Here is a 57,671-nt window from a genome sequence, read left to right as displayed (position 1 = left end):
CGGGCTGCGCACGCCTCCCACGGCGGTCACGCTCTACGACCTGATCCCGTACGTGATGAGCGATGTGTATCTCGCTTCGCCGGAGTATCGCAAGTTTTATATGAGCAAGTTCGCGGCGCTCAAGCGCTCGGACTTCATGCTCGCCATCTCGGACTATTCGCGCCAGGAAGCGATGACGGAGCTGGACGTCCCGGCAGACCGCGTCGTCAACGTGTCGGCGGCCATTACCAGCGAATTCGCCCCGGCAAACCTGGACGCAGAGGCCGCGAAACAGGTGCTGGCAAAGTACGACATCAGTTCGCCCTTCGTGCTTTACGTGCCCGGCGGTTTCGATCCGCGCAAGAATTTCGATCGTCTGATCGAGGCGTACGCAGCGTTGCCTGCTGACTTGCGCGCCAATCTCCAACTGGTAATCGGTAGCCGCTTGCCGGAAGGCATGCACCAGGTTCTCGTCGACAAGGCGCGCTCGGCTGGTCTGAGCGAGCGGGAACTGCGACTCACGGGTTATCTGCCAGAAGAAGATCTGGTGGCCTTGTACGGTCTGTGCCGCCTTTCGGTGTTCCCGTCGCTGTATGAAGGCTTTGGTTTGCCTGTGCTGGAAGCCATGGCTTGCGGTGCCGCACTGATCGCGTCGAATACCAGCAGCCTGCCTGAAGTGGTTGGCCGCGACGACGCGTTGTTCGATCCGCGCTCCGTACCGGATATCACGCGTGCAATGCAGCAGGCACTCACCGACGAGCAGTTCCTCGCGAAATTGCATGAGCATTGCCTCACGGCGGCCGCGCGATTTAGCTGGGAACGCTCTGCTGTGCTCGCCCTCGACGCGCTGGAAAAGGCGTTTGCGCAAGACGGCGTGGCGTTCCGTGCACAGCCGGCGGCGCCGAAGGATGGCAACTACGACGCGATCGTCGCGCATCTCGCGCAACAGGATTCGCTGACGCCGGAAGAGGGCGATCTGGCCAAGCTGCGCAGCGCCGTGGACGCGAACAACAAGCTGGTGCGCACCTTCAATGGCGAGCGCCAGCTGTTCGTCGATATTTCGGAACTGGTGATGCGCGATGCCAAGTCCGGCATCCAGCGCGTGGTGCGCAGCATTCTGCTGCAACTGCTCAAGAATCCGCCGCCGGGATACCGGGTCGAGCCGGTCTACACGCCGGACGGTCAGGGACTGCAATACGCGAACAAGTTCATTGAGCGCTTCCTTGGCGAGTCGGACGAAAACGTACAGGATGTGCCGGTCACCTTCGGCGCACAGGATATTTTCGTTGGCCTGGATCTGACCGCGCATCTGTTCCCGGCGTTCACCCAGACGCTGCAGCACATGCGCAAGACCGGTGTGCATATCCACTACGTCGTCTACGATCTGACGCCGTTGATGGATCGCCGCTGGCATACCGAAGGCATGACGCTCGCCTTCACGCACTGGATCGATGCCCTTGCTGCCGAAGCGGACAGCCTCGTGTGCATTTCCGAAGCCGTCGCGGTCGACGTGCGTCACTGGTTCGAGCAGCAGCGCCAAGCCCATGGACGCGTGCCGGCAATCACCCACTTCCATCTGGGCGCCGATATCGACAGCAGCGTGCCGACGCGCGGCCTTCCCGACGACGCGCCTGCCGTGCTGGGCGCGATCGGCGAGCGGCCGAGCTTCCTGATGGTCGGCACGATCGAGCCGCGCAAAGGCTATGCGCAAACGCTCGACGCCTTCGATCATCTGTGGGCGAAGGGCGCCGACGTGAATCTCGTCATCGTCGGCAAGGTCGGCTGGCAGATGGAGTCGATGGTCGAGCGCATCACTACGCATGCGCAACTCGGCAAGCGTCTTTTCTGGTTGAACGGTGTCAGCGATGAGTATCTGGGGCAGGTCTATGGCGCCAGCTCGGCACTGATCGCGGCTTCCGAATACGAAGGTTTCGGACTGCCGCTGATCGAGGCCGCGCAGCATCGATTGCCCATCGTCGCACGCGATATCGCCGTGTTCCGCGAAGTCGCGGGCGCGCACGCTTACTGGTTCAAAGCCAACGAGGGCGTGGATCTGGCAGACGCCATCGAGCGTTGGCTGGACCTGTCGCGCCTCGGAAATGTGCCCGACTCCAGCGGCATGCCGTGGCTAACCTGGGCGCAGAGCACTGCGCAACTTCTGGAGCAGATCGGTTTGGATGCGCGTTCTACGAACCACGCAAACAACGCGTGATCTGATTCACCCCATTACTGCTTAATTTTTTTGTCGAGTTTTTTATGATCGCAATCATCACCGGCATCACCGGCCAAGACGGTGCTTACCTCGCTGAACTGCTGCTGGAAAAGGGCTATACGGTCTACGGCACCTACCGTCGTACCAGTTCGGTGAACTTCTGGCGTATCGAGGAACTCGGCATCCAGAATCATCCGAATCTGCATCTGGTCGAATACGATCTGACCGATCTCTCGTCGAGCATCCGTCTGCTGCAGACCACCGGCGCAACCGAGGTCTACAACCTCGCGGCACAGAGCTTCGTCGGCGTGTCGTTCGACCAGCCGGTCACGACCGTCGAGATCACCGGCGTGGGTCCGCTGAACCTGCTCGAGGCGATTCGCGTCGTCAATCCGAAGATCCGCTTCTATCAGGCATCGACTTCGGAAATGTTCGGCAAGGTGCAGGCAGTGCCGCAGATCGAAAGCACGCCTTTCTATCCGCGCAGCCCGTATGGCGTCGCCAAGCTCTACGCGCACTGGATCACGGTGAACTACCGCGAGTCGTACAACATCTTCGGTTGCAGCGGCATTCTGTTCAACCACGAGTCGCCGCTGCGCGGCCGCGAATTCGTGACGCGCAAGATCACGGACTCGGTTGCGAAGATCAAGCTCGGCCTGCTCGATACGCTCGAACTCGGCAACCTCGACGCCAAGCGCGACTGGGGTTTCGCGAAGGAATACGTGGAAGGCATGTGGCGCATGCTGCAGGCCGACAAGCCCGACACCTATGTGCTGGCGACCAACCGTACGGAAACCGTGCGCGACTTCGTGACGATGGCGTTCAAGGCCGCGGGCATCACGGTGACGTGGAGCGGTGAAGGCGAGAAGGAAACGGCCGTGTGCGCCGCAACCGGCAAGACGCTGGTGCGCATCAACCCGAAATTCCATCGCCCGGCCGAAGTCGACCTGCTGATCGGCGATCCGGCAAAAGCCACGCGCGAACTCGGCTGGAAGCCGCAAACCACGCTCGAACAGCTGTGCGCGATGATGGTCGAAGCCGACCTGCGCCGCAACGAGAAGGGCGCTTCGTTCTGATATGCCGAACGTTTTAATTACCGGCGTACAAGGGTTCACCGGTCGTTATCTCGCCGAGCGGTTGCGTCGCGAGGGCTACCAGGTCAGCGGCATGACGCATGGTCAGGGCGCGCCGGAGGCGGGGCTGTATCAGTGCGATCTGCTCGACCGCGACGCGATCGCGGAAGTGATCGACACGGTGCGTCCCGACTGTGTCGTGCACTTCGCGGCGATCGCGTTCGTGGCGCACGGCGACGTCGATACGATGTATCGCACCAACGTCGTCGGCACGCGCAATCTGCTGGATGCGCTGGCCGAGTCGGGTAACGACCTGCGCTCCATCATGATCGCGAGCAGCGCGAACATCTACGGCAATACGGCGATCGATCCGCTGACCGAAGCCGTGCCGCCGGCGCCCGCGAACGACTATGGCGTGAGCAAGGTGGCGATGGAATACATGGCGCGGCTCTGGGCCGATCGCCTGCCCATCACCTTCGTGCGGCCGTTCAACTACACGGGCGTGGGCCAGTCGCCGCGTTTCGTGCTGCCCAAGCTCGTCGATCATTTCCGTCGCAGTGCGCCGGAAATCGAACTCGGCGCGCTCAATGTCGCGCGTGACTTCTCGGACGTGCGCATGGTCGTGGACGCCTACGCGAAGCTGCTGGCGCTGCCGGGCACCGGCGAGGTGTACAACGTCTGTTCGGGCACGGCGCATAGCCTGGGCGAAGCGATCGAGATGCTCGAGCGCATGGCCGGTTATCGCATCGAGGTCAAGGTGAATCCGGCCTTCGTGCGCCACGGCGAAGTGCGCTATCTGCGCGGCTCCAACGAAAAGCTCGAAGCCGCGATTGGCCCGCTCGAACGCATTTCCCTCGAGGACACCTTGCGCTGGATGTATCAAGCATGAAGGTGCTGCACGTCTACCGCACGTACTTCCCCGATCCGCCGGGCGGTCTGCAGGAAGCCATCCGCCAGATCTGCCTTGCGACGCGTGAGCGCGGCGTCGAGCCGCGCATCTTCACGCTGTCGCCGACGCCTTCGCCGCGTAGCATCGAGTCTCCCGAAGCGCGCGTCGACCGCTCGAAATCGTGGGCCGCGCCGGCCTCGTGCGATCTGGGCGGGCTGGACGCGCTGCAGCAGTTCCGGGCAGGGGCGGCGTGGGCGGATGTGCTGCATTTTCACTTTCCCTGGCCGTTCGGCGATGTGCTGCGCATGCTCGGCGAGCGCAGCAAGCCGGCGGTCATGACCTACCATTCGGACGTCGTGCGGCAACGGCTGCTGGGTGCGCTGTATGGACCGTTGATGCGGCGCATGCTGGATTCGATGTCGGCTGTGGTGGCGACTTCGCCGGCCTATGCGCAAACGAGTCCGGTGCTCACGCAGTTCGTCAGTCCCGAACGCGTGCGGGTGATTCCGCTGGGTATCGCGGATTACGCCACGCAAGCCGGCGACGCAGGTGAATCCGATGTGCTCGCGCGCCTTGCTCTCGGCGATGAACCGTTTTTTCTTGCGCTTGGCGTGCTGCGTTACTACAAGGGACTGCACACGCTGATCGAGGCGGCGCCTTCGATTCCCGCGCGTATCGTGATCGCCGGCTCGGGGCCGGAAATGGAGCGGCTTCAGCAACTGGCGAAAGAGCGCGGCGTCACCAACGTGCAGTTCGCCGGGCAAGTTTCGGACGTCGAAAAGCAGGCGCTGCTGCAGCGTTGCCGTGGTCTCGTGCTGCCGTCGCAGTTGCGCTCGGAAGCTTTCGGCATGGTGCTCGTGGAAGCCGCGATGTTCGGCAAGCCGCTAGTGTGCTGCGAGATCGGCACGGGCACCTCGTATGTGAACGAGCATGGTGTGACGGGCTTCGTGGTCCGCCCTGAGACGCCCGATGAACTGGCCGCCGCCGTGAACACGCTGCTGAACGACGAAAGCCGGGCGCGCGCCATGGGCGCCGCAGCGCGGGAGCGCTATGAGCGGCTGTTTTCGGATGTTGCGCTGGGCGACAAGTACGCCGCCTTGTACGAGGAAGTCGCCGGCGCGCGGCGAGCAGGCTGATCGGGCGTCGTCCGGGCGCCTGGCGTGCCGGATGAACGCATCAACCCACTCCTGAAAGCCAGGGACCGCGATTCATGACTCAACGCATTCTACTGACCGGTGCGACCGGTTTTGTCGGCCACGCTGTTAGCCGACGACTGCTCGACCGCGGCGATCAAGTGACGGCGCTGGTACGGCAGCGCGGGGCCGTGGTGTCGGGCGTGGCCGAATGGCTCGCGCCCGCGAACGATTTCGCCGATGTCGAGCAGCATTGTCCGCCGGACCTCGCCTGCGACGTCGTCATTCATCTCGCCGCACGCGTGCACGTGATGAACGACCACTCCAGCGACCCGCTGGCCGCTTATCGCGAAACCAATGTCGAAGGCATGTTGCGCGTCGCGGGCGCCGCCCGGCGAACGGGTGCGCGACGGTTTGTTTTCGTTAGCAGCATCAAGGCCGTGGGCGAGTCCAGCGAAGGCCGCGAGCCGCTCAGCGAACTCGTGCCGCCGCAACCCGAAGATCCCTATGGCATCTCGAAACTCGAAGCGGAGCGCGCGCTCACCGCCTACGGACGCCGTTGCGGTCTCGAAGTCGTGATCGTGCGACCGCCGCTGGTTTATGGCCCGACGGTGCGCGCCAATTTCCTGCAGCTGATGAATGCGATCGCGCGGGGTGTGCCGTTGCCGCTGGGGCGCATCGAGGCGCGTCGGAGCATGATCTTTGTCAATAACCTCGCCGATGCCCTCGTGCACTGCGCCTCGGAGCGCCGTGCCGCTGGCGGCCTGTTCCATGTCTCGGACGGACATGACCTGTCGGTGAGCGAACTGGCGCGCATGCTGGCGTGGCAACTCCAGGCGCCGGCCCGCTTTCCCTCGGTGCCGCCGGGTCTGCTGCGCCTGGCAGGGCGGCTGACGGGGCGCTCGGCGCAGGTCGGACGTCTGCTCGACGAGTTGCGGGTCGACAGTAGCCACATCACCGATACGCTTGGTTGGCGGCCGCCCTATACCGTCGAGCAAGGGCTGCTGGAAACCGCCTCGTGGTATCGCGCGACGCATTGATACGCTTTAGTTGAGACTTTCATGTTCCAAGACCCGATCGTGTACGTGACCGGCAGCGCCTTCGCGGCGTTTGCGGCGTGCATGCTGATTCTCTGGAGCCTGCTCAAGACCGGCCTCGCCTGGCGCCTTGCCATCGACGTGCCGAACGAGCGCTCCCTGCATACGCTGCCCACGCCGCGCGTCGGCGGCTGGGGCATCGTGCCCGTCGTGGCGCTGCTGACGGTCGCCGTGGCGCCGTCGCTGTGGCTGGCCGCGCTGCTGTTCGCCTTGCTCGCGGCACTGTCGCAGATCGACGACCGTCGCGGCCTGCCCGTGTGGGCGCGCTTCGGTGCGCATATTGCAGCCGTTGCGGTGTTCGTGGCCCTTTATCCTGCAGCGGCGCCCTGGTGGCTGCTGTGCGGCGTGGCATTTTTGATGGTCTGGCTCGTCAATCTTTACAATTTCATGGACGGCTCGGATGGCCTCGCCGGCGGCATGGCGCTGTTCGGCTTCGGCGCCTACGCGATCGCCGCGCTGCGGGCCGGTCCGGCTGCTGTGCCGCTCGCACTGGCTGGCGCCATCACGGCAGGCGCGGCGCTTGGCTTCCTGCGGTTCAATTTCCATCCGGCCCGCATATTCCTTGGCGACGCCGGTTCGATCCCGCTGGGCTTTCTGGCGGGCGCGCTGGGTTATTGGGGCTGGGCGCGCGGCGTCTGGCCGGTATGGTTTCCGGCGCTGGTGTTTTCCCCATTTATCGCGGATGCCTCTGTCACCTTGCTGCGCCGGCTGCTGCGCGGCGAGAAAATCTGGCAGGCCCATCGTGAGCATTACTACCAACGCATGGTGCAAATGGGGTGCGGACATGCCCGCACGGCACGTATTTGGTATTCGCTCATGGCGGCAGGCATAATGACTGCTTGTTTCGCGTTGTCCTTCTCTCCCGTTCTGCAGTGGCTGACGGTCGCCGCATGGATGGCGATCCTCGGAGTGGCTGGGGTATTTGTGGACAGGCGCTGGACGCGTCATCGGTCCGGTCTTGTGGAATCCTGAGAGCGCTCTGTATCGATGAAGAAGTTCAAAGCCCGTTGGCTCTCGCTGGGCGCATTCGCCTTCGACCTGTGTGCGGTCACCGCATCGTGGCTGCTTGCCTACGTCATCCGCTTCAATGGGCCGGTGCCCGAGGCGTATCTGCGTAGTGGCATGCACGCTCTGGTCTGGGTGTTGATCGCTTACGCGGGACTGTTCCGCAGCTACGGCCTCTATCGCGGCATGTGGGTCTTTGCCAGCCTGCCCGATCTCGTGCGCATCGCCAAGGCGATCTGCGTCGGTGCCCTCGCGGTCGTGATCGGCACTGCGCTGATGCAGCCGCAGCCTATCGTGCCGCGCTCGGTCTGGCTCGTGTCTCCCATGCTGCTGTTCCTCATGATGGGCGGCTCGCGCGCGCTCTATCGCAGTGCCAAGGAGTTCTACCGGTACGGCGGGCTGGTCGGGCAGGGCAAACCGGTATTCGTGGTGGGCGCGGGTTCGGCAGGCGCCAATCTCGTGCGCGAACTCAAACGCTCGGGCGAGTGGCGGCTCGTCGGTCTGCTCGACGATGATGCCGTCAAGCAAGGCCGCGAAATCAACGGCTGCCGCGTGCTCGGCTCGATCAACGACCTGCAGCGCCTGAGCGCGCAGATGAAAGTCGAGCACGTGATCATCGCCGTGCCGTCGGCCTCACCCGAAGTGCATCGCCGGATTGCTACGTTGTGCGTGCGCGCAGGCGTGAAGGCGCTGACCCTGCCGGCGATCAAGTCGCTGGCCGAAGATCAGGCGGCGCTCAAGAGCATTCGTGTGATCGATCTCGAAGACCTGCTCGGCCGCGATCCGGTGCATATCGACGGCGCGCACGTTGGCGAACTGCTCGCCAATCGTGTGGTCATGGTGACCGGTGCTGGCGGCTCGATCGGCTCGGAACTGTGCCGCCAGATTCTGGCGTTCGCGCCGGCGCAGCTGATTGCCTTCGACCTGTCCGAATTCGCGCTCTATCGTCTGAACGAGGAACTGCGCGCGAGCTTCCCCGATGTGGCGGTGGTGCCGACCATCGGCGACGTGAAGGATGCGTTGCTGGTCGACAAGGTCATGCAGAGCTACCGGCCGCATATCGTGTTTCATGCGGCCGCATTCAAGCACGTGCCGTTGATGGAAGAGCTGAACGCCTGGCAGGCCGTGCGCAACAACGTGCTTGGCACCTATCGCGTGGCGCAGGCTGCGATTCGCCACAAGGTGTCGCGATTCGTGCTGATTTCCACCGACAAGGCCGTGAACCCTACCAACGTGATGGGCGCGAGCAAGCGCCTCGCGGAAATGGTGTGCAGCGTGCTGCAACGCGAAGCGCGGCATCGTACGCGTTTCGAGATCGTGCGCTTCGGCAATGTGCTCGGCAGTGCAGGCAGCGTGATTCCCAAGTTCCAGGAGCAGATCGCGAACGGCGGGCCGGTGACCGTCACGCATCCGGAAATTACGCGCTTCTTCATGACGATCCCGGAAGCGTCGCAACTCGTGCTGCAGGCGTCGAGCATGGGCGAGGGCGGCGAGATCTTTATTCTCGACATGGGCCAGCCGGTGCGTATTGCGGATCTCGCCCAGGATCTGATCCGGCTTTATGGCTTCAGCGGCGGCCAGATTCGCGTGGTGTTCACCGGCTTGCGGCCGGGCGAAAAGCTCTACGAAGAACTGCTCGCCGACGACGAAACGACCACCCGCACTCCGCATCCGAAGCTGCGCATCGCCCGCGCGCGCGAGGTGCCGAACGAACTCATCGATCAACTGTTGCCCTGGTTGATGCAGCACCGCATTCCGGGCGACGATGAAGTCCGCCGCGACCTGCGGCGCTGGGTGCCCGAATACCAGGCGCCTGCGCCGGGTCTGCGCAGCGTCAACGTTGCGTCGGCGGGCTGAAGCGGTCATGCCGATAGGCCTGCGCGCCAGTGCGGGCTGAATAGACCGATGGCGGCGCCGCGGTCGTGTGCGCCGCCATGACGGGTGCCAGGTTGCGCCCATCAACAGCGTGCGAAAGATACGCGAACCGAATATCTCCACATGGGCCCGACTCTTCGGGTAGCCATCATGCATGACGGATTGCAGAACTGATTTATGACAAAAGGCGTCAATTTTTTTGGGCCGTACGAGGCTAAAGACAGCATCGGGCGCGTGGCTTCGCTCAATATCGACTGTCTCAAGGCGTCTGAGATCCCCTTCGACGTCTATCTGCTGTCGCGGCCGTCGCCCTCGCAAGTCGTCGAATACGCTACGATCGACGATCGTCTGCTCGCGTCGCTGAATCACAAGGTCAACCTGTTTCATTTCAACGCGCGCCGCGTGCCGCTGTATTTTTCGCGGCTTGGCGAAGACTCGCTCAACGGTTTTTACAACATCGGTTACTGGGTCCACGAGATGCAGACGATCCCGGCTCAATGGGCGCGTCAACTGGAATTTTTCGACGAGATCTGGACGCCGTCCGCGCTATGCCAGGAAGCTGTTTCGCGTTGCGCCGACATCCCGGTCATCAAGATTCCGTATCCGATCGAAACCCAGGCCGTGTCGCCCAGAATGCGCGCGCGCCAGGCCGGCGAGACATTCGAGACGTTGAATTTCCTGACGATTTTCGACGTCTACAGCGATGCCGAGCGCAAGAATCCGCTGTTCACGTTGCGCGCGTTTCTCGACGCCTTCGAAGACAACAACGCGGTCAAGCTGCTCGTCAAGGTCAAGAATCTCGAATACGATCCGCTGCTCGCGGAAAAGCTCGACGCAATCGTTCGCCGGCATCGCAACATCGAAATTATCGACCGGCATTTTGAACCTGCCGAAATGGCGGCACTCTATGACGAGACGGATGTCTACGTTTCGCTGCATCGCGCCGAAGGCTTCGGGCTGACGATTTCCGATGCCATGAGCCGCGGCATTCCGGTGATCGTGACCGGTTATTCCGGCAACATGGAATTTTGCGATGTGTCCGATACGCGGCTTGTCGCGTATGAACTGCAGGCTGTCGGCCACAACCGCCCGCGTTATCGTGCCGACGACCTCTGGGCCGAGCCGAGCATGGACGATGCGATTCGCGCGTTCACCGACATGGTAGAACGCTATCCGCACTGGCTGGACAAGGCCGCCCATGCTCGCGACCGCGCAGAGCGTGGCTTTTCGGTCCAGACGATCGGCGCACGCATGCGCGAGCGTATCGAGCTGATCAACAATAATTTCGCCTTCGCCGACGATATGAGCGACCGCTCGATCGACGTGGACGTGGGCATTGTGAACACCTACGGATTCTGAATGGAACTCTATCTGCTGCGGCACGGCGCCAGCACGGCGAATGAGCGTCGACTGGTGTGCGGCGCCGAGGATTTCCCGCTCTCGGAGACCGGGCGAGACCAGGCGCGGCGCGTCTGCGAAAACCTTGCGCGTATCCCGTTCACGCGGGTGTATTCCTCACCGTTGTCACGCGCGCGCGATACCGTTGCAGCGCTCGATTGCAACGATCGGCCGGTGCAGATCGCCCCGGAAATTGCCGAACTGAACACCGGCGCGCACAGCCACCGCACACTGGACGATCTGTGGGCGGAGGACGCACGTTTCCGGCAGCCGTGGCTGAGCCCGGACATGCGTTACCCGGAAGGCGAATGCTTTCGGGAAATGGTCGCACGCATGACGGGCTGGTACGACCGCGAGTCCGTGAATTGGGCCGCTGATGATGTCGTGCTGGTGGTTGGCCACGAAGGCACGCTGCGTTCCATTCTGCTGCGTTTGCTCGGGCTCGACCTCAGTGCGTACCCGGCATTCCCAATCGGTAATTGCGATCTGCTGCACGCGACCATCAAGGCCGGTGAACCGGTGACCTATACGCACATTCCTTTGACGGCTTGCACTGACCGACAATGAAACGCATCTTGCTGACGACGTCGCCCAATGCCTTTCTTTATCGAGGCGGCGGCGAACAGGAAATCCTGCTGCTCAATGAGTTTCTGAACGCATCGGGCGTGATGTCGGACATCTATGGACCGACGTCGCGTTCGCTGAGCGCGTACGACCACGTGATCCACTTCTCGATGCAGGACGGCTCCGAGTTGCTCGTCGACGCGCTCGCGGGGTCGGGGCGCCATCTGATCCTCTGGCCGAATCTGTGGTTCGTGAATCCGCCGCACCCTCAGCATCTGGAGCGGCTGGCGCGACTGCTCGCGCGATTCGACGCGGTAATTTTCAAATCGCAGGCCGAAGAGGAGCATTTTGCGCGCTATCTCAGCCTCGAAGGCAAGCAGGTGATCCGGCTTGCTCCGCTGATCTCGCCGCGCTTCCTGCGCAAGCAGGTGTCGAAGGTGTTTCAGGAATCGTACGGTCTTGATCGCTATGCGATCTGGCCAGGCATTATCGAGCCGCAGAAGAACCAACTGGCGGCGATCGAAGCGTTCCGCGACCTTGACATCAATCTCGTGATTTCGGGCGCCGTACGTGATTCTGACTATGCCGCGCGTTGCCGTCAGGCGGCTGGCGGCAACGTGACGTTTGTACCTGTGATGCCGTTTGGCTCGGAACTGCATTTGTCGGCGCTGGCTCACAGTAACCTGTTCGTCGAGCTGGCGCTGGACTTTCCGGGTACGTCTGCTCTGGAAGCAGCAGCGATGGGGTGCCGGCTGTTGCTGTCGCAAAGCGACTGGACACGCGAGATGCTGGAAGGGCAGTGCGTACAGGTCGATCCGCACGATGTTGCTCAGATTCGCGCAGGTGCGCTCGAGGCGTTGGGGCAGGCAAGCTCGCGTGAGGCCAGATACGCGGCCTTGCCAATGAGCGACGCTGTCGCGCCCTTGCTGCGCTATCTGGACGGGCCGAAGTAAGCGCGACGCGCGGCGCGCCGGTCTGCATGTGTGCCGATCGCGTGCCGCATGTCGTGCGGGTAGTGGTCAGATCATTCGTGGCTACGGGGCTCGATCGCGCAGGCTCTAACGGGCTTTAGGCGGAATGATTTGATTGCAAGACCGAGCAATCGGGAATCGGTCGAGTTCGATTGGTCCGATGGGCGTTGGGCATAGGGCGCAACAATTTTCAGCATCGGGCGATCCATTCCGCTTGCCGAGGAGATCACGCCGCGAAACTGGAAAACGCCCGTTCCAGCGTGCAGATCGTAGTCAAGATTTACGTCGTCGAGCGACAGTTGCGTAGTCTGAATGTCTGGATTGGAAATGCTGGTGAGTGCGACCAGTTCGTAGCTATATTCAACAGACGGCTCGAGTTTGCACGGCAATTCGATGCTCGAAATATCTGACGTCCACCTCACGCCGTGCCAGTGAGGCCAGAGTTCTCTGTGATGCAATCCGTCATGACGGATGGCGTGATTCATATCTAGTTCGACCCAGGATTTTCTGGCTGGCTCGGGCAGAGATACGCGAGAGATCTTATTGCTGACCCGTTGATCGAATAGCTCCCGGCCGAACGCATACAGCTGATTATCGAGTTCATTTCGCTCGGTTAGCTGTTTAAGAATATCGTCGTCGATTTTTTTATCATGTCCGCCGACGTTTTTCGAAAAATCCACCGGATTTCTGCTGAACTCAAAATAACTCTTCAATGCAGACATGGATTCTTGCATTTTCTCGAGAATTCCAATAAATGAAATGCGCTCGAGATTCTCTTTTGCCTGCGTGAGAGATTGTTCATCAATCGGGATAAAAAGATGATCTAGATGAGCCCCGAAGCTGATTTCAAAATTTAATAGTGGTCTATCAATTGGAATGGGGATGTTTGGAATCTGATGTCCAGAAAGCCATTTCGTCTGCATGTTAAGAATCACCTCGGCATAGGGCGAATCGAGGAATTCGGCCAAGGACGTTTCCTTTTTGATGTCACCGATCCGCTTGAGATGATTGAACATGCTGAACGATAGCTCCGCCGGCGTGCGCAAGAAAACAAGCGTACGCACGGGTTGGTCCATCAGGTGAGAGATGCAGAGCGGGATATGCCCGCATACTGCACGCGCACTCTTCAGTAAATCATAATCCAGCGTATTTCCGTAGTATGAATCGCGGATTTCCTGAAGTTTGAATGAGTCCGTCAGCGATAGATTATCTTCTATCAAGGCGGTTACCGAAGTTCCAGCAGTTTTTGGAATATGTAGAAAGAAAATGGGAGATTTGTCTTTCATGGCGAAATGAATTCGATTGGATGTAGGGCGAGGAAATCACGATCGTGTGGGCGCTTCGATCGATAGATATCATCTTGAGCAAGGGAAGCTTATTTACATCACTGTACCACTGCGATATTGGGGCGGCAATTTAGTGTGACTGACGAAACGTCGGCGCGCTGTGAGGGCGCGGTCAGTCTGCGAATCGCATTGAGTCTTGCTGACACACGTCGTGCGCGACTCGACGATTTCGACCGGATATACTCGTCGGATCAATCCAAAAAACCGTGAAAGGTTAGTCTCGATGATAGGCAGATGAGACGTGGCAGCAGCGTATTCCGTACCACTGGGCGCGACGCCGAGCCAGGCGCTGCAGAGCACTGGATACAGCACGCCAGTCGTACGCCAGAGCTGATCAGCACCCTTATGATGTCCGAAGAGTTCCGGGCTAATAGGCCTGAAACGGATGTCTTGCAACGACGTACATCCGATCCGGCATCGATTGCCGCTGCAAGCGCCATCAGCCCGTTCGTCCCAGCACCGATCACGACGCCAGACATTCCTCTCCCTTCGGCCGCTCGGCATTGTTGGTGTCCTTGGCGCATTCGAATCCGGGCATGATGGATTGCAGTCTTTCATCCCATTGATCAAAGAGATTAATGTCTAGTTCTTGAGTTGTTATCGATATTTGAATGGAAAACATGCCTTTGAAATAGCGATCGAGCTTCTTGCGCGACCTGAGATGTTCAATAAAATGATTCCCCATCAGCTTCCGCTGTCGAAAGCAGCTCGGGAATTTAAGACTGTAGACGACAAGCAATCCGGCGTTGTGAAGATCACGTTGCAACCTTGAACGGCAAGCAGACACCTTTGAGTACGAAATTCAATTAACCAAAGATTCGGGCGATGCAATGATTACGAGTGATGATGTCGTTGGAGCGTACAAGTCTGCGCACGGTGGCATTCATCGCTGACAAGTCGCTCTGTGTGTTTTAACCCTTCGCTGATCTTTATCGGGACATATTCTGCAAAAGATTGCACGGTGATCGCTATATATGCAAAATGTGGAGGTTTCGCGCTACACGGCGGACAGGTACGTCGACGGCGACGACCTTTACACATTCCTGAAGTCGGTGCCGAGGTAGTTGTACGTTCCGCAAACTGCACGGCGGGTTTGCCTTGCAGCTTGTCTTCGGCAGGTTGTAGTTAATCGCAGTCACTCCTTTGCTCAGGTTTCCTATGCGCATAATTATTGATCTCCAGCCATGCCAGGATGACAGTCGATTTCGAGGGCTTGGTCGATATTCGAAAGCGCTTGCTAAAGAGATCGCACGTCAATCCGTCTCGCGGGGGCATGAAATCTGGTTGCTCCTGAACGACAATTTTCCCGCTACGATCGATCCAATAAAGGCGGAATTCGACGGTCTGGTTGCTGTAGAGCGAATTGTTGCATTCCCGGGGATGGGACGTGTTGCTGAATTTGTCGCCAGTAACGCGTGGCGCTTGCGCGCGGCAGAGCAACTACGCGAGCTTTTTGTCGCTGGTCTGCAACCCGATGTGGTGTACGTTTCCAGCCTCTTTGAGGGAACGGTTGACGACGCAGCTGTGACGATCGGGATAAACGGGCAAAAGATTCCCACTGCTGTGACACTCTACGATCTGATCCCGCTCGCGCTTCAGGAAATCTATCTGCAAGAAGGGTACGTATCGGAGTACTACCATCGCAAGCTTGAGTCGCTGCGACGCGCGGATCTTTTGCTGGCAATTTCCGGAAGTTCAAAGAACGAGGCCGTTGATCTACTCGGGATAGCGCCGCGCAATATTGTCAATATCTCGGCATCCATCGACGAGGGATTTTCGCCACGTGCCCTCACCGATGAGCAAGCCAGCGCGTTGGTAAAGAAGTATGGAATTGATCGCCCGTTCGTACTTTATGTCCCGGGCGGATTTGATCCGAGGAAGAATTTCGGCGCCCTTATCGATGCGTTTTCCAGGCTTCCAGAGAAGATCCGGCGCGCTCATCAACTCGTGATTGGAAGTAGCATCCGTCCGAACGAGCGTGTTGCGCTCGATGGGCAAATCGCGTCATTTGGACTGACTGGCGACGAGGTGGTGGTGACTGGCTATATTCCGGACGATGATCTCCCGGCGATGTACAGCATCTGTCAATTGCACGTGTTTCCGTCGTTGCATGAGGGCTTCGGACTTCCGGCACTCGAGGCGCTTGCATGCGGTGCGCCGTCCATTGGATCGAATACGACAAGCCTGCCGGAGGTAATTGGATGGCCCGAGGCGCTGTTCGACCCGACGTCTCCTGATGAGATTGCAGAAAAGATGCTGCTCGCGCTTTCGAACCAGGACTTCAGGGCGGAGTTGAGAGCGCACGGTATCGCTCATGCGCAGACATTTTCCTGGGAGCATTCGGCCACGACCGCATTGGACGCGCTTGAGAAACACTTTCGGCCGCTCGGTATGCGGAGCGATGTGATCACGTCGGCGAGTGATCTTGAGCAGCGCGTTCTGGCGGAGTTGTCGAAGGCGCCACCGCAGGTGAAGCCGAGCGAAGACGATCTGGTGCTGCTATCCGGGAGCGCGAGGAGGGCAGCGCAGATTCTGAGTGCCATCACTTTGGCTTAAAGCTGTAGGCCATGTTGTGCAGTGAGCGGGCGTGGGAAGCAGTGGTTGTGGTCGTTTGGCGTAGTGCGAATTTTCCTTCGTTATTCGAATTTTTGGGCCGACGTGGATAAGAAGTCTGTAACATATCGCAACGAATCGGCAGTATTGTAAAATTCGTAATGTAAGGGCTCCTGGAGCGGCAGATTGCTCGCAGTTTTCGTCTAATGAATAAGGGCGTCGTTGACGTACGGGGTTGCATCTTCGATGCTTTTCCCGAAAACGATCGATTTTCTTCGATCGTGGCCTAATTCAGCCTTATCGTGAATCTCGGGCGACCGGAGACGAGCGAAGCGGATTCGGCTGCCCGGATTGCACAGACTGAGCTTACGGGGATATGGCGGCAGTCAATCGTCGGGATAAACTTACCGCGCTATCGACGCACGTGAGTCGACCCTTACAGAACGAATATGCGCGAATCGAAGCGGCACATTGTGCTGTTTCGATGACGGCACGATTTGCCTAACCACACATTACTGGTTTGTTCCTTCATGCAGAAGCCACAAATTGCTGTTCTGGTCCCTTGCTACAACGAAGAAAAGACGATTGCCAGCGTCGTTCGAGATTTTCGCGTGGCGCTTCCGGATGCGCAGATCTACGTGTACGACAACAATTCGTCGGATCGCACAGCCGAAGTTGCGCGTGTCGCTGGCGCGATCGTCCGGTCGGAAACGCAGCAGGGTAAAGGACACGTGGTACGTCGCATGTTTCGCGACGTAGAAGCCGATTTTTATGTGATGGTGGACGGCGACGATACGTACGATGCAGGTGTCGCGGGGCAAATGATCGCGTCGGCACTCGAGGGACCTTATGACCTTGTAAATTGCGTTCGTCGTGAAGTCGAAAACGCCGCTTATCGCGGGGGACATCGCTTTGGCAATCTGTTGCTGACCGGTGTGGTTCGCCGCATTTTCGGCAACCGCGTGCGCGATATGCTGTCCGGCTACAAGGTATTCTCGCGTCGCTTCGTCAAGTCGTTTCCCGCGCTGTCACAGGGCTTCGACATCGAAACGGAGCTTTCGGTTCATGCGCTCGAACTGTCGCTGCCCGTTGCGCACGGGGAGGGCAGTTATCGCGGACGTCCTGAAGGTTCTGAGAGCAAGTTGCGCACGTATCGCGACGGCTGGCGTATCTTGATGCTGATTCTCAAGCTTCTGCGCCACGAACGTCCGATGTTGTTTTTCGGTGCATTGTCCGCGCTTTTTGCTGCGACCTCGCTGTTCCTCGCTGCGCCCGTTCTCGACACATATGTGCAATACGGCGTCGTGCCGCGTCTACCGACAGCCGTGCTCGCGATGGGTTTGATGACGATGGCTTTTTTTAGCGTGGTGACAGGAACGATCCTCGACACGGTCTCGCGCGGACGCCGGGAAACCCGCATGCTCGCCTATTTGCAGCATCCGGCGTTTATCGAATCCCACGATTGACGAGGGATCACTGCACCATGCCAGCAGTTCGAGGGTTGGGAGCGATCTATCGCGAAGCGTTGCGGCACCCGTCCGTCAAACAGTTCATGCGCTTCGCTCTTGTCGGTATTGTCGGTCTGGTAGTTAATGCGTCCATAGTCGGGTTGTGGACGCAGTTTGGCAGCCCGCTGGTCGCACAGGCAATCGCGTTTCCTGCCGCAGTCACAGTGACATGGTTCCTGAATCGCCGTTATACATTCGGGGCGAGCCGCTATGCGGCGCATCACGAGTGGGTGCGTTATGTCCTCGCGAATGCGCTAGGCTGGGCGGCTAACAATGGCACGTATTTTTATCTGGTGCTGCATGTCGCGTTTGCCTGGAGGCATCCGATGGTTGCAGTTGCAGCCGGGTCGATAGCCGGCATGCTGCTCAATTTCACAGGTTCCAAATTCCTCGTTTTTCATAAAAATTAGCAACGTCCGACCATTCGCTGATCAAACTTTATCGAATTGCGCATGTCCAGAGGCCTTAATCGATACACCATTCCGACCTGGGTGTTCCTGTGGGGAACGCTCATTGTCTATTCGGTCGCCTATCTCGCTCACCCGGCATTACCGGGCAATAACCCGGATGCTCCACTGGGCTGGTGGGGTTGGTTCGATCAGGGGGAATACCTCAAGGAAGCAAAAGCACTCGCCTTGCACCACTGGTTGCCGGATAACTTCTATTACCCGGTCCTGTATCCGCTGATCGGTCGTATCTTTCTGCACTGGACTCCTAATCATCCGTTCTTCGTGTTCGATGGATTTGCGCTGCTGGTTTTCGTGTACGCGTTCGTCAAGTTCGCGGATCAGTATCTTTCGCGGGTGGAGATACTCATACTGACGGCGGGGGCGTTGTGGTTCACGCCCACCGTTATAGTGAATTACGCGATTCCTTGGACGACGTCAGGAACTGCGCTGATCTACTCGCTTTGCCTGTTGATCCTGTTGCGGCAAAAAGAAATCGGCGGGGGTGGTGAAGCCACTCGCGGTGCGGCTTTGTGGGCTGTCGTCTTTTCGATGTTGTTCGGTGCGTTGATTGTGCTGCGCCCAGTTGACGCCGGTCTCGCGGCGATCTTCTTCCCGGCGTATGTACTGTTCGTGGTGCCGTCACGAAGCGTGGCAGAACTGGCGAAACGGTGGAGGCGCGTGCTCGCGATTTGCGGCGCCTTGGGTCTGGGCCTGATGTTCTGGCTGGCGATATTTGCAGCGGTCAACTACAAGATTTTTGGGCGTCCGCTCGGTGGCTACATGCAATCGACGGCTTCCTCCAGCGGCTACTTTATCGCTGAGTTGCCCCGAAAAGTCTGGTCACTGGTGTTCGACACGAATACAGCCTATCTCGAACCGCAGGCTTCGCTGGTCACGCATTATCCTTGGCTCCTGCTGTCGATAGTGGGCATCGTCGTCGCTATCGTTCGCGGCGACAAAATGCTGCGCGTGCTTGCTCTCGCCATCCTGCTTCACTTCGCGTTATACGCACCGTATGGCGATTTGCTGCCGGAAGGCATGTGGCGATTCCATAACGTCCACTATTTCAAGTGGGCTGTGCCTTACCTGGCGTTGCTCGCGTGGCTGGCGTTGCGCTGGATCTGGTCCGGTTCAGGAGCAGGGGCGAGTTCCCGGCTGGTGCGCGCCTTCTCCGCCGTCGCCTTGATTTGCCTGGTGCTCTGCGTTCAATTCAAGGTTCGGGAGATCGACGGTGTTTCGCAGACGCGTGAAGCCGCGCCGGATGGCACCAGGCTGGTCAACGTGATGTGCATGGCTGACCGGCCGTTGATCGATTTCATCGATCTGCACGGGCTGAGTGGTGGATTCCGCGAGGTGTACTTTGGCCCACATCAACTCTGGCTCGATGGCAAGGAATTGAGACGTGTTCACGACTTCCGGCTTCTTCCGGCACCGTGGGGCGTGCGCCTGTTGTTTAACCGGCCTGTCGTCTGTGGCAACTTCAGATTCTTGATCGGACCGGATCTGACTGAACAGCCGGCAGCTGCTGCGGTGAGTGCAGGGTCCTACGGATTGACCTTGGGCTTGCCTCGCGTGCCGGTGTTTGCCCGGCACCTGAACGAGTATTGAATTCCGAAGGTAGGCCCTGTGCAACCCGGCTCGTGCGAGTATTCCAGCAGCTCTGAAAGAAGATAAAGATGAGATGCAATCGCACCGCGCTTGCCGCGGTGCGCTGATTTACCCGATGCGGGCTGCGCGCGCATGCGTCAGATGCGCGATGATCCGCTCGACGCAGTGTTCGACCTTCATGCTTTCCGTGTGCAGCACGACATCCGCATGTTCGGGTGCGTGGTAGGGCGAGCTGATGCCAGTAAATGATGGAATCTGCCCTGCACGCGCGCGCTTATAAAGCCCTTTGGGATCGCGCGATTCACACACGCGCAGTGGCGTATCGACGAACACTTCAACGAATGAATCCGCGCCGATGATCTTGCGCGCGTTTTCGCGGTGCTCCATTTCCGGCGAGATCGTGGCGGTGATCGCCACATAGCCTTCCTGGCAGAACAGTGCGGCAACATGCGCAACGCGGCGCAGGTTTTCAGTCCGGTCGGCTTCGCTGAAGCCGAGGTCTGCATTCAGGCCGGTGCGCAGCACGTCGCCATCGAGCACGGTCGCGCGAACTGCAAACGTTTGCAATTGTTTGACCAAGGCTTGGGCAATGGTCGATTTGCCTGCACCGGACATTCCGGTCAGCCATACCACGGCCCCCGACGACATCGCTGTTCCCACTGCTCGCACCCCACACATATAAAAACCGGCTTAACTGAGTGGGTATTCTAGCTGCGATAATGTTGTTGTAACGACGACGTAATAAACGGCAACAAATCTGTCCGGATGTAATCGCTCGTGACGCGCTGCGCATAAAGAAACGGCGCCGTTTCGGCGCCGTTCTGGATCTATTTACTCAAATCCTTGCGGATTATTTTCCTGCCAGCGCCAGTGATCGACGCACATGCGCTCGATACCAAACTGTGCTTTCCAGCCGATCAGCTTCTCTGCCGTCGCGGGGTTTGCATAGCACTCAGCGATATCGCCCGGGCGGCGCGTGACGATCTCATACGGCACCGGTTTGCCCGAAGCTGCTTCGAACGCCTTCACAACTTCCAGCACGCTGTAACCGCGACCGGTGCCCAGATTGACCGTAAAGCCCTCATCGCGCGCAACCAGTGCGTCCAGCGCTTTCAGGTGACCCTGCGCCAGATCGACCACGTGAATGTAATCGCGCACGCCCGTGCCGTCCGGCGTCGGGTAATCGCCGCCGAACACACGCAGCTTTTCCAGCTTGCCCACCGCAACCTGCGCGACGAACGGCATGAGGTTGTTCGGAATGCCGGCCGGATCTTCGCCGATCAAACCGCTCTCATGCGCGCCAACCGGGTTGAAATAACGCAGCACGGCGATGCGCCACGACGGGTCCGAAATCACCACATCGCGCAGGATCTGCTCGGCGATCAGCTTCGACTGGCCGTACGGATTGGTTGCGGAAAGCGGGAAGGTTTCGTCGATGGGCGAGCGCTCGGGCACGCCATACACCGTTGCGGAAGAACTGAACACAAACTGCTTCACGCCATGCTGGCGCATTACGTCGAGCACGACGAGCAGGCCATCGAGATTGTTGCGGTAATACTCGATGGGCTTGGCCACCGACTCGCCCACGGCCTTGAGCGCCGCGAAGTGAATCACACCGGTGATCTTGTGCGCCTCGAAAATACGCGTGAGCGCCTGGGCATCGCGCACATCGGCGTTATAGAACGCGACCGGCTTGCCCGTAATACGCTCGACGCGGGCGAGCGACTCTTCGCGGCTGTTGACGAGATTGTCGACAGCGACGACGTCGAAGCCGCCATTGAGCAGCTCGACGCAGGTGTGCGAACCGATGAAGCCCGCGCCGCCTGTGACGAGGATCGTGCCTTTGGTGTGAGTCGCTGCCATGCTGTATTCCCGTGTGCTCTCGATATCGTTAGAAGGTCGATCCGGTAATGTCCTGGATCAAGTCCCGGTAGCGTTGTACCACAACCCGTTCATCGAATTCTTTCTCGATTTTTTTCCGGCCGCGCACCGCCATGGCTTCGCGATCGGACGGGGACATATCGAGCATTTTTGACAGTGCGGCGGTAAGCGAAGCCGCATCGCGCGCTTCGCAGAGCAGGCCGTTTTCGCCATTCGCGACGACTTCGCGGCAACCGGGCACGTCGGTGGCGACGATCGGGCGGCCCATCGCGCTCGCTTCCATCAGTGTGCGCGGCACGCCTTCGCGATAAGAGGGCAGGACCACGCAATCGGCGTTCGTAATATAGGGGCGCACGTCGGCGGTTTCGCCCAGGTATTCGATCACGCCTTCGCGTTCCCACGCGGCCACTTCTTCGCGCGAGATCGCGCTGGGGTTATCGACGCCGACCGGGCCGAGCAACTGGAAACGCGCCTGCGGATAGCGGCTACGCAACTGACGCGCGGCTTCGACGTATTCGCCCACGCCCTTGTCCCACAACAAACGGCCGATCAGCACGAAAACGAATTCGCCGCGCTTGGGCAGCGGCGCAAACGCGTAGTCCTCGAGATCGACGCCTTCGCCGTGCAGCAGGCGTGCGCGCTCAGGATGCGCGAGCAGGTTTTCTTCGCGGAAGGCGGATTCGTCGTCGCGATTCAAAAACCAGACTTCGCGCGGGAAGCGGAACGCAAAGCGATAAAGCCGCTTGGCCACTTGCGCGGCGCGGCTTTTCTGGATGAAGACGTAGCCCAGTCCTGTGGTGACCGCGAGCGACGGCACGCGCGCGAGCCACGCCGCGACCGAGCCGTAGATGTTCGGCTTGATCGTGTAGTGGAAGACGACGTTGGGTTTGAGCGCGCGATAGTGCTTGAAAAGCGCGAGCAGCGTGCGCAGATCGTGCAGCGGATTCGTGCCTTTCGAGGCGACCGGCAAATCGATGCACTCGCAACCCATCTGCGCGAGCGGCTCGAAGGTGCGATCGCGCGGCGCGATGATGCTCACGCGTGCGCCGCTTTGTGTGAGCGCGCGTAAAAGGCCGCGTCGATAGGTGTAAATCGCCCACGCGGTGTTGCAGACGAGGGCGATGTGGAGAGCGTTGTCTTGGGCGCGGGAATTCACAGGCGGGACGATCCGGATGCGTGGCAGTGTGCGTGCGATGCGCGCAAACGGCACGAAAGGGCGGTCTGCTGCGGCGTGCAGCATTCTAACCGACGACTCGAGCGCGACAGGCCGTCAGATCACGGCGAGTGAAGCCGATTTCTTTTGCGACACAACGGCCGCTTGCAGTAAAGCCCGAATCTAATTCGCAAAAGGAGTTTGATGGCTATTCGCTTGCGGATATCAGCGATTCACAATACTTAACTTAATCAATTTCGAAGCGGTATTCCGGGGCGGCGTAGATCTCATAAATACGCTTCACGAGAACCAGATTAGACGCTTGATGGCGGCTTTCTCATAATCAATTACGTCGAATACTGCGCTTTGTTTGGTCGTAGTTTTTCTGGGTTTGACGCCTCCAAAAAATGAGTTCCAGATGACTATTCGGTTGGTTGCGCACCCAACTATCAACGTTATGGCGAAGATTGCAATTTCAAATTTTGTAAGAATTGTGTTTTTAGGGTGCGATTTCGCGTAAGGAAGTGAGGGATGTCGCGGTTGCTCTAGCTGAAGGCGCTAAACGTTTGCGCGACGCCGATCAAGGGCCGTCACTCACCGAAGTTGATCGGTATTGCTCCAAGTGTCGATAATCTTGTATTTGATTGATTTTAAACATAAAAAACTTCAAAACAAAGCGTCTTTCCAGCTGTTTCAAATAGGCAAAACATATAGGGCGCAACCAAATTTGCTGACTCTCTCCGATCAACTTTTCCGGTAACAACCGGTAATTTTCTGATGTTGTGTTGCAGCAAATCTTACTGATAATGTTAGCAATTGTAATGGCGCGAAACATTTATCTTACGTTATGATTGCGCCGGCGCAATACTGCCTCGGGTTTTTTTCGTGTTCCGTGGCCCTGTTTGTGCCGCATCAAACGATAGATGAACAGCCCCTCAATGGTGTCCGCCGGTGAGCGAAGATGGTGTCTTCTTACTGGTCGAGCGTCGATATTGTTGGGGTCGACGCACATCGTTCAAAACAAAGAGTTTTGTTATGCGGTGTGAATACGCGTGAGTATGCGTTTCGCATAATCTAGAGGGCGGCCGTACAGAAATTCCCTGTACGGCGGCCTGAAAAAGAAGCAAAAAAACAGGTCTCTTTTTGCGATGGCTATGCAAGAAGCGTTATTGTTTGCAACCCGGGAGAGCAGGTGAGAGCAAGCGGGCCGGAGGTAGTCGTCATCACTGGTGCCAGCGCCGGGCTAGGCCGCGCAATGGCGTTGTGCTACGCCGCATCAGGGGGCACGCTCGGATTGATCGGGCGCAACTGCGAGCGCCTCGAACGGGTGGCAGCCGAGTGCCGCGTGCGGGGCTCGCAAGTCGTGACCGGCTGCTTCGACGTACGCGATGAAGCAGCGGTGCAGGCCTGGCTGTTCGACTTCGACGCCCGCCATCCCATCGATCTCCTGATCGCCAACGCCGGCGTGGCCAGCACGCTGCGTTCCTCCGACGACTGGGAGGGCGCGGGCCGCACGGCCGAAGTCGTCGATACCAATCTCTACGGTGCGCTGCATACGGTGCTGCCCGCGATCGAGCGCATGCGTTCGCGCCGGCGCGGTCAGATCGCGGTCGTGAGTTCGCTGGCCGGTTTGCGCGGCATGGCTATTTCGCCGGCCTATTGCGTCAGCAAGGCGGCGCTGGTTGCTTATTGCGATTCGGTACGCCCGGTGCTTGCGCAGGATCGCATCGGCATTTCCGTGGTCATGCCGGGTTTCGTGCGCACCGATATGAGCGACGTGTTTCCCGGCAACAAGCCGTTCATGTGGAGCCCGGAGAAGGCCGCCCTGTTCATCAAGAAGCGCCTTGCAAGGCGTCGCGTCGAGATCGCTTTCCCCTTCAGTCTGACGCTCGGCCTCAAGCTGCTGCGTCTGTTGCCCGCTGCGCTGTCCGACGCCATTCTTGGCCGGATGTATCCGCTGCCGCGCGGGAATACGTGAAATGCCGGCAGGAATAGCCATCGCGGCCAGCGCGGTCGCGTGCTCGTTTATCGTCGAAGCGATCGCAGTCACAAGGTCGGCGCATCGTCGCGCGGTTACGGCCGTCATGTTGCACCTCGCTGCATTCGCCGTCGTGGCGGCCGGATGCCTCGCGATTACGGGGCGCCTCTTCTTTTCGCTGGGCGCCACGCTCGTGTTGATTGCCTTGCTCGCGATCGTGGGCAATGCGAAATATGCGTCGTTGCGCGAACCCCTGGTCTTCAGCGATCTGAGTCTGTTCAGTCAGGTCTTTACGCATCCGCGCCTTTATTTGCCGTTCCTTGGGCTCGGCAAGCTCTTGGCCGTTCTCGCCGGCATTGCCGCAGCGTTCACAGCGTTCATGCTCGAACAACCGGTCGCGGCGGCGCAGCGCGGGCTGGCGCTCGCAGTGGGGCTGGTCTGCCTGCCGCTTTGCCTCGCGCTTGCCGGCCGGTTGCCGCTCACGCTGCATCCGTATTCGGATCAACGCCGATTCGGCTTTTTCGCGACTTTCTCGGCGTATTTGATCAACGGTCTGCGCGCCAGGCAGCGGCGTGAATTCGCGCGTGCGGTCGACGGTGGTCCGTATTCGGCTTCGCGACCGGTATCGAATGACGGAGCACATCCCGATGTGATCGTCGTGCAAAGCGAATCGTTTTTCGATGCCCGGCAACTCGGCGGGCAAATTGCATCGCATCCGTACGCCCATTTCGATCGCGCCAGGCGCGAGGCCTTCGAGCAAGGCCAGCTTCACGTGCCCGCCTGGGGCGCGAACACCATGCGCAGCGAGTTCGCCATGTTGACCGGTCTTGTGCCGGCCGAACTCGGCTACGCGCGCTTTTATCCCTATCTGTTCGTGCGCCGCGCATGCACATCGCTGGCGGGCTTTTTCCGCCGTGCTGGCTATCGCACCGTCGCCGTACATCCGTATCACGCGGATTTTTTCGGCCGCCGCCGCGCGTTCGAACACATGCATTTCGAGCGCTTTCTGGATATTGCCCATTTCGAAGGCGCGGCGCGCGTGGGCCCGTATATCGGCGATATCGCCGTGGCGGACGCGCTCGTCGCTCTGCTCGAAAAGGCCGACGACAAGCCGGTCTTCACCTTCGCGATCACGATGGAAAACCACGGGCCGTTGCATCTGGAAGCAGTGGCGCCGGGCGAATCGCATGCACGGCATGGACTCGGCGAAGACGCGCAATGGCGCGATCTGACCGCCTATCTGCGCCATGTCGAAAATGCCGACCAGATGATCGGCAAGCTGATCGACTGCCTGCGCAAGCGGGCACGGCCGGCGATCCTGTGTTTCTACGGCGACCACGTGCCGGCCATGAGCGCGGTGTTCAACGCGCTTGGATCGCAGCCGGCAAACAGTGATTACTTTATTTGGCGCAATTTCGGAACCGATTCCGGCGAGCGGCGTGACGTCGACGTCGAAAGCCTCGGCTCCGCGATACAGCGCGCGATGACGGGTGCGCATTCGCCGCGCACCGGATCGCACGATGAATTACGGCAGGTGCTGGCCTAAAGATGGATAAGAGAATTGCAATTGTTGGGATGGCGTGTCGATTTCCGGGTGGCGTGAGGGGACCGGAGGATTTCTGGCAGCTCCTTTGCGACGAGCGTGACGCCGTAACCGCGGTGCCGCCGGAGCGCTTCGGCACGGCGTTCTATCAGCATCCGTCGAAGCGCGAGCCGGGCAAGAGCTATACGTTCGCGGCCGGCGTTCTCGACGATGTCGCCGGCTTCGACGCGGCGTTTTTTGGTGTATCGCCGCGCGAAGCAACGCAGATGGACCCGCAGCAACGCCTGTTGCTCGAACTCGCGTGGGAGGCGTTCGAGGACGCCGGCGTACGTCCCGCGCAGATGCGCGGCAGTAATTGCGGTGTGTATGTCGGCGTGGCCAGCATGGACTACGGCAACCGCAGCATGGACGATCTGAACTGGATCGATCCATACTCGGCGACCGGCAACACGCTCAGCATTGCGTCGAATCGCGTGTCGTACCTGTTCGACCTGCGTGGGCCGAGCATGTCGATCGATACCGCGTGCTCTTCGTCGATCGTCGCACTTCATCAGGCCGTGCGCGCGCTGCAGTCGGGCGAAACGGAGATGGCGCTGGCAGGCGGCGTCAATCTGCTGCTGCATCCTTTCACGTTCGTGAGTTTCGCGAAGGCGTCCATGCTTTCGCCGCGCGGGCGTTGCCGGGCATTCGACGCCACGGGCGACGGCTACGTGCGCTCCGAAGGCGGTGCATTCGTACTTCTCAAGACGCTTGATCGCGCGTTGGCCGATGGCGATACGATTCATGCCGTCATCGCCGGTTCCGGTGTCAATTCCGATGGTCATTCGCACGGCGGCATCAGCGTGCCGACCACGGCGATGCAGGCCGAACTGCTGCGCACGGTCTATGGCCGCGCCGGTGTCGATCCGCATGAGCTTGCTTATCTCGAGGCGCACGGCACGGGCACGGCAGTGGGCGATCCGATCGAAGCGCGCGCGCTGATCGAAGCCCTTGCAGGCAAGCGTCCCGCCGCCGATCCCTTGCTGATCGGTTCGGTCAAGACCAACATCGGCCATCTCGAAACGGCGTCGGGCATGGCGGGGCTGTTCAAGGCGATTCTCTGCCTCAAGAATGGTGCAGTGCCGCGTTCGCTGCATTTCGACAAACCCAATCCCGCGATCGATTTCGACAAGGGGCGTCTGCGTGTCGTGAATCGCTTCACGCCGCTCGAGCGCCGCGACGGCGCGCCGCTGATGGTCGGCGTGAATTCGTTCGGCTTTGGCGGCACCAATGCGCACGTCGTGCTGGCGGAGGCAGTGCAAGCTTCGGCGCCGCCAGCGGCATCGATCGGCATCGACAAGACGTTTTCGCCGCTCGTGTTGACGGCGCGTTCGCCCGCAGCACTCACCGCGCTGGCCGCGCGCTATCTCGCGCGCCTTCAGCAAGGCGCCGGCTGGAATGCGCTGGCGGCAGGCGCTGCGCGTCGCCGTCAGTGGCTGGAGCAGCGCGTGGTTGTCGCACCGCGCGCGCTGGCCGATGGCCTCGCGGCTCTCAGCATGCTTGCCGATGCTTCCGATGAACCGCTACCCGCGTACGTCGTGCGTGGCGAGGCCGTGGAGTCTGGCACCGAAGTCGCTTATGTCTACGCAGGCAACGGTTGCCAGTGGGCCAGCATGGGGCAGCGCCTCTACGCCGAAGATGCGGTGTTTCGCGCGGCGCTCGAAGAGGTCGACGCGCTCTGGTGCGCGGACGGCAACGCTTCGCTGGTCGCCACGCTGCGTGCGGGCGTCAGCGCCGAGTGGCTCGCTGCGACGGAAAACGCGCAGCCGCTGCTTTTCGCGATGCAGGTGGGCATTACGCGCGTGCTCGAATCGCGCGGGATCGGCTTCGATGCGGTGCTGGGACACAGCGTCGGCGAGATTGCTGCCGCCTGGGCGGCCGGCGCCCTGACGCTCGGCGAAGCCGTGCGCGTGATCCGCATCCGCAGCGGCGCGCAGGGCCTCACGCGCGGCTCGGGCAAGATGGCCGCGGCAGGCATCGGCGAAGTCGAAGCGCGCGAATTGATCGCGCGGCTGGATCTGGCCGCATCGGTTGAAGTGGCCGGCACCAACAGCCCGGAAGCGGTGACGCTGGCTGGCGCGCCCGAGGCACTGGAAGTGATCGGCGCTACGCTGGCTGCGAATGGCAGCTTTTTCCAGATGCTCGATCTGGACTACGCATTCCATAGCAGCCTCATGGATGCGATCGAGGTGAATGTGCGCGACGGCCTGGCGAGCCTCGCGCCGCGCGCAGGCACGAAGCGTTTCGTTTCGACCGTAACCGGCGCGACGCTCGCCGGCACGGCGCTGGACGCGGATTACTGGTGGCGCAACATTCGCGAACCCGTACGCTTTGGCGAGGCCGTGGCGCATCTTGCCAGCGATCGCGTGCGCGTGTTCATCGAAATCGCGCCGCATTCGATCCTGCGTCACTACGTCAAACAAACGCTCGCGGACATGAAGCTCGCAGGGGCCGTCGTGCCGACGCTCAAACGTCATCACGACAGCGCCGAAATGCTCGAGCACTCGATTCTCTCGGCCGTCGCGCACGGCGCGCGTGTCGATCTCGAGCGTTTCGTGCCCGACGTCGCGAATACGCACCACGCGCTGCCGAATTATCCGTGGCAGCGCGAACGATACTGGCAGGCGCCCACGGTCGAGGGCTACAACCTGGTGAACCGCCGCGTCGATCATCCTTTGCTCGGCTATCGACTGCACGAACATGCGTTCGCATGGGAAAACCAGCTCGATCCGCAGCGCGTGCCGATGCTGGCCGATCACGTCGTCGATGGCGGCGTGGCGTTTCCGGGCGCCGGTTATGTCGAGATGGCGCTCGCCGCCGGCCGGGTGTTTTTCCGCACGGCCGATGTCGCGCTCGAAAACCTGGAAATCCGCCTGCCTGTCGTGTTCCAGGCGCAGCACGCGAAGCTGTTCCGTTTCGTGATCGATGCGCGTACTGCGTCGTTCACGATCGAAACGCGCGAGCGTATGAGCGACGGCCCGTGGAATCTCAACGTAACCGGACGTCTGCTGGAAAGCGGCTCGACGCTGGACGCCAACAGCGCAGTTGCCAAAGACGTACTCGCGCGCCTCGAAGCGCAGCCCGCCGCGTCGGGCGCGTCGCTTTATGCGAACACCGAGGCCATCGGCCTGAGCTACGGCCCGGCGTTTCGTTGTGTGCGCAACGTCAAGATTCACGGCGACGACGCGCTGGCGGAACTCACCGCACCGCAGGGACTCGCGGGATGGTTGCTGCATCCGGCGCTGATGGACAGCGGATTTCATCCGCTATTTGCCGTGCTTGGTCAAGCGGGCGCGAACCCGGGCGATGCGCGCGCGGCGTTCGTGCCCGTACAGATCGGACGCATCGACTTCCTGCGCGGCGATACCGTGCAGCGCGTGCTCGCACGCGTCGAGCGTCGCAGCCCGCATTCGATCGTCGCGTCGTTTGCATTTCTCGATGCCGATAATGCCGTCGTGGCGCGTCTTTCGGCCTGCCGTTTCCGCCGTGTCGATCTGATGGGCCGTCGCCACGGCGCGCCCGCGCGCTACGCCTACGCGCTTGAAGCGCGCCCGCTTGCCGCCGACTTTACCGCTGCCGCGCTGCCTGCACCGGCAACGCTCGTCAGTGGCGCAAGTGCGCGGATCGCCCAGCTCGAAGACCGCGCACGCCGTACCCGGCATCTGACCGAAACGCTGCCGTTGCTCGACGTGCTGGCGGGCCTGCATGCGCTCGAAGCACTCGATGCGGTTGGCGCATTCGATGACGATTCGCTGGCTGCAACGCCGCTTTCGTCGATGCCCGCGCGCCTCGCGCAGATGGTTGTCGAAGACGGTCTCGCGAGCGAAGAGAACGGCCGTCTTGTCCGCGACGATGCGGCTTGCGCGGCGATGCCCGCGCGCGATGCGCTGTGGCGCGATGTGCTGGCGTCCTCGCCCGCGCACGTTGCCGAACTGACCTTGCTGGCGCACGTCGGCGCGGCGTTGCCGAATGTGCTGAGCGTGCTGGGCGTGCGCTCCGATGGCGCGACGCCGGACGCGACCATGCCCGCGCTGCTGTCATCCACCGGACGCAGCCTTGTCGAACAATTCTTCGACGCATCGCCGACCTGGTCGCACGCACGCGCCCTGCTCGCAGCGTGCGTGAAAGAAGCACTAGCGCATTGGCCGCGCACGCGACGCCTGCGCGTGCTCGAAATCGGCGCAACGAGCGGCGAAGTGCTGCAACCGCTCGACATCGACGTTGTCGCCGCGCATTGCGAGCACGTGCTGGCGGGGACGCATCAGCAACTCGCCGCGCTCGATGCAGACGCGCATGCCCACGTGCAGACCTTGCTGCTCGGCGAGGGCGAAGCGCTGTTTGCGCACGCTCGCGATGACGCACCGTTCGACGTGATCGTCGTCAATCGCATGCTCGGCGAGCAGACCGATCCGCTTGCCACGTTGCAAGCGATCGCGGCGCGGCTCGCGCCGGGCGGCATGGTGATTCTGGCTGAAGCGCGCCGTAGTCGTTTTGCCGACATCGTGTTCGGTGTGGCGGGCGCAGAAGTCGGCGCAACGTCTTATGGGGCGCTGTCGCCGGCAGAACTGCAATCGCTGTGCGAGCGCGCTGGTCTGCACGATGTAGCGCGTCATCGGGAGCAGGCGCTGGACCTCGAAGGTGCGCCTACGCTGCTGGCTGCACGCAAGCCGCTTGCTGCACAGTCGGCGCAGCCTGCATCGGCATCTGCGCAGTCCTGGCTCATCGTGCAGCAAAGCGGCGACGCTTTCGGCGCCGCGCTGGCCGACACGCTCGCGCGTCAGGGCTGTCGAGTCGAGGCGGCGCCTGCGCGCGAAGCAGTGGTGTGGCTGGAGCGCAAGAAGGCGCCCGCGCAAATCGTGTTCGTTGCACCTGCGGCATCGCTCGATAAGGCCAGCGGCGCCGACGTTTTGCGCGCCCAGCAAGGCGGCGCGCTCGCTCTGGCCTCGCTGGTGCGCGAACTCGACGCGGCGCGCCTGAGCGCTCAAGTCCGCCTGTGCGTCGTGACGCGCGGCGGCGCGCCTTTCGCGCTCACCGGCGCGGCAAACGCGCAGCCGGAGCAGGCGAGCCTCTGGGGCCTCGGCCGCGTGATCGCCAATGAATACCCGGATCTCGCGCTGCGCCTGATCGACGTCGCACAAACCAGCGACGAAGCACTCGCGCAACTCGCGCTCGCGCTCGAGTGCGACGACGGTGAGGAGGAAGTCCTGCTTGCGCCGCAAGGTCGCTACGTGCCGCGGATGCTGCCGGCGCAAAAGGCCGAAGAGCGGATCGCCCAGCCGCATGACTCCCCGCCCGCGCCTGCCGTGCTCGGGTTCGATATGCCGGGCTCGCTGCGCAACCTCGAATGGTTCGCGCTGCCCGAGCGCGCGCTCAATCCTGGCGAAATCGAAATCGCGCCGATGGCGACCGGACTGAACTTCCGTGACGTCATGTACGCGATGGGTCTGCTCTCCGATGAAGCGGTCGAAACCGGCTTCGCGGGCGCGACTATCGGCATGGAACTGTCGGGGCGCGTGCTGCGTGTTGGCGCGGATGTCGAAGGATGGGCGCCCGGCGACGCGGTGCTCGGTTTCGCGCCGGCATCGTTCGCGACACGTGTGATTACGCGTGCAAGCGCGATCGCCCGCAAGCCCGAAGCGATTTCGTTCGAAGAAGCCGCGACCATTCCAACCACGTTCTTCACCGCCTGGTACGCGCTCAGCGAACTTGCGCGACTGCGCCGCGGCGAGCGCGTGCTCGTGCACGGCGGCGCGGGCGGCGTGGGCATCGCGGCGATCCAGATCGCCCGCCATCTCGGCGCGGAAGTGTTCGCGACGGCCGGCGCGGGCGAGAAGCGCGAATTCGTGCGCCTGCTCGGCGCCGACCGCGTGTTCGATTCGCGCAGTCTGGCTTTCGCCGACGACGTGCGCACGGCGACCGGCGGCGAAGGTGTCGACATCGTGCTCAATTCGCTCGCTGGCGAAGCGATGGTGCGCGGCATCGACACGCTGCGTCCGTTCGGACGCTTCCTGGAACTCGGCAAGCGCGACTTCTACGAGAACAGCCAGATTGGCCTGCGCCCGTTCCGCAACAACATCAGCTATTTCGGCATCGACGCGGATCAACTGATGGGCGTGCTGCCCGAATTGACCGCGCGTCTGTTCGAAGAAGTGATGGGCCTCTTTACCGATGGCGTGCTGCATCCGCTGCCGTATCGCGCGTTTCCCGCCGCGCGGGCGGAGGAAGCGTTCCGCTACATGCAGCAGGCGCGCCAGATCGGCAAGGTACTGGTTACGTATGCAGCGGGTACGCCTGCGCCGACACGCGGCGTTGCGCAAACGGCGTTTGGGCTCGATGCGCAGGCCGCGTATCTGATCGTGGGCGGCACGGGCGGCCTGGGCTTCGCCAGCGCGCGCTGGATGATCGCGCGCGGCGCTCGCCATCTCACACTCGCGAGTCGTAGCGGCACGCTGGACGACACCAAAGCGCGCGAGATCGCTCGCTGGCAAGCCGAACTCGGCGCCCAGGTGAGCGTCGTTTCGTGCGACGTCAACGACGCCGCCGCGCTCGCGGGCCTGATCGACACGATCGAAGCAGAAGGCACGCCGCTCAAGGGCGTGCTGCATTCGGCCATGCGCATCGACGACAGCCTGCTGCGCAACGTCGACGACGCACGCATGCTCGCGGTGCTCGAACCGAAGGTCGCCGGCGCGTGGAATCTGCATCGCGCAACGCAGCGATGCGCGCTCGACTTCTTCGTGCTCTATTCGTCGGCGACGACCTGCCTTGGCAATCCCGGACAGGGCGCCTACGTGGCGGCGAACAGCTTCCTCGAAGGGCTGGTTGCGCATCGCCGTGCGGCAGGACGGCCAGGCACGTTCATGGCGTGGGGACCGATCGAAGACGTCGGCTTCCTCGCACGCAACAGCGCGACGCGTGAAGCGCTGCAGGCGCGCATCGGCGGCGCCTCGATCACGTCGGACGAAGCGATGGTCGCGCTCGAACACGCGCTCGCCACGGGTATTGCAGGCGAAGCCGTGGTTCGCCTCGACTGGGCCGCGATCGCGCGCGGCATGCCCGCTGCGCAGGCGCGCCGCTATCTCGCGTTGCAGGACGGCGGCGCGAGCGAAGCCACGAATGAAGACGGCGCGCTGCTCGAACATCTGCGCGCGCTGCCGGCTGCGGATGCGATCGCCCTGGTCGAGACCGCGCTGCGCGCACATATCGCGCGCATCCTGCACATGTCGCCCGAGCGCGTCGCGCTCGACCGCTCGGTGCTCGATCTCGGCATGGATTCGCTGATGGGCATGGAACTCGGCATGGCGGTCGAGGAATCGTTCGGCGTGAAGCTGTCGATCATGGCGATCGCCGAAGGCGCGACAGTGCACACGCTCGCCGTGCGCATCGTCGGCATGCTCGGCGAAGACGCGAACGAAAGCGATGTTGCCGGCGGTGCGGACAACGCGGCCAGCACCAGCGGCGAGATCGCTGCGCTGGCGGCACGTCACGCGCTCGACGAAAGCGAAGCGCGTGCGCTGCTCGAACGCAACCAGAACAACGAAGCGCATCAACAGGGAGACGAGCCATGTCAGTCGACGCCGGCATTGGCGGAGTGACGCTGCCCGCGGGCTGGCAGGCGAACGAGGGCACGCTCGCGCGGCCGCTCGAACTGTCGGGACGCGGCTTGCACACCGGTCGGCGCGTGAACGTGCGCATTTTGCCGGTCGATTCGGCGCAGCTTGACGGCGAGCGGCACGGCATCGTGTTCCGCCGCTTGAGCAAGGGGCGCGAGCTTGGCACGGTGGCCGCGCGGGCGTCGCTGCGCCGTGGCCAGCCGCTGTGCACGATGCTGCGCGCGGAGGACGGCCTGGGCGTGCGCACGGTCGAGCATCTGCTCGCATCGCTGCTTGCCTGCGAGATCGACCACGCGATCGTCGAACTCGATGCAGAAGAGGTGCCGATTCTCGATGGCAGCGCGCAACCGTGGATCGACGCGATCAAGGCGTGCGGGCGCACCGCGCTTGCGCAGCCGAAGCGATTCCTGCGCGTGCTCAAGACCGTGAGCGTGGCCGACGGCGAAGGCGCCGCGCTTCGCGAAATGCGCGTCGAGCCTGCTGCCGACTACACGCTCAGCGTGCACAACAACGACCTCAAGGGCTTCGGCGACATGACGTGGCACGGGCAGATGACGCCGCGCGCCTTCGCCGGGGAAATCGCCTCGTCGCGTTCGTATGGCGAGATCAAGTGGGCGGTGCCCGCGATCGTCATCGGTCTGCTGACCGGCATGCCGATCCTGCGCGGCGCACGCACTTCCTGTACTGCGTCGATCGTCGGCAAGCGTGTCGTAGGCGGCTTGCGTCAACCGGACGAATTCGTGCGCCATCGCGTGCTCGACCTGGTCGGCGATCTCGCGCTCGCCGGCGCGCCGCTGCTGGGACACGTCACCGCACGGCGGCCTACGCACGAAATGAACTACCGGCTGCTCGCCGCGTTGCTGGGTACGCCCGGCGCATGCGAGTGGGTCGAAGCGAACGCATAAGCGTGCGCGGATCAACAGGCTGGATCGGATTACATGGGACTCGGTGAAACACTACGCCAGCAGCTGGCGGCCAAAGCGCTGAAGCGGCAACTCGAACGCACGACGGACGCGATTGCAGCGCCGGGCGTGCCCGATGCGAAATCGCTGCGCGTGGCGCAGACCTTGACGTCGCGCGAGCGCTTCGAAGCGATGCCGCAATTCCAGCAGGTCAAGCTGATGCGCGAAATGGGCGAGACGCTGCGCGTGGAATCGCCGTTCTTCCGCGTGCACGACGGCGTTGCAGGCGCGACCACGCAGATTGGCGGGCGCGAGTTCGTGAATTTCGCGAACTACAGCTATCTGGGGCTGGCGGGTGAAACAGCGGTTGCCGAGCGTGCCAAGGCCGCGATCGACCGCTATGGCACATCGGCATCGGCGAGCCGCATTGTGGCGGGCGAGCGGCCTGTGCATCGCGAACTCGAACGGGCGATTGCCTCGTTCTACGAAACGGATGATTGCGTTGCCTTCGTGAGCGGGCACGCGACGAATGTCACGGTGATCGGCGCGCTGTTCGGGCCCGGCGATCTGATCGTGCATGACGCACTCGCGCACAACAGCATCGTGCAGGGCGCGCAACTGAGCGGCGCGAAGCGGCTGGGTTTCGCGCACAACGACTGGCGCGCGCTCGACGAACTGCTTGCGCGCGTGCGCGGCGAGTATCGCAACGTGCTGATCGCCCTCGAAGGCCTGTACAGCATGGACGGCGATTTGCCGGACCTAACGCGTTTTTGCGAAGTGAAGGAGCGCCACGGCGCGTTTCTGCTCGTCGACGAGGCGCATTCGCTGGGCGTGTTGGGCGCGACGGGCAGGGGCATTCGCGAGCATTGCGGCGTGGCGCCGGAACGTGTCGATCTCTGGATGGGCACGATGAGCAAGACGCTGGCGGGGTGCGGCGGTTTCATCGCTGGCTGTGAGCCGCTGGTCGACATGTTGCGTCATCTCGCGCCGGGCTTTCTGTACAGCGTGGGCCTGGCGCCGGCGTTGGCCGAGGCCTCGCTTGCGGCGCTCGAGTGTCTGATTGCCCAGCCCGAACGCGTGGCGCAATTGCAGGCGCGCGGTCATCAGTTTCTCGCCGAGGCGCGGGCTGCGGGTCTCGATACGGGCACCAGCGCAGGCTATGCGGTCGTTCCCGTGATTACGGGTAGCTCGCTTAAAGCAGCGCAGTGGGCGAATGCGCTGTTCGAAGAGGGCATCAACGTGCAACCGATCTTTTATCCGGCAGTGGAAGAGAAAGCGGCGCGTTTGCGCTTTTTCATCTGCTCGACGCATGAGCCGGAACAGATCAGCAGGACAGTCGCAGCGGTGGCGCGGCTCGCCGGCAATTCGTGACCAGATTTGAGCATTCATGAAGAAGAAATTTTTGGCAGTTTGCCTGCCTGCTGTTTTGTCGCTAGCGGCGTGCGGCACCGTTCCTGACTGGATTCCGACTTCCGGCGCGAGCCGTCAGCAGATTCAGGAGCAGCACGATTCGACGCGTGTCGAGGGCATCCAGGTCGTGGATGTGAATGACGCGCTGGCGCGCAAGCTGGCTGATGCGAAGCAATTGGGTCAGTTTTCGAACACCTTCACGAGCAAGACGGCCAACAACTATGGGATTGGACCGGGCGACGTGATCGAAGTGACGATCTGGGAAACGCCGCCCGCGATGCTGTTCAGTTCGACCGCGCCGGTTGCGTTGCCGTCGCTTGGCTCGGGCGGATCGAGCAGTGTGACGCTGCCTGCGCAGATGGTGGCCGCCGACGGCACGATCTCCATTCCTTTCGCGGGCCGCATCAGCGTGGCCGGACGCACGACGGAGCAGATCGAGGCCAGCATCGTCAGCCATCTCAAGGGCAAGGCGAATCAACCGCAGGTGCTGGTTGGCGTAGCGAAGAACAATGCTTCGAATGTCACTGTGGTAGGCGAAGTCAACACCAGTTCGATGATGCCGCTCACGCCGAAGGGCGAGCGTTTGCTGGATGCGCTGGCGTTCGCGGGTGGTTTGAAGCAGCCGGTCAGTCACATGGCGGTGCAGCTGTCGCGCGGCAATACGACGGGGATCATGGCACTCGATTCCGTGATTCGTGATCCTAAGCAAAACGTGTTGCTCAAACCAGGCGATGTGGTGACGGCGCTGTTCCAGCCGCAGACGTTCTCGGTGCTGGGCGCGACAGGCAAGAATGACGAGATTCCGTTCGAAGCACAGGGCATTTCGCTGGCCCAGGCACTCGCGCGTTCGGGTGGTTTGAACGACAACCGTGCGGATGCGCGTGGGATTTTTGTATTCCGGTTTGAAGATGCACGGCTTGTCGATAACAGGGATCCTTCGGTTAAAGCGAGTAACGGCAAGGTGCCAGTGGTGTACGAGATCAATCTGCGCGATCCGGCGTCGTTCTTCGTCACGCAGAATTTCCCGATCGAAAATCACGACGTGATTTATGTATCGAACTCGCCTGGCGCGGAATTCAGAAAGTTCTTGACCTATGTCGTGATGATCGCCGATCCGACGGTGACATTTACACGTGATTTTCAGTGACGGGTTATGACGGCAAGAGTACGTAGCTCCAGCGAAATCACGCTCTCCGTCTGGCGCGCAATGTTTCTGCGTGAAGCGCTCGATCGCCTGTTCGAAGCGCGTGCGGCGTGGCTTTGGCTGATGGTCGAGCCGGTTATCTATATCTCGCTCCATGCATTTGGTCTTGAGACATTCCACGTCCATGAGATTGGCGGAATGGCGATCAATATGTGGATCATTGCGGGCTTTATCGGCTTTCTGCTCTGGCGCCGAACGTGGACCCAGGTGCTGCACGGCATTGACTCGAACAAAGCGTTCTTTGCCTATCGGCAGGTTAAGCCGTTCGATGTCGCGCTCGTGAGAGCGGTTCTCGAACTGTTTCTCATGGTGCCGATCTCGGTGATGATCGTCGCACTCGCGATCGTCGCAGGTCACGCGATGACACTGGATCGCGTCAATCCAGTCTGGCTTCCGGCAGACCCGCTACTCGTCATCGTCAGCTTCGTGGGATTGTGGCTGCTCGGGCTTGGATTGGGGCTGGTGACGTCGGTTGCGATGCACGTCGTCCCGGAACTCGATCATATTTTCAAGCTGCTGTATTTGCCGCTCTATTACATCTCAGGCGCGTTACTTCCGATCTCGCTATACGTTCCTACACCTTACCAATACATATTTGTGGCCAACCCTGTCGTCAATGGTCTCGAATTGATGAGGCAAGGCTTTTTGCCTGGTTACCACGCACTCGCTGGTGTAAGCCTCGCCTATCTCTATGCGTGGGCGCTGGGGATCATGCTGGTTGGTCTGGCGCTGTACAAGCGTTTTTCTCGCAAGCTGGTGATGCGTTGATATCGATCGAGAACGTTCATAAACGCTACGTGACTGACCACGGCGCCGGGAAGTGGGTGCTAAAGGGCATCACGATGACCATTCCTGCGCGTCGGAGCGTGGCCTTGATTGGCCACAACGGCGCGGGCAAATCCACTTTGCTGCGCATTATTGGCGGTATCGATTTTCCGACAAAAGGGAAGGTTGACCGTCTATGCCGCGTTTCCTGGCCGATGGGCGGAGGCGGGCTGGAAGGTACGCTGACGGGGCGGCAAAACGCGAAGTTCGTGTGCCGGGTTCACGGTCACGAAGAAGAATTGCCGCGTCGCCTGGCGTTTATCCAGCAGTTCGCCGAATTGGGCGACGCGTTCGATCAGCCTGTGCAGACGTACTCTTCGGGCATGCGCTCCCGGCTTCAGTTTGCGTTTTCGCTTGCGTTCGATTTCGATGTCTACATCTCAGACGAGGTGACTGCGGCGGGCGACGCGCGTTTCAGGAAGAAGGCCGCCGAAGCCTTCAAGAGTATGGCGAGCAAAGCCAGCGTAATCATGGTCTCCCATGACGAAAGCACGCTTAAGCAATTTTGTCAGTCGGCGATCTGGATCGATGAGGGCAAGGCCCACTGGTACGACGATCTCGCCGAAGGGCTGGAAGCATACAAGACCAAACTTCTCAAATGAAAGAACCACTGGCATTAGAAAATCTGCGTTCAGGCAGTAGATGGACCGTAGCTTACGATAAGGCAAAGGACACGCTTTTTTCTATGCGTGTCTTCAAGCTGATCATCTGGGCGGTAATCGTGTTTGCGGTCCTGTCCATTCCCTACTGGTTGATTTTTGCTTCGGATCGCTATGTTTCCCAAGCGACCGTGATCATGCAGAGAACGGACCAGATCAATGGTCCGAGCATGGTCATTCCGACCGCCATTTCGGCGGCGGCTGGTGTGAATAGTTCCGATCAGCTTCTGCTACGCGAATATCTGCTTTCTGAGGATATGCTCGAGAAGCTCGACGCACGACTTGATCTGCGTTCGCACTACAGCAACTGGCATAGAGATCCGGTTTCGCGTATGTGGTTCAAGGACGCACCGGTCGAATGGTTCTATCAGTATTGGCTCAATCGCGTAGACGTCGAATATGACGACTACAGCGGTGTGCTGCGCATTCAGGTTCAGGCATATGACGCCAGTACGGCAAAGGCAATCGTCGACCTGATGGTGGGACTGGGCGAGCAACATATGAACGAGCTAGGTCATCAGCTCGCGCAATCGCAAGTAGATTTCCTGCAAAAGCAGGTTACGTTCGCGCATGACCGCCTTCTCGAGGCATCCACGAACCTGATCAACTTCCAGAACCGAAAAGGTCTCGTGGCCCCCGCTTCGACCGCGGAGAGCCTCAATGCATTGATCGCAAAACTCGAAGCGCAGAAAACGGATATCCAGACCCAGTTGGCGTCGTTGCCGGCGGATTTGAGTCCCAGCCAGCCTACGGTCCTGATGCTCAAGAAGAGCCTTGCGGCGCTGGAGCAACAGATTGCGCTGAAGCGCGCGGAGTTGGCATCGCCTGAGAGCAGGACGCTCAACTATACCGTCGAAGAATTTCAGCGTTTGCAACTGCAGGTCAATTTTGCCCAGGATCTCTACAAGACGTCGCTTTCGGCAATGGAACAAGGGCGTATGGATGCGGCGCGAACACTGAAGATGGTTTCGGTCCTCCAATCCCCAACGATGCCCGGTTATCCGGTTCAGCCGCAGCGCATTTATAACGCGTTCGTGACGCTGCTTATGGCACTTGCAGTGATCGGTGTGATCAAGCTGCTGGAAAGCATTATCCGAGATCACGTTGATTGATTTCAGAAAAAGAATGAAGACTCTGATTGTCATAGGAACCCGGCCGGAAGCGATCAAGATGGCACCCTTGATCAGCATGCTGAACGAGACGCGGGAGATCGAAACGCAAGTCTGCGTCACGGCGCAACATCGCCATATGCTGGACTCGATGCTGAAATTCTTTGGCATTCGCCCTGACTACGATCTCGACATCATGGCGGCGGACCAGTCCTTGCTGGCAATGACCAGCAGGGCGCTGGCCGGGCTCGAAAACGTATTGAGCGATGCACGTCCGGACCTCGTTCTCGTTCAAGGCGACACATCTACGACATTCTCTGCAGCGCTGTCTGCGCATTACAAACAGATCGCCGTCGGTCACGTAGAGGCGGGGTTGCGGACTGGCGATTTGTCGGCACCCTGGCCGGAAGAGGCGAACCGTCGTCTCACCAGTGTGCTCGCCAAATATCATTTCGCACCGACATCGCGCGCTCGCGAAAATCTGCTGCGCGAAGGCATTCTGGAATCAACCATTCATGTGACCGGAAACACCGTGATCGATTCGCTGCTCCATACAGCAAAGCGGCTTCGGACCAGCGAGGCGCAGCGCAATGAACTCGATCGTCGATTTGGTTTTCTGAATCGCGACAAGCGTCTGATCCTCGTTACGGGACATCGGCGCGAGAATATCGGCGATGGGATCGATTCTGTTTGTGACGCGTTGACGGAACTCGCGCGCCGTAAGGACGTGGAAATTGTTTTTCCGGTGCACCTCAACCCACGGGTGAAAGATTCGGTTTATCGCCGCCTCGCAGACGTGCCGGGGGTTTTTCTCATCGAGCCACAGGACTACTTATCATTTGTCTATCTGATGGATCGATCGACTCTGGTAGTGACCGATTCGGGCGGCGTGCAGGAGGAGGCGCCGGCGCTAGGCAAGCCGGTGCTGGTCACGCGTTCGGTTACCGAGCGGCCGGAAGCGCTGGCGGCCGGCACGTCGCGCATGGTCGGAACCGATCGCGCGATGATCCTCGACGAATCGACGCGCCTGCTGGATGACGCGAAAGCCTATGCGGCGATGGCCCACGCAGAGAACCCGTATGGCGACGGCAAAGCTTCGCAGCGAATTAGAGATACTCTGGTGAGCGCATGTTGAACACGATTTCGATCATCGGGCTCGGCTACATTGGTTTGCCGACGGCAACACTATTCGCATCGAGGAAGATGCGGGTGATTGGCGTGGACGTCTCTGCGTACGTCGTCGACACAATCAATCAAGGGAATATTCATATTGTCGAACCCGAACTGGATATTCTGGTTCGAGCGGCTGTAGGTGCTGGCTATCTGCGTGCGACGATGCAGACAGAACCCGCAGACGTGTTCGTCATAGCCGTTCCGACACCATTGACGGACGAAAAGAAGCCCGATCTGAGTTGTATCGAAGCGGCCGCGAAGTCGATCGCCCCGGTGCTGGCGAAAGGCAATCTGGTGATACTGGAGTCAACTTCACCTGTTGGTACTACTGAGCGACTAGCGGCGTGGCTGGCAGAGATGCGGCCGGATCTGACCTTCCCTCAACACGCTGGTGAAGCATCGGACATTCGCATCGCCTATTGTCCCGAGCGCGTTCTGCCTGGCCGGATCGTGCACGAGCTGGTAGAAAATGATCGCGTGATCGGTGGCATGACATCCAAATGCTCAGAAGCGGCTGTGCGGCTTTATCAATCATTCGTAAAGGGCGAGTGCGTCGTCACTGCAGTGCGTGCGGCCGAAATGTGCAAGCTGGCTGAAAACAGCTTTCGCGATACCAATATTGCGTTCGCGAACGAACTTTCCATGATCTGCGACGAGCAGGGCATCGACGTCTGGGAACTGATTCGTCTCGCTAACCGGCATCCGCGTGTGAACATCCTGCAACCGGGCTGTGGTGTGGGCGGTCACTGTATCGCCGTCGATCCCTGGTTCATCGTTGATAGTGCACCGGATTCCGCAAAACTGATTGCAACCGCGCGTGTCGTCAACGATTCGAAGCCCGAATGGGTGCTTCGGAAAGTGGATCAGGCTATCGCCGATTTGCAAAAACTGGGATTGACCGCAAGCGATATCAGCATCGCGTGTTTTGGATTGACGTTCAAGCCGGATATCGACGATTTGCGCGAAAGTCCTGCGCTGCACATTGTGCAAAAGCTGGCCGAGCGCCATCCCGGCAAGATCTTTGCGGTCGAGCCTAACCTGGAAAGTCTCCCGGAGACACTGATCGATTTACGGGTCAGGCAGATGGATACGGGCGTCGCAGTCGAGCGAGCGAGCATTCTGGTCCTGCTGGTCGACCATGCGCAATTCAAGCTTATGTCCTTCAAAAACAATAGCGACCAGAGAATTATCGATACCCGCGGTGTGTGGGGGAAGAAGCATGTCTAAAGAAACCGGCAACACGGAAGTCATTGAATCTGGAATCTCAGCGCTGCGCCAGGAAAATGACCTGCTGCTCGCGCAGTTGCATCGCGCCCAGGAAGAACTGGAGCGCAGCTATTCGCGCAATCCAGAATCCAGACATCATGGTCCGAGCGTTTCGCGAGTTGCTGATTCATACGGAAGCGATTGGGTTGCCGATGAGCTGCCGGAAATCCATGCGGAGAATCAGCGCCTGCAGGCGCTCGTCGATGTGCAGCGCGATGTCCACAGATTGGCGACCGGTCATGCGTTGAACGCGCGCCTCGGCAATATCCTGATTGATGGTGCAGATGCGCCGCGCACCTTGCTGTCCGTTCCCGGCCAACTGCTCAAGATCTGGCGGCAATCGAGCCGGAAAACGCCACCTCGTGAACTGGGCGGCAAGGATTTCGGCGAAGTCGTCGCTAGATTTCGCGCAGCTGGGTTCGCCGCTGTCGAGAAGCTTCTGGACGGCACAGCAGTTTCGCCTGCCATGAAAGCGACGGCCTATACAGCCTTGGCCCGTCAATTGATGGGCGACGATCGTGCGAGTGCAGCAGAAGCTTCACGGCGGGCTTACGCGCTCGATCCGCAGGCATACCGCCTGAAGTGGCTTGCCTTTCGGCTTCATGAGGCAGGTCAGGCCATTGAGGCCGAAGCGACGCTCGATGTTCTGCCATCCGAAACGCAATTCAGCGATTCAGAGGCACGCCAGGCGCGCCAGCTGCGCGCCGAAGCGAAACTCGCGCGCCAAAGCCTTGCCAGGGCGCAGACCGCCGTGGTCGAGCGGCGAGCCGCCGCGGACAAGCGACTGAATAGCCTTATCGACGATCGCGACCGGGAATCGAAGCGCGCGATCGAGCGTGCGCAGCAAATCGAAGCACTCGCACAAGCGCATGCAAAACTTGAGCTCGATAGAGCGGCCCTTGCGGTTCGATTGGAGTCGCAAACGAAAGATCTGAGCAAATCCGCGCGCGAGAACCAATCGCTCAGGCAAGACACTGCGCAACTGAGAAGCGAAGCGGATGCGGTGGCGGAAAAGCTCGATGGCTGCGAGAAGAAGCTGCACGAAGCAATCGGTGCGTTGACGCAAAAAGACGGCGAGAGTGAATTGCTGTTGACGACGCTCCAACAGGCCCAGAATGAGCTGGAGAATGCTTTTGTTGAGCATGAACGCTTGTCGCTCGCGAATGTGCAACTTGAGGCGCAAACGCGCACCGCTGAAGCCGATCGTCGGATCGCTGAAGAGCGCGAGCGAGAATTAACGACACATCGGCAAGAGTTGGCATTGCTTGAGCAGGAGAAGCAGGCTCTCGCGGTCAAACTCGAAGTGGAAATCCGACTTGCGGGCGAACGTAATCGGGAATTCGAGGTATTGCTCCAGTCGAAAGCACAACTCGAGCAGGAGAAGCAGTCGCTGGCGATCAGGCACGAAGTACAAAGCGGTGTTGTTGCTCAGCGCGTGCAGGAAGTCGAATCACTGGAGCGCGTACGAGTCCGGCTGGAGCAAGAGAAGCAGACCTTGACGGGCAGCTTTGAGGCGCAATCGAAGGCACTGGAAGAGCGTCGTCAGCAACTCGAAGTCCTGAAAGAAGCGAAGCTCAAGCTTGAGGGCGACAAGCAGGCGTTGACGGTGTGGCGCGATGGCCACAAGCGAGTCGCCGAAGAACGTGGACAGGAAATCGAAACGTTGAAGCTGGCGAGTGCAAAGCTCGAGCAGGAAAAAAAGGCCCTGACCGAGTGGCGTGATGGTCATAAGCGCGTTGCAGAGGAGCGCGGTCGTGAACTTGAGACGTTGAAGCAGGTGAAGTCGAGGCTCGAGCATGAGAACTCCGTTCTCGAAAAGCAGAGAAAGGCCGCAGGCACGCGTAGCAACAATGGCGACGCGGATATCGACGACCTCATCGGCGATCTGGAAACGTTTTTCAACGGACGGGCGATCATTTATGTCGACGTGGGTGCCTACGTTGGTGACGTGTTCCTGAAGATCAAGCGTTCGGTTACGAAATTCCGTATTCATGAAGCACATCTTTTCGAGCCGAATCCGCATAGCTACGCGCAACTGACGGGGAAGGTTGAAGGCACGAATAGTCCAGCGGTGCACACCTACAATCTCGCCATCGGCGAATCGGGCAACGTGCATCGATTCGTTCCGGCAAAGAGCATGACGAAGGTGCTATCTGACGACGTCCAGGCTGGCAGCGGCCCCGGAGACGTTTTCACCGCTCATTGCGTGAGCCTCGACAGCCAGTCTTCGATCTTTACCGATGGCAAGATCAATCTGCTGAAGATCGATGTCGAAGGGAAAGAGATGGACGTGCTGTCAAGCGCGCGTCAACTGCTGGTGACCCAAAGTGTCGACATTCTCTATATAGAAGTGGGTTTCAACCGCACCGGGACGCAACAGACCTATTTTGCAGACATCGATCGATTCCTTCAGGAATGCGGCTATCGAGTGCTGAGAATTTACGAGCAGAAGGAAGAGTGGATGAGTGATTCTCCTTTACTCAGACGGGCGAATATCGCGTATATGAGCGAAAAATTTGCGAATGCGCATCCGCTCAAGCTGGTTAGAGAGTTAAACGAACTCAAGATGAAGCTCAATGAGTTGACGGGTGACGTGCTCGATTCTTGACGAAAATTCAATTCGCGAGATCCGCAAAATGGCTAGGGTAAAGCTCGCGTTGTCGAGGCGGTATTAATTCGAAAATGCCGCGAAATCTGTTTTAACGGGGTGGGTGATGGGTATCAAGCAGGGAAACGACTTGATGCGTTCCGGCGATCTTGCTGGCGCGATCAAGGAGTACAGAAAAATCGAGAAAAGCGACCCGCTGTATCAATTCGCTGAATTCAATATTGCCTTGGCCGAGAAGAAGCTGGAGCCGAATTTTCAGACCTTTTCGCAAATGCGTGACACGCATCGCGAGGTGTCTCGTCTCGGCCCCAAGATCTCAATCGTCATGCCGGTCTTCAATGTAGGACCGTTTCTTGACGCGTGCATACTTTCAGTTCGCTACCAGACCTATAAGAACTTTGAGTTGATCATTGTCGACGATGCATCCACGGATAATGGTAGAGAGATCATCCGGATGCATGCAGAGCTCGATAGCCGGATTCGCGTGATCCACCTGGGACACAACACGCTTGGCGGCGCGGGCATTCCCAGCAATATCGGTATCAAGGCAGCAACGGGTACGTACATCGGTTTCGTCGATAGCGACGACTGGATCTCTGAAAACGCGTTTGAGAAGATGGTGGCCGCTGCGGAGCGGCATCAGGCAGATATCGTTATCGGCGGTTTTCGGACGTTCGTCGAGCATAGTCGCTTCTACTCCGAAGCCTACGATTTGCAGACCTTCGAAAAAATTCCGGCTGATGAGGTCTTTACTGCCAGGTCATGCCCCGAAGTGTTCCGTGCTTCGCCTGTGCCATGGCGTAAGCTATATCGGCGTGCGTTTCTCGAAAGCAATCAGATTGCTTTCCCGGAAGGCGATTATTTCTATGAAGATAATCCGCTGCACTGGTTCGTGCTCGCGTCGCACGGGAAACTGGTCAAGCTCGACGATATCGTCAGCTACCATCGTATGGCACGTGAAGGCCAGACGATGGGAGCGGCCGATTACAAGCTTGCTGCAATGTGCAGCCACGTCAACACGATTGGCCGCTTTCTGAGTAGTCACCTCGATTTGCCGAACGACCAGCAGGTCGTCGACGAGTATTACGACTATTGTTATCGCAGTAGCTGGATCTCCCAGCGTCAGGAACGCGACGAGGTCAAGGCAATCATCGGCAAGCGGATTGCACAGATTGTTTCGAAATATCAGAAGAAGTTGCCGTCGAAGAATCTTCGCCAAAGCTTCGATAAACGTATTCAGGAGTTTGCCGACGGCTACGCGCAGCACGATTTGACGGTTGTCATTCCGACCTATAACTGCGAAGCCTTCGTCGAAGAAACGATCAACTGCGTAGTGAACGTGCCGGGTATTACGACCAACGTTCTCGTTATCGACGACGGTTCGCAGGATCGGACGGCAGAGATCTGTCGTTCGCTCGAAGCGAAACACTCGAATCTGCATTTCTTTGCGCAGAAGAATCGCGGGGCGGGCCGCGCGCGCAATGCCGTCATTCCGCTTTGCACAGGGCTGTATACATTCTTCCTTGACGCGGACGATGTGGTCGATGGTGTCGCGTTAGGTAAGGCTGTGACCGATGCGAAGCGGCACGACAATGATTTGTACTTCATGAAGTACAAGATCGAGTTCCATGAAAAGAAGCAGGTTCGCGATATGTTCAATGCGGACAAGGCGTTGTGGGACAGCTTCCGGCAAGCGAAAGGCAACGATGAACTACGTCGTTTCGCGGCGACGCTAATCAATTATCCGTGGAATCGTATTATCAAGACCGAACTGCTCCACGATGCCAATATCTTTTTCGGCGCGACGGTGGTTCACAACGACATCGCCTTCCACTGGGAAAGCCTGTTAGCTGCGAGCCAGATTGGCTTCGGTGAGGACGAAGTGTGCACGCACCGCAAGTTCGAAGAGCGATCGCAGATCACGAACGTTTCCGACCATCGGCGTTTAACCGCATTTGATGCACTTGAGTCTACGCATAACCGTATCGTCGAGCATCCGAACGGGATCTATCTGATCGATGTATGGAGTGATTTCGCGAGAAATCTCGTTGGCTGGGTAAAGGATCGGGTTCCTGAAGAACTCCAGCCGCAATACGAAGCGAGAAAAACGAAATTTTTGGATTTGCTGGCAAGTCAGCAGGAAGAGGAAGCCCACAATGTATGACTATCTGATCGTCGGCGCCGGTATGTTTGGCGCTACCTTTGCACGTCTGGCAGCCGATGAAGGCAAGACCTGTCTCGTCATTGACAAGCGTGAGCATATTGCGGGTAATTGCCATACGGAGGAGCGTGAAGGAATTCACATCCACGTTTTCGGCCCCCATATCTTTCACTGCAACGATGAAAAGATCTGGGCATTTGTGAACCGATTTGCCAGATTCAATAATTTCAGAAATCAGCCGATTTCGATCTCGGATGGCAAGGTTTTTTCGTTGCCGTTCAACATGTACACGTTCAATCACATGTGGGGCGTGACAACGCCGCAGGAAGCAACGGCGAAGATCGCGTCGCAGAAACTCGACTTGCAAGGCCGTGAGCCGCGCAATCTGGAGGAACAGGCGCTCTCGCAAGTGGGAACCGATATTTACGAAAAGCTGATTCGCGGCTATACGGCAAAACAGTGGCAGCGCGATCCGAAGGATCTACCTGCCTCGATCATCAAGCGCCTTCCGGTTCGGCTGACGTGGGATAACAACTACTTCAACGACAAGTATCAGGGCGTTCCAGAAGATGGTTATACGGCCATGTTCGCGAATATGCTGGATGGTATCGATGTGAAACTTGGGGTGGATTACCTCGCCGACCGCGAAGCATGGAACGCGAAAGCGAAGACCGTCGTGTTCACGGGGAAGATTGACGACTATTTCGATTGCCAGTTTGGTGAGCTTGAGTATCGGACCTTGGACTTCGAAACGTGGGTAGAAGACACCGACAACTATCAAGGTAATGCCGTTGTCAATTACGGCGACTCCAACGTGCCATGGACCCGCGTAATCGAGCATAAGCACTTCACGCCGGGCAACAAGAGCCCGAAGACGGTCGTGACGAGAGAGATTCCCGCGGCATGGACCAACGGGAAGGTCCCGTATTACCCGGTCGGTGACGAGGAAAATACCGAGCGCTATGCAAAGTATCGTGAACTGGCAGAGCAGGAGAGCAAGGTGGTGTTTGGTGGTCGCCTTTCCGAGTACAAGTATTACGACATGCATCAGGTGATTGGCTCGGCGTTTGCCAAGTTCCGGTCCATGGCATAAGCGAACGATTTAGATACCTGGAAGATCAGAGCAGCGCTTCGGTGCTTGAGCAAGTCTTGTCTATATGAATATTTTCAGATTACAGAAGTCGGATGGCTCGATTGTCGAAAACCCGACCATCGAAGGGCTGCTAGTCGACTTTCGGGCGAGTGGTTCGGAAGTACTCGTCCACGAAGGCGCATTGTTCAGAAACTGCAAGTTTATCGTCGGAAAAAACAGCAGAATCTGCATTGAGCCGACTCACAAGCGCGGCCTGATCAACACGACCGTTGATATGTCCGGCGTCGGCGTAAACAAGAGTCTTTCGATCAAGTCTGGAACATCGATCGAGAGTGCGCGGTTTGCGATGGCAAACGAAAGTCATCTCCACATTGAGATTGGGCGCGGTTGCATGCTGAGTTCGAATGTCGTCTTCCGTGTGACTGACGGGCATGTGATGTTCGATCTCGATTCGGGCGAAATCCTTAACAAGTCCAGACCAATCGTCATTGGCGACGACTGCTGGATTGGCTCGGAAGCCCTTTTCATGAAGGGCAGCGTAGTTGCTAACCGAACGATCGTGGGGACACGCGCTTTGGTGGCGTCGAGGTTCGAGGAAGAGAACGTGGTCATTGCTGGCGTACCGGCAAAGATCCTCAAGCGTAATTGCGGCTGGAGTCGCACCTATATCGACAACTACTCCGTCGACTCTTGAAATCGATTATCGAAGTCATAGATTGCTGGACCCATTCGGATCGGCATGCAGGTTGGGAGCCGACATGCTTTGCTACGAAAACGAGTTGAAAGGGAGGTTGGAATGAGGGTTCGCGCAATGCGATGGTTATTGTGTAGCTACGCTTTGGCGTTGTCGCCAGCGTGGGCAGGACCGGTGAGCCTCGAGCCAGACCAGGTTTCTTCGCTGCGATCGTTGATAAAGCAGGATTCCGAAGCAACGGCTCTATACGAGCAGCAAAAAAGGATGGCTGTCGGCGCGCTCAGTGATGATCCAAAGCCGGTTCCTGTGCTCGTTGGAGAAGGCAGACTCGACTCGGACCCGGACAAGATCCGATCGGATAGCGCCCTCAAAGACATGCAGAAGATCTCTGCGTTGGCGTGGGTGTGGCTGGTGAGTCAGGACGCCAGATTCGCGGACAAAGGCACTCAATTCATTCTGGCGTGGGCGAGGGTGAACCGGCCTGATGGCGACCCCATCAACGAAACCAAGCTGGAACCCTTGATTGTCGGCTATGACGTATTGCGTCAGCGATTCACTCCCACGGATAGGGTCACTGTCGATGGCTGGCTAAGGGATCAGGCAATCACGCTTTGGAACGATCCCCGACATCGCACGGAAAACTGGCAAAGCCATCGGCTGAAGATAGTCGGGCTGATAGCGACGACACTGGATGACGACGCATTGTGGAGGCAGGTAACGGAAGGATTCAAGGTTCAGATGGATCGCAGTTTCCTGCCCGATGGTGAGAGCACGGATTTTCAGCTTAGAGATGCGATGCATTACAACTTGTATAGCGTCGAACCATTACTGACGCTCGCGTGCGTTGCACATCAACGTCATCATGACTGGTACGACTATCAGGCACCGTCGGGGGCGTCTCTACGGCGCGCGGTCGACTTTATCAAGCCTTATGCATTGGGTGAAAAGAAGCACATCGATTTTGCGCACTCGAAAGTGAATTTCGACCAGGTCAGGTCGCGGGCCGGCGAAGGGGAGTATTCGCGGCATCAGTGGAGCACCTGCGAGGCAGGACCGGTATTCTCGGGCGCGAGTTGCGTAGATCCTGATGCCGGCGCTACGGCGGTCAAGGTCTGGTGCGGAGCCCCGCATAAGCGGTTTGTCGATTGGCAGAGTGTCGTGAACGCCGTAAAGAGCGGCAGCTAACAATGTGTGCGTGGCACAAAGACGTGCTGGGGAAACCATCCCGATGTCGACAGAAGCGTTGGCTGCACAGTGGTGGAAGGGCGTCCGACTTCCGTCGGTGCTATCGCAGAAGGCCCAGCCGCTCCGTCTTGTTTAAAGGTAACTGAATGAAAATCGCAATCGCCGGCACAGGCTACGTCGGCCTTTCGCTCGCCGTACTCCTCGCGCAGCACAACGAAGTCATTGCTCTGGACATCGTCGCAGAGAAGGTGGCGATGCTCAACCGCAAGCAGTCTCCGATTGAGGACGCCGAGATCGAGGACTTTCTCGCGAACAGAGCTCTGAATTTCCGTGCCACGCTCGACCGTGTGGAAGCCTATGCGAATGCGGATTACGTCATCATCGCCACGCCGACCGACTACGATCCAGAGACGAATTACTTCAACACGCGCTCGATCGAGAGTGTTGTTCGCGAAGTCAAGGAAATCAATCCGCGCGCCGTGATGGTCATCAAATCGACGATTCCGGTCGGCTACACGGAGCGCACGCGCGAAAAGCTGGGCACGCAAAACCTGATCTTTTCGCCGGAATTCCTGCGCGAGGGCAGAGCGTTGTACGACAATCTGCATCCTTCACGCATCGTTGTCGGCGAACGTTCAGAGCGCGCGGAAGTCTTTGCAAACCTGCTCAAAAGAGGCGCGCTCAAGCAGGACATTCCCACGCTTTTTACCGGCAGCACGGAAGCCGAGGCAATCAAGCTCTTCGCGAATACTTACCTTGCGATGCGCGTAGCGTACTTCAATGAACTGGACACATACGCGGCGCAGCACGGCCTCGATACGCAACAGATCATCGAGGGCGTGTGCCTCGACTCGCGCATCGGTTCGCACTACAACAATCCGAGCTTTGGCTACGGTGGCTATTGCTTGCCTAAAGACACCAAACAGCTGCTCGCAAACTACAGCGACGTGCCGCAAAATCTGATTCACGCGATCGTCGAATCGAACGGCACGCGCAAGGACTTTATCGCCGAGAGCGTGCTCAAGCGCCGCCCGAAAGTGGTCGGCATTTATCGGCTGGTGATGAAAGCCGGCTCCGATAACTTCCGCGCGTCGAGCATTCAAGGGGTGATGAAGCGCATCAAGGCCAAGGGAGTGGAAGTGATCGTGTACGAACCGGCAATGCACGAATCGACTTTCTTCAATTCGTCCGTCATTAAAGATCTGGCCGAATTCAAGCGTTCGGCTGACGTCATCATTGCAAATCGCTCGACAGCCGATCTGGCCGATGTGGCCGACAAGGTGTACACGCGCGATCTGTTTGGCGGCGACGCATGACCGATCTGAAGGCGGCTCAAGAAAATGCCTTGAACTCGCAGCTTCCGCGCATCCTGTTTTTCAATGTGAATGGCTCAGGCATGGGTCATTTGAATCGTTGCCTTGCCTATGCGCGGCAACTGCGTGGTCGCGCGCACGCTGTGTTCTTTTCATTGGCGTCGGCAATCGAACTCATCGAAGAAATGGGATTCGAGGCCGATTACTTTGTCTCGCCCTATTGGTCGGCAAGCTCGTCGTTCGCATGGAATAGCGAACTGGCTGTGCGTTTTGGCATGGTGCTCGAACGTGTGCGTCCCGATGTCATCGTATTTGACGGCACCTGGCCATTTCAGGGCTTCCTGGCGGCGTGCAAAGCGTACGGCTCGCCGGCGCTAGTCTGGTCCAATCGCGGCCTGCTCAAAGAAGGCGCCAAGACGGTCACTGTAGATGAAGCTTTATTCGATCTGGTCATTCAACCCGGAGAACTAGGCGCGGGAGAAAGCGAAACTGCGCGAATGAGCGGCGGCTCGCGTGCGCTCGTGCCACCGGTTTGCGTGCTCGATAGCGATGAGTTGCTCGATCGCGCAGCGGCTAGAGACGCGCTGGGCATTCCCCGGGCCGGTCGCTTCGTTCTGTTCGCGCTGGGCCCTGGCAATCTCAAGGACGTCGCGGGAATCGGGCACGGCTTGATTCGCGTTTTCGAGGCGGCTGACTTCAAGGTGGTCTGGGTGCGCGCGCCGATCTCCGTGCGGGATGTCGAATTGCCCGAGGGCGTTATGCCACTCACGGTTTATCCGCTGGCGCGTTATCTGCGGGCTTTCGACGCTTTCGTCGGGGCGGCCGGATACAACACGTGCTGTGAACTGGTGCAAGCCGGTGTCCCGGCGTTGCTGGTGCCGAACGCGCAACTCGCCGACGATCAGGTCCGTCGCGCGCACATGGTCGCTGACGTCATGCCCGCCGTTGTCTCGGGTTGCGAGACAGACGAGGATCGAGAAGAAGCCGTGCGCCGATTGCTCGGTATGTTGAGCGTCGCCGAGCCCGCGGGCGTTGCGATTGCGATGAATGGCGCAGCACTGGCCGCTGAAAAGATTCTCGCGTTGGCCGGGAGAAAGGGGGCTGCGCAGTGAGTGTGATGGCAGAAACTAAAGCGTTGCGCCGGAAGATCGAGGCGCTAGCGGCAAAACCTGAGTGGTCATTGCTTCAGCGACACGATCTGTTGAGCAGGAAGCCGGTGTCTTCCGCCAGTGCGCGTGCGTGGCGAAAAATTCGTAGCGTGCTCGCGTCAATGGGTTTGATCTCGCCACATATCACGCCTTTTGCGTGGTTGCCGACTCTCAATCACCGGCCGGTTTCTGCCGATGTAAAGACGGTGATGATCTGGGCGCCAGGTGTGCAGCGCGATCAGCTTCGTATTGCATGCGAGCGCTTTTCGAAGAAGTTCCTGGGTCGTGAAGATCTGGCGCCAGTCCTCGTCACCGATATCGCCGATTTCGCCTTTTATTCGCGGCTTGGCTGGCTGGTTGAGTATTTGCCGGCATTGAGCGGCGAGGGACCCTCCCTGCAGCAGCGAAAGCAGGCTTATCTTGCATGGCGCTATCGCGATGCGTGCATCGTTCCGTTGAGCGCTGGACTCGCCAGCGAACCGGTATGGAATGCGTTGTTGAAATTGAGCTGAGAATGATGGAAAAGAATCGCTACGCGATGTTGACTGTCGATACCGAGGCATTGCCCAAGCGCGCGCCTCACGATCACGTCAAGCGGCTCATGTGGGGCATGCACGATCGTGGCACCGCAGGCATCAAGGAAATGGCCGAGATAGGCGACGAGTTCGGCGCGAAGCATGTCTATTTCGTCGATCAATGCGGTGCATGGTCTTATCTCGACGAAACACGTGAGGTTGTACGTTGGCTCGATTCGGTTGGGCAGGACGTACAGTTGCATACCCATCCCGAGTACTTGCCCGATTCATTCTGGGCCGAGCATGGGCTTGCGCGTCGGCCGCAATACATGAATCAGTACACCGACGACGCACGTGCGGAATTCGTCATCAAGTATTTTGCCAACCTGATCTCCGAAGAAACGGGTAAGCCGATTCTCGGTCATCGTGCGGGCTCATTTCGCTGGAATGCGGCTTCGATTCGCGCACTCGACGCCGCGGGTGTGCGCGCGTCGTTCAACAATTCGATGTGCGCCGTCCATGCCAATCAATGCGTATTCAGCGAGCCGACGAATCAACCGTTTGCGTGGTCGAATGGCGTGCTCGAAGTACCGATGACGGAAAAGAAAATCCTCCCGAAAGTCGGCAAGGAAGAGTGGTGGGCGCGTCTTACCTATCCAGAGTCGCCGTATTTCCGCTTCCGGCCGTGGTGGGGCAAGTTGCTGCTCGACGCATTCAGCGGCAGTCCGTCGTTTTCCATTTTTCTGCTGCATTCGTGGTCGCTGTTGTATTGGGACGAAAAGGGCTATGCGACATATCGCGACGATCAACGCGTCGAAGGCTATCGAAAACTGCTGCGCCGTTTGACGAAAGACTACGACGTCATCACCACGGCGGAGTTTCTCGATCTCCACGCGCGCGGCAAGATCAAGATGGGCAAGACCGTCGATCTCGCGTATGCCGAACTCGTGCAGCAAGGAACGTTACGCGCATGAGTTTTACGCTTGATTCGCTCCAGACATTCGTAAGCGAGCCGTACCTCGGCTTGAGCCGATGGCTCACTTTCCGCGCGCTCGAGCGCAAGGCAAAACAGCGCGCGAAGATCGCGGCATTCGAGCCGGATCGCGAGAGTCTGCTGTATGTGGCCGCGAGCGCTTTGCCTTATCACACGAGTGGCTATACCACGCGTACGCACGAGGTTGTCCGTGCGATGGCTGCAGCCGGCGCCCGTGTGCACACATTGACACGGCCGGGCTACCCGTTCGATCGCATCGATCGCCTCTGTGATGCGGCGGGTGCGCAGACGCAGGTTGGTGACGTGCGCTATCTGCACGCAGCGGGGCCGGCCAACAATCGTCCGGTCGTGATGTATGCGATGCAGGCGGCGCATGTGATCGCGCATTGGGCGAAACAGCATCGTGTTGCGGTGATTCACGCGGCGTCGAATCACGTGAATGCGTTGCCGGCGCTGCTCGCGGCGCGGCAGTTGGGCATTCCGTTTCAGTACGAAATGCGCGGCCTCTGGGAACTCACGCGCATCTCGCGGTTTCCGCGGTACGAAGGGCGTCAGGGCTTTCTGCAGGGTCTCGAACTCGAAGGCCTGGTGGCGCGCCATGCCGACCGCCTGTTTGTGATTTCGGAGCAATTGGGTCGCTTTGCGCGAGACCGATGGGGAGTCGATCAGGAGCGCATGTTCCTGCTGCCCAATTGCGTGGAGCCAGAGCGTTTCGCGTCTCTGGCTCAGCGGGGCATTGAAGCCGGCACGATCGGCTATGCGGGCTCCTTGATGGCCTACGAGGGGCTCGACACGCTGATCGATGCGGTGGCGCGACTGCGCGCGCGCGGTGCGCCGCCAAAGGTTGAAATCATCGGCGATGGCGAAGCGCGCAAAGCGCTCGAAGCACAGGCGCAGCGACTGGGCGTGTCCGAATATGTGCGCTTTCTCGGGCGCATGTCGCCGCAAAAAGCGCAGGAGACGTTGAGCCGGTGCGCGATCGTCTGTATTCCGCGCAAGCCTTTCAAGGTCTGCGAGATCGTGCCGCCCATCAAGCTCGTTGAAGCCATGGCGATGGGTAAGCCGGTCATCGTGCCGGATTTACCGGTGTTTCGCGATGAAATGGGCACGGAGCCCGCCGGCTGGTTCTTCAAGGCGGGCGATGCGGCCGATCTGGCACAAGTGATCGAAAGCGCGTTGGCCGATCGTACGGCGCTCGCTGCGCGCGGCGAGCAAGCAAAGGAATACGCGACCACGCAGCGTTGCTGGCGCGAATTTGTTATCAAGGCACTACCCAACAGGGCGGGGTGAGGGGAATGGTTGGCAGGGTCATAAGAAAGCTGGGTTCACTCGTCTACGACTATCCCGGCGTTGCGGAAGATGAGCCGCGCGCCGGGCGCTTCGGCCAGCTGAAAATCGCGCTCGTCACGGACTATTTCACGGCGGATTGTCTATCCGCTGAATGTCGTGTGCGCGTGATGACGCCGGCGAATTACCGCGACGTGATCGGCAACTGGAAACCGGATCTGGTGCTGGTCGAGTCGGCGTTTCACGGCGTAGATGGAAGCTGGCGCTATGAATTGGCAAAACAGCCGCGAACGTTGCGTCTCACGAAACCAACGGCCATTTTCCGTCTCGTGGATTTCGCGAAAAAGGCAGGCGTACCGACGGTATTCTGGAACAAGGACGATGGTCCTTTCTTCGATGCTTTTATCGAAGTGGCAAAGGTATGCGATTACGTCTTCACGACAGATGAAGCGTGTCTCGATCGCTATCGCCAGCAGGTGCCCGCACATGTTCCGGTGAACACCTTGATCATGCCGTATCAGCCTGCGTTTCATAGCTTCACGGGATTCAATTTCACGCGAAACGAAGTGTGTTTTACGGGCAGCTATTACCGCCGGATTCTCAACGAACGGCGCCGCTTTCTCGATATGGTGTTCGAGATCTGCGAGCACAACGAGATGCCGCTCAATGTGTTCGACCGCAATCACGACCGGCTATCACGCCATTTCGAGTTCCGCTTTCCCAGGACTGCCCAGATGCGCTTGCACGGCAAGGTGCCGCATCGCGAAACGGCTAACGTCTACAAATCGCACGCGGTGTCGATCAACGTGAATTCGGTGACGAGTTCCGAGACGATGTTTTCGCGCCGGCTGGTGGAAATTCTGGCATGTGGCGGCATTGCGGTGACCAATCCGAGCCGGGCTGTCGAACGCCATTTTCGCGACTTCTGTCACGTTGTGAATACTTATGAAGAGACGCGCGAACTCTTTGCGCGTTTGCGTCACGGGCCTTCGCAGGAGGATCGTGATCGCGCGGAGGCGGGTGCGAAATATGTGCGCGAGAATCACACCTGGGAACATCGGCTGGAAGAAGTCTGTGCCGTCGTGAAGCTCTAAGGAACGGATCACGATGCTTGCGTTGCTTTCCTGGTTTTGTCAGGCGGTGTTTCTTGTCGTCGTCGCCTATTTTGCGCTTTACGTGCTACTGGAATTGCGGGTCTTTCTGATTTCGCGAAAGGTGGAGCGGCGCAAATTGACTGAGCTTGCACATTCTTCATCGGAAGTCGAAGCGCATTGGTGGCCGTCGGTCAGTGTGTTGCTGCCGATTTGCAATGAATCGGAAGTCGTGGAACGTTTGATCGATGCGGCCTGCCGTTTGCGCTATCCGGCCGGTCTGCTCGAAATTCTGGTGCTGGACGATTCATCGGACGGCACGACCGCGCTGGCGTGCGCAAAGATTGAACATCACGCGGCGCTTGGCGTCGACATTCGCCTGATCAAGCGACACGATCGCAAAGGCTATAAGGCGGGCAACCTCGTCAACGGCATCCAGCAATCGCGTGGTGAGTTCTTTGCCCTATTCGATGCGGATTTCGTGCCACCCGCCGATTTTCTGCTCGAGACGATTCCGTGCTTTAAAGATCCGAAGCTTGGCTTTCTGCAAACCGGTATTGGTTACGAGAATCGGGACGTGTCGTTTCTGACGCGCTTCCAGGCGATGGAGATGGGCCATCAACAATACGTTACGGTTGGTCTGAGCGAAGACGGCGACATGGCTTCGCTCAGCGGTAGTTCATGCGTCTGGCGCAAAGTGTGTGTCGATGCGCTGGGCGGCTGGAACGCTTCGACGGTCACGGAAGACGTGGATCTGGGCTATCGCGCGCAATTTGGTGAATGGAAATACGCGTACTTGCGCAACGTGGTGTCGATGTCGGTGCTGCCTGAGACCATCAGTGCATATCGCATCCAGCGCGAGCGTTGGGGGCGCGGTTTGATACACAGCGGTTTCAAGCACGTTAAGCTGATGCTGCTGCAACGCATGCCGTTCATGAAACGCATGCATGCAATTTCCGTGATGTTTTCGTCCGTGCTGCTCGCATCGATTTACGTCTTGATTCTACTGAGCTTACCGCTCGCGTATCTCGTGCATTTCGATGGCGCGTTCATGCGCTGGGGCGCGATAGCATTCTTCGGTCTTGCGGTGTTGTGGGGGCTGGAAAATGCATTCGGTGCACGCCACGGCGCGCGCTTCGATGGCAAACGCAGCGCTGTTCAAGCGCT

The 57,671-nt window shown here is 59.5% G+C and carries 41 protein-coding genes (2 of these 41 cut by a window edge); 37 read left to right on the top strand and 4 right to left on the bottom strand.

Annotation, left to right across the window (positions count from 1 at the left end):
- From G3N59_RS04020 to G3N59_RS03975, 10 genes are all read left to right on the top strand, one after another.
- Window positions 1–2,191, top strand: partial view of a glycosyltransferase family 1 protein gene (locus tag G3N59_RS04020; RefSeq protein WP_205981255.1) — the 3' portion only. 380 nt of this gene lie to the left of the window's left edge; 2,191 of the gene's 2,571 nt are visible here — the last part of the coding sequence; the start codon falls outside the window, past its left edge; its stop codon occupies window positions 2,189–2,191.
- Window positions 2,192–2,235: 44 nt separating this feature from the next.
- Window positions 2,236–3,267 (top strand): GDP-mannose 4,6-dehydratase, encoded by a 1,032-nt coding sequence (gene gmd / locus G3N59_RS04015; RefSeq protein WP_205981254.1) that lies wholly within the window; start codon window positions 2,236–2,238, stop codon window positions 3,265–3,267.
- Between the two features lies 1 nt (window position 3,268).
- Complete coding sequence (locus tag G3N59_RS04010; protein ID WP_205981253.1) at window positions 3,269–4,153, top strand: NAD-dependent epimerase/dehydratase family protein; 885 nt, start codon at window positions 3,269–3,271, stop codon at window positions 4,151–4,153.
- Window positions 4,150–5,289 (top strand): glycosyltransferase, encoded by a 1,140-nt coding sequence (locus G3N59_RS04005; protein ID WP_205981252.1) that lies wholly within the window; start codon window positions 4,150–4,152, stop codon window positions 5,287–5,289. The genes G3N59_RS04010 and G3N59_RS04005 overlap by 4 nt, the downstream gene beginning before the upstream one ends.
- Window positions 5,290–5,363: 74 nt before the next feature.
- Entirely contained in the window at window positions 5,364–6,326 is a 963-nt protein-coding gene (locus tag G3N59_RS04000; protein ID WP_205981251.1) for an SDR family oxidoreductase, read from the top strand.
- 81 nt (window positions 6,327–6,407) lie between these two features.
- Complete coding sequence (locus tag G3N59_RS03995) at window positions 6,408–7,355, top strand: glycosyltransferase family 4 protein (protein ID WP_241023194.1); 948 nt, start codon at window positions 6,408–6,410, stop codon at window positions 7,353–7,355.
- A gap of 15 nt (window positions 7,356–7,370) precedes the next feature.
- A complete protein-coding gene (locus G3N59_RS03990) occupies window positions 7,371–9,245 on the top strand; it encodes a nucleoside-diphosphate sugar epimerase/dehydratase (RefSeq protein WP_205981249.1) in 1,875 nt (624 codons plus the stop codon).
- 195 nt (window positions 9,246–9,440) lie between these two features.
- Window positions 9,441–10,622 (top strand): glycosyltransferase, encoded by a 1,182-nt coding sequence (locus G3N59_RS03985; protein ID WP_205981248.1) that lies wholly within the window; start codon window positions 9,441–9,443, stop codon window positions 10,620–10,622.
- Window positions 10,623–11,228 (top strand): histidine phosphatase family protein, encoded by a 606-nt coding sequence (locus tag G3N59_RS03980; protein ID WP_205981247.1) that lies wholly within the window; start codon window positions 10,623–10,625, stop codon window positions 11,226–11,228.
- Window positions 11,225–12,178: a mannosyltransferase gene (locus G3N59_RS03975; protein ID WP_205981246.1), complete on the top strand. Its 954-nt coding sequence runs from the start codon at window positions 11,225–11,227 to the stop codon at window positions 12,176–12,178. Before G3N59_RS03980 ends, G3N59_RS03975 begins: the two co-directional genes overlap by 4 nt.
- Before the next feature lie 71 nt (window positions 12,179–12,249).
- Here G3N59_RS03975 and G3N59_RS03970 read toward each other — a convergent pair whose 3' ends face one another.
- Window positions 12,250–13,482, bottom strand: a complete 1,233-nt coding sequence (locus G3N59_RS03970; protein WP_205981245.1) for a hypothetical protein — start codon at window positions 13,480–13,482, stop codon at window positions 12,250–12,252.
- Window positions 13,483–14,700: 1,218 nt separating this feature from the next.
- Between G3N59_RS03970 and G3N59_RS03965 the strand changes: the two genes are divergently transcribed.
- The 4 genes from G3N59_RS03965 to G3N59_RS03950 all read left to right on the top strand — a co-directional run bounded on the left by G3N59_RS03965 (window position 14,701) and on the right by G3N59_RS03950 (window position 19,660).
- Window positions 14,701–16,098, top strand: coding sequence for a glycosyltransferase family 1 protein (locus tag G3N59_RS03965; protein ID WP_205981244.1), 1,398 nt, complete (start codon window positions 14,701–14,703; stop codon window positions 16,096–16,098).
- Between the two features lie 527 nt (window positions 16,099–16,625).
- Window positions 16,626–17,561, top strand: coding sequence for a DPM/DPG synthase family glycosyltransferase (locus G3N59_RS03960; RefSeq protein WP_205981243.1), 936 nt, complete (start codon window positions 16,626–16,628; stop codon window positions 17,559–17,561).
- A gap of 17 nt (window positions 17,562–17,578) precedes the next feature.
- Window positions 17,579–18,013, top strand: coding sequence for a GtrA family protein (locus G3N59_RS03955; protein WP_205981242.1), 435 nt, complete (start codon window positions 17,579–17,581; stop codon window positions 18,011–18,013).
- A gap of 42 nt (window positions 18,014–18,055) precedes the next feature.
- Complete coding sequence (locus tag G3N59_RS03950) at window positions 18,056–19,660, top strand: hypothetical protein (protein WP_205981241.1); 1,605 nt, start codon at window positions 18,056–18,058, stop codon at window positions 19,658–19,660.
- Between the two features lie 108 nt (window positions 19,661–19,768).
- Here the strand turns inward: G3N59_RS03950 and cysC are convergent, their stop codons facing one another.
- The 3 genes from cysC to G3N59_RS03935 all read right to left on the bottom strand — a co-directional run bounded on the left by cysC (window position 19,769) and on the right by G3N59_RS03935 (window position 22,697).
- Complete coding sequence (gene cysC / locus G3N59_RS03945; protein ID WP_346777848.1) at window positions 19,769–20,320, bottom strand: adenylyl-sulfate kinase; 552 nt, start codon at window positions 20,318–20,320, stop codon at window positions 19,769–19,771.
- Window positions 20,321–20,491: 171 nt separating this feature from the next.
- The gene (gene galE, locus G3N59_RS03940) at window positions 20,492–21,523 is read right to left on the bottom strand and encodes a UDP-glucose 4-epimerase GalE (RefSeq protein ID WP_205981239.1); all 1,032 of its coding nucleotides are present in this window, start codon (window positions 21,521–21,523) and stop codon (window positions 20,492–20,494) included.
- A gap of 28 nt (window positions 21,524–21,551) precedes the next feature.
- Window positions 21,552–22,697, bottom strand: coding sequence for a glycosyltransferase family 4 protein (locus tag G3N59_RS03935; protein ID WP_346777847.1), 1,146 nt, complete (start codon window positions 22,695–22,697; stop codon window positions 21,552–21,554).
- 1,189 nt (window positions 22,698–23,886) lie between these two features.
- On the opposite strand from G3N59_RS03935, the gene G3N59_RS03930 reads away from it, so the two are divergent.
- The 23 genes from G3N59_RS03930 to G3N59_RS03820 all read left to right on the top strand — a co-directional run.
- Window positions 23,887–24,672 (top strand): SDR family NAD(P)-dependent oxidoreductase, encoded by a 786-nt coding sequence (locus tag G3N59_RS03930; protein ID WP_205981237.1) that lies wholly within the window; start codon window positions 23,887–23,889, stop codon window positions 24,670–24,672.
- A gap of 1 nt (window position 24,673) precedes the next feature.
- Window positions 24,674–26,218, top strand: a complete 1,545-nt coding sequence (locus G3N59_RS03925; protein WP_205981236.1) for an LTA synthase family protein — start codon at window positions 24,674–24,676, stop codon at window positions 26,216–26,218.
- 2 nt (window positions 26,219–26,220) lie between these two features.
- Window positions 26,221–33,849: a type I polyketide synthase gene (locus G3N59_RS03920; RefSeq protein ID WP_205981235.1), complete on the top strand. Its 7,629-nt coding sequence runs from the start codon at window positions 26,221–26,223 to the stop codon at window positions 33,847–33,849.
- The gene (locus tag G3N59_RS03915; protein ID WP_205981488.1) at window positions 33,846–34,772 is read left to right on the top strand and encodes a UDP-3-O-acyl N-acetylglycosamine deacetylase; all 927 of its coding nucleotides are present in this window, start codon (window positions 33,846–33,848) and stop codon (window positions 34,770–34,772) included. Before G3N59_RS03920 ends, G3N59_RS03915 begins: the two co-directional genes overlap by 4 nt.
- 33 nt (window positions 34,773–34,805) lie before the next feature.
- A complete protein-coding gene (locus tag G3N59_RS03910) occupies window positions 34,806–36,140 on the top strand; it encodes an aminotransferase class I/II-fold pyridoxal phosphate-dependent enzyme (RefSeq protein ID WP_205981234.1) in 1,335 nt (444 codons plus the stop codon).
- Between the two features lie 16 nt (window positions 36,141–36,156).
- Entirely contained in the window at window positions 36,157–37,326 is a 1,170-nt protein-coding gene (locus G3N59_RS03905) for a polysaccharide biosynthesis/export family protein (protein WP_205981233.1), read from the top strand.
- 6 nt (window positions 37,327–37,332) lie between these two features.
- On the top strand, window positions 37,333–38,151 hold the full coding sequence (locus G3N59_RS03900) for an ABC transporter (protein ID WP_205981232.1): 819 nt from the start codon (window positions 37,333–37,335) through the stop codon (window positions 38,149–38,151).
- Window positions 38,148–38,810: an ABC transporter ATP-binding protein gene (locus G3N59_RS03895; RefSeq protein WP_205981231.1), complete on the top strand. Its 663-nt coding sequence runs from the start codon at window positions 38,148–38,150 to the stop codon at window positions 38,808–38,810. Before G3N59_RS03900 ends, G3N59_RS03895 begins: the two co-directional genes overlap by 4 nt.
- On the top strand, window positions 38,807–39,979 hold the full coding sequence (locus G3N59_RS03890) for a chain-length determining protein (protein WP_241023169.1): 1,173 nt from the start codon (window positions 38,807–38,809) through the stop codon (window positions 39,977–39,979). Before G3N59_RS03895 ends, G3N59_RS03890 begins: the two co-directional genes overlap by 4 nt.
- A gap of 13 nt (window positions 39,980–39,992) precedes the next feature.
- Window positions 39,993–41,111 (top strand): UDP-N-acetylglucosamine 2-epimerase (non-hydrolyzing), encoded by a 1,119-nt coding sequence (wecB, locus tag G3N59_RS03885; protein WP_205981230.1) that lies wholly within the window; start codon window positions 39,993–39,995, stop codon window positions 41,109–41,111.
- Window positions 41,105–42,376, top strand: coding sequence for a UDP-N-acetyl-D-mannosamine dehydrogenase (wecC, locus tag G3N59_RS03880; RefSeq protein WP_205981229.1), 1,272 nt, complete (start codon window positions 41,105–41,107; stop codon window positions 42,374–42,376). Before wecB ends, wecC begins: the two co-directional genes overlap by 7 nt.
- Window positions 42,369–45,023, top strand: coding sequence for an FkbM family methyltransferase (locus tag G3N59_RS03875; RefSeq protein ID WP_205981228.1), 2,655 nt, complete (start codon window positions 42,369–42,371; stop codon window positions 45,021–45,023). Before wecC ends, G3N59_RS03875 begins: the two co-directional genes overlap by 8 nt.
- 106 nt (window positions 45,024–45,129) lie before the next feature.
- On the top strand, window positions 45,130–47,187 hold the full coding sequence (locus tag G3N59_RS03870) for a glycosyltransferase family 2 protein (RefSeq protein ID WP_205981227.1): 2,058 nt from the start codon (window positions 45,130–45,132) through the stop codon (window positions 47,185–47,187).
- Window positions 47,180–48,277: a UDP-galactopyranose mutase gene (gene glf / locus G3N59_RS03865; protein WP_205981226.1), complete on the top strand. Its 1,098-nt coding sequence runs from the start codon at window positions 47,180–47,182 to the stop codon at window positions 48,275–48,277. The genes G3N59_RS03870 and glf overlap by 8 nt, the downstream gene beginning before the upstream one ends.
- A gap of 64 nt (window positions 48,278–48,341) precedes the next feature.
- The gene (locus tag G3N59_RS03860) at window positions 48,342–48,971 is read left to right on the top strand and encodes a hypothetical protein (RefSeq protein WP_205981225.1); all 630 of its coding nucleotides are present in this window, start codon (window positions 48,342–48,344) and stop codon (window positions 48,969–48,971) included.
- Window positions 48,972–49,145: 174 nt separating this feature from the next.
- Window positions 49,146–50,156, top strand: a complete 1,011-nt coding sequence (locus G3N59_RS03855; protein ID WP_205981224.1) for an alginate lyase family protein — start codon at window positions 49,146–49,148, stop codon at window positions 50,154–50,156.
- 146 nt (window positions 50,157–50,302) lie between these two features.
- The gene (locus tag G3N59_RS03850; protein ID WP_205981223.1) at window positions 50,303–51,472 is read left to right on the top strand and encodes a nucleotide sugar dehydrogenase; all 1,170 of its coding nucleotides are present in this window, start codon (window positions 50,303–50,305) and stop codon (window positions 51,470–51,472) included.
- The gene (locus tag G3N59_RS03845; protein ID WP_205981222.1) at window positions 51,469–52,581 is read left to right on the top strand and encodes a glycosyltransferase; all 1,113 of its coding nucleotides are present in this window, start codon (window positions 51,469–51,471) and stop codon (window positions 52,579–52,581) included. The genes G3N59_RS03850 and G3N59_RS03845 overlap by 4 nt, the downstream gene beginning before the upstream one ends.
- Window positions 52,582–52,586: 5 nt before the next feature.
- A complete protein-coding gene (locus G3N59_RS03840) occupies window positions 52,587–53,129 on the top strand; it encodes a hypothetical protein (protein ID WP_205981221.1) in 543 nt (180 codons plus the stop codon).
- A gap of 2 nt (window positions 53,130–53,131) precedes the next feature.
- Window positions 53,132–54,106 (top strand): polysaccharide deacetylase, encoded by a 975-nt coding sequence (locus tag G3N59_RS03835; protein WP_346777846.1) that lies wholly within the window; start codon window positions 53,132–53,134, stop codon window positions 54,104–54,106.
- Window positions 54,103–55,416 (top strand): glycosyltransferase family 4 protein, encoded by a 1,314-nt coding sequence (locus G3N59_RS03830; RefSeq protein ID WP_205981220.1) that lies wholly within the window; start codon window positions 54,103–54,105, stop codon window positions 55,414–55,416. The genes G3N59_RS03835 and G3N59_RS03830 overlap by 4 nt, the downstream gene beginning before the upstream one ends.
- A 5-nt stretch (window positions 55,417–55,421) precedes the next feature.
- Window positions 55,422–56,507: a glycosyltransferase gene (locus tag G3N59_RS03825; RefSeq protein ID WP_205981219.1), complete on the top strand. Its 1,086-nt coding sequence runs from the start codon at window positions 55,422–55,424 to the stop codon at window positions 56,505–56,507.
- Window positions 56,508–56,520: 13 nt separating this feature from the next.
- Window positions 56,521–57,671, top strand: the 5' portion of a protein-coding gene (locus G3N59_RS03820; protein ID WP_205981218.1) for a glycosyltransferase. It continues 325 nt past the right edge of the window; the window shows 1,151 of its 1,476 coding nt (coding positions 1–1,151); it begins with the start codon at window positions 56,521–56,523; the stop codon falls past the right edge of the window.

It is taken from the genome of Paraburkholderia sp. Ac-20340, assembly GCF_017104965.1.
In the GTDB taxonomy this organism is placed as follows: Bacteria; Pseudomonadota; Gammaproteobacteria; order Burkholderiales; family Burkholderiaceae; genus Paraburkholderia.
The sequence above is the reverse complement of the archived record's forward strand: the minus strand, read 5'-3'. Positions and strand labels throughout refer to the sequence as shown.

Coding starts and splice junctions, on each gene's coding strand:
- G3N59_RS03950 (WP_205981241.1), top strand. CDS start 18,056: ATGTCCAGAGGCCTTAATCGATACACCATTCCGACCTGGGTGTTCCTG.
- G3N59_RS03955 (WP_205981242.1), top strand. CDS start 17,579: ATGCCAGCAGTTCGAGGGTTGGGAGCGATCTATCGCGAAGCGTTGCGG.
- G3N59_RS04010 (WP_205981253.1), top strand. CDS start 3,269: ATGCCGAACGTTTTAATTACCGGCGTACAAGGGTTCACCGGTCGTTAT.
- G3N59_RS03840 (WP_205981221.1), top strand. CDS start 52,587: ATGGCAGAAACTAAAGCGTTGCGCCGGAAGATCGAGGCGCTAGCGGCA.
- G3N59_RS03910 (WP_205981234.1), top strand. CDS start 34,806: ATGGGACTCGGTGAAACACTACGCCAGCAGCTGGCGGCCAAAGCGCTG.
- G3N59_RS03995 (WP_241023194.1), top strand. CDS start 6,408: ATGCTGATTCTCTGGAGCCTGCTCAAGACCGGCCTCGCCTGGCGCCTT.
- G3N59_RS03905 (WP_205981233.1), top strand. CDS start 36,157: ATGAAGAAGAAATTTTTGGCAGTTTGCCTGCCTGCTGTTTTGTCGCTA.
- G3N59_RS03830 (WP_205981220.1), top strand. CDS start 54,103: ATGAGTTTTACGCTTGATTCGCTCCAGACATTCGTAAGCGAGCCGTAC.
- G3N59_RS03965 (WP_205981244.1), top strand. CDS start 14,701: ATGCGCATAATTATTGATCTCCAGCCATGCCAGGATGACAGTCGATTT.
- G3N59_RS03980 (WP_205981247.1), top strand. CDS start 10,623: ATGGAACTCTATCTGCTGCGGCACGGCGCCAGCACGGCGAATGAGCGT.
- G3N59_RS03990 (WP_205981249.1), top strand. CDS start 7,371: ATGAAGAAGTTCAAAGCCCGTTGGCTCTCGCTGGGCGCATTCGCCTTC.
- G3N59_RS04000 (WP_205981251.1), top strand. CDS start 5,364: ATGACTCAACGCATTCTACTGACCGGTGCGACCGGTTTTGTCGGCCAC.
- G3N59_RS03920 (WP_205981235.1), top strand. CDS start 26,221: ATGGATAAGAGAATTGCAATTGTTGGGATGGCGTGTCGATTTCCGGGT.
- G3N59_RS03875 (WP_205981228.1), top strand. CDS start 42,369: ATGTCTAAAGAAACCGGCAACACGGAAGTCATTGAATCTGGAATCTCA.
- wecB (WP_205981230.1), top strand. CDS start 39,993: ATGAAGACTCTGATTGTCATAGGAACCCGGCCGGAAGCGATCAAGATG.
- G3N59_RS03975 (WP_205981246.1), top strand. CDS start 11,225: ATGAAACGCATCTTGCTGACGACGTCGCCCAATGCCTTTCTTTATCGA.
- galE (WP_205981239.1), bottom strand. CDS start 21,523: ATGGCAGCGACTCACACCAAAGGCACGATCCTCGTCACAGGCGGCGCG.
- G3N59_RS03900 (WP_205981232.1), top strand. CDS start 37,333: ATGACGGCAAGAGTACGTAGCTCCAGCGAAATCACGCTCTCCGTCTGG.
- G3N59_RS03860 (WP_205981225.1), top strand. CDS start 48,342: ATGAATATTTTCAGATTACAGAAGTCGGATGGCTCGATTGTCGAAAAC.
- G3N59_RS03870 (WP_205981227.1), top strand. CDS start 45,130: ATGGGTATCAAGCAGGGAAACGACTTGATGCGTTCCGGCGATCTTGCT.
- G3N59_RS03825 (WP_205981219.1), top strand. CDS start 55,422: ATGGTTGGCAGGGTCATAAGAAAGCTGGGTTCACTCGTCTACGACTAT.
- G3N59_RS03850 (WP_205981223.1), top strand. CDS start 50,303: ATGAAAATCGCAATCGCCGGCACAGGCTACGTCGGCCTTTCGCTCGCC.
- G3N59_RS03890 (WP_241023169.1), top strand. CDS start 38,807: ATGAAAGAACCACTGGCATTAGAAAATCTGCGTTCAGGCAGTAGATGG.
- wecC (WP_205981229.1), top strand. CDS start 41,105: ATGTTGAACACGATTTCGATCATCGGGCTCGGCTACATTGGTTTGCCG.
- G3N59_RS03925 (WP_205981236.1), top strand. CDS start 24,674: ATGCCGGCAGGAATAGCCATCGCGGCCAGCGCGGTCGCGTGCTCGTTT.
- G3N59_RS03970 (WP_205981245.1), bottom strand. CDS start 13,482: ATGAAAGACAAATCTCCCATTTTCTTTCTACATATTCCAAAAACTGCT.
- G3N59_RS03960 (WP_205981243.1), top strand. CDS start 16,626: ATGCAGAAGCCACAAATTGCTGTTCTGGTCCCTTGCTACAACGAAGAA.
- gmd (WP_205981254.1), top strand. CDS start 2,236: ATGATCGCAATCATCACCGGCATCACCGGCCAAGACGGTGCTTACCTC.
- glf (WP_205981226.1), top strand. CDS start 47,180: ATGTATGACTATCTGATCGTCGGCGCCGGTATGTTTGGCGCTACCTTT.
- G3N59_RS04005 (WP_205981252.1), top strand. CDS start 4,150: ATGAAGGTGCTGCACGTCTACCGCACGTACTTCCCCGATCCGCCGGGC.
- G3N59_RS03985 (WP_205981248.1), top strand. CDS start 9,441: ATGACAAAAGGCGTCAATTTTTTTGGGCCGTACGAGGCTAAAGACAGC.
- G3N59_RS03845 (WP_205981222.1), top strand. CDS start 51,469: ATGACCGATCTGAAGGCGGCTCAAGAAAATGCCTTGAACTCGCAGCTT.
- G3N59_RS03835 (WP_346777846.1), top strand. CDS start 53,132: ATGATGGAAAAGAATCGCTACGCGATGTTGACTGTCGATACCGAGGCA.